Consider the following 57,671-nt stretch of genomic DNA (forward strand, 5'->3'; position numbering starts at 1 on the left):
GAGCTCAAGCTCTGCGGTGATGCCAACGACTACGTCGGTAAAGGCATGTCGGGCGGCAAGATTGTGATTTATCCACCGCTAGGGAGTCCGTTCCAGAGCGAGCGCAGCGCGATTGTCGGTAACACTTGCCTGTATGGCGCGACTGGCGGACGCTTCTTCGCTGCGGGTCAAGCGGGTGAACGCTTCGCGGTACGTAACTCGGGCGCCATTGCCGTAGTTGAAGGCTTAGGCGATAACGGCTGCGAATACATGACCAGCGGTATTGTAGTTGTGCTCGGAAAAACTGGGGTGAACTTCGGCGCAGGGATGACGGGCGGCTTTGCCTATGTCTTCGACCAATTTGGCCGCTTTAACCGCCGCGTGAATAACGAGCTTGTCGATACCCAAAAACTCGAGTCGCCTATTCATCAACAGCATTTGAAAGGCTTGATTGAAGAGCATGTGGCCGAAACCGGCAGTGAGCACGCGAAGATGATCTTAAGCGACTTTGCCAACTGGTTAGATTGCTTTGTTTTAGTGAAACCGAAAAATATCGCCGTTGCAGATCTGCTCAAATTAGAGCAATCGAGCCCGGAACTAGCAGTTAAAGCGGGGTAATAGCAGATGAGTAACGATTTTCAATTTATTGAAGTGGGTCGCAAAGACCCAACTAAACACCCTGCAGCAAAGCGTTCGACTCAGTTTATTGAGATTTATCAGCCCTTTGCTCAAGCTCAGGTGACTGAACAGGCGGACCGTTGCCTCGATTGCGGTAACCCTTATTGTGAGTGGAAATGCCCGCTGCACAACTATATTCCCAACTGGCTAAAGCTGGCACAGCAGGGCCGGATTATGGAGGCGGCGGACTTAGTCCATGAGACCAATACCCTCCCCGAGATCTGCGGCCGCGTCTGTCCACAGGACAGACTCTGTGAAGGGGCTTGTACCCTAAACGCCGACTTTGGCGCCGTGACTATCGGTAATGTGGAGAAATACATTACTGATACCGCCATCGCCCAAGGCTGGCGTCCGGATATGAGTAAGGTCACGCCACGCAAGGAAAAGGTCGCGATTGTGGGCGCAGGCCCTGCTGGTTTAGGCTGCGCCGATATTCTTGCCCGTAATGGGGTTAAGGCTGTGGTGTTTGATAAGTATCCCCAGATTGGTGGCCTGCTAACCTACGGTATTCCCTCCTTTAAGCTGGATAAAGCCGTGATGGCAACTCGCCGCACAGTGTTAGAAGGCATGGGCATAGAGTTCAAGCTAGGCGTAACTGTGGGTAAGGACGTTGCCTTTAACCAACTGCTTGAGGAATACGATGCAGTCTTCCTCGGCATGGGAACTTACACCGCCATGAAAGCGGGCCTTGAGGGCGAAGATGCCCAAGGCGTGTACCAAGCCCTGCCTTACTTGATAGGTAACACTCATCACCTGATGGGCAGCAGTAATCCAGACACCCCTTACCTCAATCTTGCCGGTAAGCGCGTGGTGGTACTCGGTGGTGGTGATACCGCCATGGACTGTGTTCGCACCGCAGTTCGCCAAGGTGCCAGCAGTGTGATTTGTGCCTATCGCCGCGATGAAGCCAACATGCCAGGTTCGCGCCGCGAAGTGCAAAACGCCCGTGAAGAGGGAGTGAACTTCCTGTTTAACCGTCAACCCGTGGCGATTAAAACCCAGGATGGCAAAGTGGTGGGTGTGGAATGCGTTGAAACCCAAATGGGTAAAGCCGATGCGAGTGGCCGTCAACGTGCTGAAGCAATTGAAGGCAGCGAACAGTTACTCGATGCCGATGCGGTGATTATCGCTTTCGGTTTCCAACCTAGCCCTGCGCCTTGGTTTGCCGATTACGGCATTGAACTCGACCAATGGGGCCGAGTAAAAGCCAGTAAACAGGCCGATAACCCATTCCAAACCACCAATCCAAAGGTATTTGCTGGCGGCGATATGGTCCGTGGCTCGGATCTGGTTGTGACCGCAATTGCCGAAGGACGTGAAGCCGCGCAAGGTATTCTTAACTACTTAGATTAATTGTTTTTTGTTGTACCGCTGTACCTGTGAGTCTCGGACTCGTACCCACGAGTCCACCATTTGCTTGTGAATTTTGGCGCACCTTAGGGTGCGCATTTTTTTACCTTCCACGCGTTTTATCCCACCCCAATCAAGCAATCGCAATCCCACAATAACGTCAAAGCATAACTGTGGTATATTAGCCGCCATTCTGTTATCCCACTCTTTTAGTGGCATCACACATTCAGTTGAATCAAAAGGGTCTCCCATGAAAATTGGTATTATTGGCGCAATGGAGCCAGAAGTTGCCCATCTTATTGCGGCTATGACAAACGCCTCATCGCAAACGATTGCGGGTATTGAATTTATCGCTGGCACCTTAGCAGGCAAAGACGTTGTAGTGACACGCTCTGGTATTGGTAAAGTCGCCGCCAGTATTGCCACCACGCTGCTGATTGAGAAATACGCCCCCGATGCGGTAATCAACACAGGTTCTGCGGGTGGTTTTGTCGATTCACTGTCGATTGGCGATATCGTGATTTCATCCGAAGTGCGCCACCACGATGTGGATGTCACCGCATTTGGTTACGAAATTGGCCAAATGGCGCAGCAACCTGCAGCCTTTATTCCGGCGCCATACTTAGTCGAAGCGGCCAATAAGGCCATCGCACAATTAGGCGAAGTGAAAGCGATTGAAGGCTTAATCTGTACTGGCGATAGCTTTATTTGCGACCCAGTACGTACCAAGACCATGTTAGAGCACTTCCCAACCATGGCGGCCTGTGAGATGGAAGGCGCAGCAATTGCCCAAGTGTGTCATCAGTTTGGCGTGCCATTCGTGGTGATCCGCTCGCTCTCTGACAACGCCAACAACGACTCACCGGTCGATTTTGATTCTTACATTGTGAAGGCAGGTTACCATTCGGCACTAATGGTGATGTTGCTGCTTGAGCAATTAGATCCAAACTCAGTAAAGTAATTGACTAAAGCATGATTGCGGAAAGTACCTGATGCACAGTTCTTTTTATCAACAACTTGTCGAAATTGATGGCGCTTTGTTTGAGGGCTTCTTGGTACTTTTCTTTGCTTTATTGCTGGCGCGTTTAGCGCCATTGCCAAGGGAAATGCAACCACTGATTTGGTTTAGTCACTTAGCCAGACAGCTCGCCGCCAAAGTCAATCGCCCCGGACGCGCGCCCAGCCAACAGGCAACCGCTGGCTTTTTAGCCATGTTGCTGCTGGTATTTCCTTTTTGGGCGATTATCACTTTTTTACTCGAACTCGCCGCCTTCCCTTGGTTCTTTGAGTTTTTAGTTCTGTATCTGTGTTTGACGGATGCAGGCTTTAGCCAAGTCGCCGACGAAATAGCTAAAGCATTGAAGCGCGAGGATAATGCCAGCGCAAAAAAGCTATTACAGCCGTGGATTGTCCGTGATACGGATAGTCTGTCGGAAGTCGGTTTAACCAAGGCCACGATAGAAAAGCTCGCTACCGCACCGATTTACGGCACGGCATCGACTATCTTCTTCTTTGCGATCGCAGGCGCCCCTATGGTGCTGGCGGTCAGAATGATTAAACAACTCGAACTCAGTTGGCCGCCCATTCAACCTAAGTACCAACACTTTTGCAGTTCGGTACACGTTATTTCTACGGCGCTGCTGGCGATCCCCGCTTGGTTATGGAGCCTGTCGATTGCGATTCAGGGTGGCCCCAAGGCTTTAGCAATGCTGTTTCGCACCTCTAAAAATCATCCTGCCCTGCGGGGTTATGTGATGAGCGTGTCCTTAGTGGCAAACATTTTACGCATTGAATTGGGTGGACCACAGAAGTTTTCGGGACAGCGTATTGATGTGGCTAAGATTGCCCATGGGCCACAGCCACACCAAGAAATGATTGCCCCCGCGGTAAAACTCACATCGCGGGCCTGTGCTATCTGGTTTAGCTTTATTACCTTACTTCCTATCATTTGGGCGGGTTTACGCTGGCTACAAACCCTGTGATATGATGCCTTTAATCTTAACATTGGGTTAAAGGCTGACTATCTTGTTCGAAAACATGCATGTTTCATTAACAACTCCCGCCTTGTTATTTCCGGCAATCTCACTGCTATTACTGGCCTATACCAACCGTTTCTTTGCATTGGCAGCACTGATACGTCAGCTCAGTAACGGTGATAAACCCGTGCATAAGGATCAGATTAAAAACTTAAGCCAACGGATCCGGATTATTCGCCGCATGCAGGAGGCTGGCGTATCCAGCTTTGCCCTGTGTGTGCTCTGTATGATTTTTATCTATATCGGTTTTAATAAGACGGGCTCGGTGATCTTCGGTGCCAGCTTACTACTGCTGCTCTATTCACTGATTTTGTCTGTGATAGAAATTCGTATCTCTGTGGACGCGCTAAACATCCACATCAAAGAGATGAGTAAATGAGCCACTGGATTTACTTCTTCGATTTATGTGGCACGGCGGTATTTGCCCTTTCTGGCGCCTTAGCCGCAGGGCGTCACCGTATGGACCCTTTTGGCGTTATCGTACTGGCCTCGGTGACTGCGGTCGGCGGTGGCAGTATTCGCGATGCGCTGATTGGCGCCACGCCCGTGTTTTGGATCCGCGACCCTAACTACATCATTGTCATACTCGCCACAGTCCTAGCTTGTTTGCTGTTGGTGCGCCGCCCCCGCAAGATGCCGCAATATACGCTGCCGGTCGCCGATGCCTTAGGTTTGGCCCTGTTCACTGTGATTGGTGCCGAAAAAGCCCTCAATATGGGACTCAGTGGCATGATTGCCGTCGTGATGGGCTTGATCACGGGCGTTGGAGGAGGCATTATTCGAGACTTCCTGTGCAGACAAATCCCTATGGTGTTACGCACAGAAATCTATGCCACAGCATCGATTATTGGCGGCATAGGTTATACCGTAAGCCTTGCCTACGGGATGGGCGAAAAAACGGCGCTATTTTTAGCCATGACCAGTGCCTTAATCATTCGCCTATGCGCCATCAAATGGCATTTATCGTTACCCGCCTTTGATCTCAAAACCAAGAGGGAATAGTTTGCGAATATTGTGTCTTTTAGTCTGTCTTATTTGGGTTCCGGCCTTGTTTCCTGCGTCTGTACACGCTAACTCAGGGGAAATGCCAGCAGAACAGCAGTTAGCCGTAAAATACATGAACGCGCTAACCGAGCACGACTATCAAACACTCGGCAAATTCTATAACCGTGATACCGTCTTCTTCGATAAAACCGCCAATCGTAAATACACGGGTGGACGGTTTATTATCGACTTCTTTGAGCGCGCCCACGAAGGTGTGCTCGAATATGATTTCAATATCGAGCATATGTATAACGCAGGCTCCCTCGTGGTGATGATTGGTAACTATCACTTTAAAGGGCCCGGCGAGCAGTTTGGTAAACCCGGGAAAATTATTGATGTCGCCATTCCAGGAGTCACCAGCCTTAAGCTCGATATGCGTAATCACAGGGTCACAGAGCATGTGGATCTGATTGATTACCAGACCATGTCAGACCAATTAGCGATGCAGTAGTCACAAAATTTAGCTTTTATTGAAACTTGAGCCCTCAAAACGAGTCGAAACCTGCAATGAGTCAATACGACTGAGGTGCGGCGTCCTATGCCCACGGGTCGTTTCGTTTCAATGAGGTTTGTATGAAGTTGTTTGGACTGATTGCCCTACTCGCCCTGAATGGCCTAATGCTCGCGCCCCATGCACAGGCGCAGCAGCCGATTATTGTGTCCTACGCGGTGCAACCCGTAAGCCATTTCAACCAGCAACTGCGGGCCGCACAAGAGCAACATCAAGCTTGGAGCGAAGATCCCACCGCCATCAGCAGCCAATATGCGGGTAAAAAATTTACCCTTGTTCGTACTCAGCCCACCAAGGATGGAATATTTACCTATCAAGTGAGCGAGTTGTCACAGCAGCACCCACAAATGCTGTTAATTTTGTCGCTTAAGAAGAATGCCCAACGCTGGCAAGTGGATTCAGCCCAACTGGCGTGGAAGTGTCGCGATGGTCAGCATTTCGGTACCGACAGATGCAATATCGGCGAGCATGAGGCCAGCACAGCACCTTAAGCACTGTCTCATATGCACAGTCTCTTAAGCTATCGAGATAAAATGCAGTTATAAAAAGAGCGCCCTTAGGCGCTCTTTTTACTGCTTGGTAAGTACTTATTAACCTTCTAAGCACTCACTGGCTGTCGTCACATGGTGACATCCGATTCGACTTAAACCAGAGTCACTTTCGCGAACTTACGCTTACCGACTTGGAATACGGCAACCGTGCCAGCGCTTAAGGTCATACGGCTATCGTCAACCTTCTCACCGTCCATCTTCACCGCGCCTTGCTTGATCATACGCATCGCATCGGAAGTCGAACCCACTAAGTCGGCATCTTTAAGTAAGTTAGCAATCGCTAAGCCTTCACCCGCCGCTAATTCAACCTCAGGGATATCATCTGGGATAGCGCCCTTTTGGAAACGGTCGATAAAGGCTTGATGGGCACTCTCGGCCGCCGCTTGGTCGTGGAAGCGCGCGATGATTTCCTTCGCGAGCGCAATCTTGGTATCACGCGGGTTAGCACCGTTGGCGATATCTTGTTTGAACTGTTCAATCTCGGCCAAAGGACGGAATGACAGCAGCTCAAAGTAACGCCACATTAATTCGTCAGAAATCGACATGATCTTGCCAAACATTTCATTGGCGGGCTCACTCACACCAATGTAGTTGTGCGCCGATTTAGACATTTTCTTCACGCCGTCTAAACCTTCAAGCAGTGGCATCATGATCACGGCTTGTGGTTTTTGGCCTTCGGCTTTCTGTAACTCACGGCCCATCAACAGGTTGAACTTTTGGTCGGTTCCGCCTAATTCAACGTCGGCCTTCAGGGCTACTGAGTCATAACCCTGTAAGAGTGGGTACATAAATTCGTGGATAGCGATCGACTGACCCGAAGCATAGCGCTTCTTAAAGTCATCACGTTCCATCATACGGGCGACGGTTTGCTGCGAGGCTAAACGGATCATCCCCGCTGCGCCTAATGGCTCTAACCAGCTCGAGTTGAACTCGATACGGGTTTTTGCAGGATCCAGAATTTTATAGACCTGCTCTTTATAAGTCTCGGCGTTGGCTAATACTTGCTCACGGGTGAGGGGTGGACGCGTGCTGTTTTTACCACTTGGATCACCCACCATACCGGTAAAGTCACCAATTAAGAAAATGACTTCATGACCTAACTCTTGGAATAATCTTAATTTATTTAAAATTACTGTGTGTCCAAGATGGATATCCGGTGCGGTAGGATCAGCGCCTAACTTGATACGAAGTGGACGTCCTTCTTTGAGTTTTTCCAGCAGATCCGATTCGAGTAGGATCTCATCGGTACCACGTCTAATTTCTGCTAATACTTGGTCTAAATCAGCCATCTCGGCGGGGACTCCTAAGGCCATGATCATAAAATGAGGAGACTTATGTTACTTGTTAGCCACCACAATTGAAAGTGTGTACACTAACGGGATTATTCAAGCCTTAGGTAATCGGTATCGGCGTCACATGGGAAAGGTTATAACGTTATTTAAATTGCTGCCTAAAAAGCATCAAATTCTCCTCAGCATTCTTTCTGTTATCACTACGATAACCCTGCTCTTTCCCTCTGAAGAAGCGCAAGCTTCAAGACAAACTCAAGGTGTCGCAGACCAAGCTCAAGTCAATACCCGTTACGATGTTCCCTTAGCCTTTCGCTCACCAGAGCGTCCAGAAGGTGTTGAGGGCCAATCGCAAGATGCATCTACCAACGCCACGCCGTTATCTTCGGCCGACGCCTTAGCCGCAGGCAATGTACCCGCCAGCGAAACCTTAGAGAGCGCCCACCATAGGGACGTTGAACATTTTAATGTGAAAAATGGCGATACCTTAGCCGCAGTATTTGAGCGCGCTGGACTCACCAGCAAAGATGTGTATGAAATTACCCTGTTGCCACTCGCCAAACAGAATCTGTTAAAAATCATCCCAGGCGAAGAAATCGTGATTTCAAAGGATGCTAAGGGCGATTTAACCGAAGTCCGCTATCGTGTCGATGCGGTATCGACTTTAGTGATCACTAAGGATCAAGATAAGTATTCCGAGAAAATCTCCGAAAAGGACATTGAAATACGCACCCAATTCACCAGTGCGAAAATCAAGAGTAACTTCTGGAATGCCGCCGTCGATGCGGGTTTAAACGCGAACCAAATTATGCAGCTCTCGACCGTGTTTGGCTGGGATATCGACTTTGCCTTGGATCTGCGTGAGGGCGACAGCTTCGCCATTATCTACGAGCAGGAATATGCAGAAGGCGAGTTTTTACGTAATGGCAATATCCTCGCCGCCGAGTTTATCAACCAGGATGAGCGCTACACCGCGGTTCGTTATACCGACGGCAACTACTACTCCGAAAACGGCACTAGCATGCGTAAGGCCTTCCTGCGCTCACCGGTCGACTTTAAATATGTCAGCTCTAACTTCAACCCGAAACGTCTACACCCTGTGACGGGGCAAGTTAAGGCTCACCGCGGCGTTGACTATGTTGCCGCCATTGGAACCCCCATTAAGGCGGCGGGTAATGGCCGAGTTATCGAATCCGGCTACAATCAATTTAACGGTAACTATGTGTTCATTAAGCACAACGATACCTACACGACTAAGTATTTGCATTTGACCAAACGCAACGTCAGTAAAGGGGCCAGCGTTAAGCAGGGGCAAATTATCGGCACCTTAGGTAAGACAGGACGCGTCACTGGCGCTCACCTACACTATGAATTTATCGTTAATGGCGTGCACCGTAACCCAAGAACGGTTGATTTACCTAAGGCCGAATCGATTGCCCGTAAAGAAAAGCCACAATTCGATGCGCTCAGCAAACAGTTGATGGCCAGCATTTCACAGAACAAGCAAACCCAATTGGCGATGCAATAACGACGGACGGATCCCCTCACATGAACAAGGCTTATTATATTGGACTGATGTCTGGCACCAGCATGGATGGCGTCGATGCGGTGTTAGTCGACTTTGCGGGCGAGCAGCCGCAACTTATCGCAACGCATACCGAGGCGATTCCAAGCCATTTGCTTAAGGGATTGCAGCGTTTATGCCTGCCCGGCAATGATGAAATCAACCGCCTTGGTCGCCTTGACCGCAGTGTGGGTAAATTATTTGCCCTCGCCGTCAATAACTTGCTTACCAAAGCCCAGATAGCCAAGGAAGATATCATTGCCATTGGTAGCCATGGCCAAACCGTGCGCCACATGCCAAATCTAGAGGTGGGTTTTACCCTGCAAATTGGCGATCCGAACACCATAGCAACCGAGACTGGCATCGATGTGATTGCCGATTTTCGTCGTAAAGATATTGCCTTAGGTGGCCAAGGCGCGCCGCTAGTGCCCGCCTTCCACCAGCAAACCTTTGCCCAAGTGGGTAAAAAGCGCGTGATCCTCAATATTGGCGGCATTGCCAATATCACCTATCTGACCGGGAATCGTGAAGAGGTACTAGGCTTCGATACTGGGCCAGGCAATACGCTGATTGATGCTTGGATCCAGCAAGTGAAAAATGAGCCCTATGACAAAGACGGTGAATGGGCTGCTTCGGGCAACACCGACCAGCAGCTATTGACACAATTGCTGTCGCATCCTTATTTCTCCCTCGCCTATCCCAAGAGCACCGGGCGTGAATTGTTTAATCAAGCTTGGTTAGAACAGCAATTATCAGAGTTTAATCAATTGGATGAAGAAGATATCCAATCGACATTACTCGATTTAACCTGCCACAGTATCGCCCGCGATATCCTTAAACTCGCCCCAGTGGGAGAGTTATTTGTCTGCGGTGGCGGCGCCTTTAATACCGAGTTAATGCAGCGCTTAGCAGCGCTACTGCCGGATTATCACATCGATACCACCTCAGCACTCGGTGTCGACCCTAAATGGGCCGAAGGCATCGCCTTTGCGTGGCTCGCAATGCGTCACAATTTAGGTTTGCCCGCTAACCTACCTGCAGTGACAGGCGCTTCGCGCGAAGCCGTATTAGGCGGACGCTTTAGCGCTAAGTAAAACTCAAACCTACTTAAGTAGTTTGTGTTTAAGCAGTATGATGTCCCGCTGCGGAAAGCCATCGAGCGTCATCACTAAGCGGTTTGACTCCGGAATATAAGTCATGGAACCAAAGCCGCTTAGGCTAGAGCGGGGAACCCTTAGGAGTGATGTCAGCTGTTGATTGCTCGCATCCCAAAAATTCAGCCGCTGCTCGTTACCATTGCTCGATTTAAAATACACTCCGTGTGCAGTAAGCACCCAGTTATTGCCCGCGCGAAACACCTTCCCCGGGATAATCTCTTGCACCTGTTCGGGCTGCGTGAGGTCAATCTGCCAGAGTCCATTCATTCCGTAGCGACTAAATACAAATTCGTTGGCCGATTTTGCAAAGCCCACCGCCATACTCAGCGGACTTATCACCTTAGGCGCACTATTGTCCAAATGGAATTCTGTGATGCCATCGCTGGTTGATGCCAACACCGCCGTCCCCTTCCAATTCCAGCTGGGGCGGCCATGATTGTGATAACTCGAGGCTAAGGCGGTAATGTTCTTATTGGTTAAATCTAAAATAAAAATACGATTACCTTCGTTGCGATCGTCGGGGGCGATAAAAGCGATTTTGCTACCATCGGGGGACCAACGCGGATAAGCGACACGCGACTTAAGCTGGGTGTGTTGCTCCAGCTTTTGCCCTTTGGCATCCGAAGTCCAAATCTCGTTATAGCCCGTATCGCTGGAGACAAATACTATCCGTTTCGCCTCAGGGGAATAATCGGGATTGCGGTGGCTAATGCCGGAATACAGCAGCGGAAACAAGCTGCCGGGCACGGATTCACCGAGGGAAAAATACGCCATCTGGAATTGACGACGATACTGGTGATAAACCAGCTCGCCCTCATCGGATACGCTACTGGGATAGCTCATGCCCTCCACATCGAGTGGGCGAATATGGGCCGTTTCAATATCGATAGTAAAACCGTTGCGACTGCCAGAATCTTCGGTGGCAAAAACCAGCGACTGGCTATCAGGCGTCCAACTCAAGCCGCGAATATCTTCTAACCCATGGGTTAAACGTGTTTCATTGGCACTGGCTAAGTCGCGAATAAAAATATCCTCAGAGATATTACTAAAGCGCCTCGCTATCGCGAGCCAGCGACCATCAGGGCTAAAGGCTAAATCTCTATCCTCATAATTACACTGGCTTTCGCAGGATAATCTTTCAGCCTTAGCGTCCGCATTTGCCAAAGCTAAACGGTAAATTCCCCCCACTTTATCCGCCTCGTGGGAGGAGATATAAGCAAGATATTGACCATCGGGAGAAATATCTATGGCCGCCATATCGCTACTACAGGGCGCTAAGGCAAGGGTCTCGTTGGTCGCAAGAGTCAACTGAGTGATATGGCATTTCCCCGTGCCATGGATACGGGAGGCAAAAAACAACTTAGTGTCATCTAAGCTCCACACTGCACGAAGCTCTGCCGATGTGGAAGGTGTTAACTGGCGGGCGGGGACATCTTCACGTTTAAAATCTTTAAGATACAGACTGGATGTCACTCCGGGGCGACTCGCACCATACACAAGCCAACGCCTATCGTGGGACAGCCTAGGGTAACGCTCAGAACCCGGATCCCGCGTAAGCACTGTGATTTGGGTTTCCGTCATGCGCTGTTTATCTTGATACAGATGCACGCCCATAAAGAGACCGGCCACTAGCATGACCGCCCCCATCAAACTCGCCATCCAATACAGGCGTCGTGTGGTGTGCTGTAACTTCGCCTCTGTGGTTTGAAGCTTATCGTCATCTGTCTCATCGGCAATGTCATACACTGGCGGTAATAACAGGCGATAACCGGCTTTACGCACGGTTTCAATCACGCCGCCTTCAAGCTCGAGGGGCGATAATTGCTGACGTAAATGCCAAATAGCATTCGTGAGTGCCTTAGTGCCAACGTAAGCATTGCCTTCCCAGACTTTATCGATCAGCTCGTCACGGGTCACAACATGAGGATGACGCAGGGCGAGATAGCTAAGCACTTCAATAAACTTAGGTTGAAGTGACACCTTAGCCGATTCCTGTTGAGCACTTTCCTGCCCCTGCGTTTGAAATGAAATTGAGTTATCGGAAGGGTCAATGCGACAGCTTCCTAAGCAAAAACTCAACTTACTCTTATCCTTCATTTTTTCTCACACCTGCGTTATTCATCTTTTTATGGTTAGGGTAATGAGTACAACATCTTGGCTAGATACTACCTAAGACTGAGCCTGGTTAGCAAACGAATGATTTAAACTAACTATTTAAAATTCAAAACATTAGCATGCAAAAAATCTAAAATAGAGATTTAAACAATATAGAAACGAGCCAAAGCCGATTGCGACCAAGCAACAGATTGATTACAACTGCATGACCAATAACAACATAAACCTCAACGTCTTACACCTGTTTACCAATGCGTAGTGCGGGCGTGAGTCACATCTTAGGGACCTAGATATGCTTCGCTTTGCCTTGATTTGCACCGGCATGATGTTGTGCCCGCTGTTTGCCCCAAAAACCTTAGCGCAGGACTACCAGAAACCGTCTCCCGCATTACAGCAAACCATCAGCCACAGTAGCAATCTCACGACTCGACTCTCAAACGATCATCAATGGCTGGCATTACTCAGCCCGATTTCGGCGCCGAGCATTACCACGCTGGCCCAGCCAGAGCAAAAGTTGGCAGGATTACGTATCGCCGCCGAGCAATATTTACCGAGCCGCATCACCCAGCGCTATCACCAACTCAGGCTGATTAATATTCAAGACAAGCGGCAGCGACTGATAAGCTTGCCCGGTGGCCACGATATCACCGAGCTGCAATTTTCCCCCGACAGTCGCTATCTCTCCTATGTGAGCCTAACGCCAGAGGGTGGTTACTTATATGTTTACAACCTCGCTCAAGATAGCCACAAGCGCCTGTCAGACAACCGATTGAATGGCACGATTAGCCTTGATTATCAGTGGGCTAACAATAACAGTCTACTCGCTCGCTTTGTGTTAACCTCCAATGCCAACACAAGCATGGCTCAGGCCGTTTACGCACCGAAAACCAAGGAAACCTCAGGCAAACAAAGCCCGCAGCGCACCTATCAGGACTTATTGAAAACCAGCGCCGACAAACAACGCTTTAGCCAACTGACGACCAGTCAATTGGCCCGAGTGGATTTAGATGGCAAGCTGACAACTATCGCCGCACCGGGTATTTTTGAGGATTTTTCGGTGTCACCCGATGGGCGCTATATTTTAACCCATCAGCTGACCACGCCCTTCTCAACCCAAGTAAAGTATTATGATTTTCCAACCTTAACAGAGATTTATAATCTTGATGGCCAACGTATTACGCAACTGCACCACAGCCAGAGTGGAGAATCTAAGCCCCAAGGAAGAGACTCAGTGCTCCCTGGCCCACGCCAGTTCCATTGGGTTCAAGGGCGAAGCGCAACCTTAGCCTTTACCGAGGCTCTAGATCAGGGCGATAGCCAGCAGGAGGCGCCGCTACGGGACAGTCTATGGCAACTCGATGCCCCCTTTCCCCCAAAGGCTAAACTCATCGCCAAAACCCCTTGGCGGATCATCGATATCGACTGGGCGGAGAACAACATCGCCCTAGTGACCCAGCGCAATAGCAAAGCACAGTTACTGCGACTGAGTAGCCTAGACACCCGCCTTGGAGAAAGTAGCCTACAAACGTTGAACGAGCGTAATCTGCGCGATAAATATCAAGAACTTGGAATATTCCCCAGAGAATACACCCAAGGCAAAGGGCATGTGATCCGCGTGCAGCAGGCGCAAACCACAGGGCTTATTCACTACGGCCAAGGGGCATCGCCACAGGGGGATAAGCCCTTCTTAAAGCGTACCTCATTAGTGACGGGTGAGTCGTCACTGCTTTGGCAATCGCCAGCCCAGCAATTAGAGTCGGTGCGCTATGTGCTCAATCTTGAGCCCTTACAACTGATTATCAACCGTGAAAGCCCAACTGAAGCCCCAAGCCTTGTCTTAATCGATGGCGCCAAAGAAAGTGTGCTCTACCAACAGGCCGATGAACTGAGTGCGTATCGGGGAATGCAGAAGCAGCTTATCACCTACAAAAGAGCCGATGGCGTACCCCTGTCTGGCACTCTCTACTTACCCGCCAATTACACCAAGGAGCAAGGCACCCTACCCGTGTTAATGTGGGCCTATCCGCGGGAATTTAACGATCCCGATGTTGCGGGCCAAATTAGCTTTAGCGCCAATCAATATCCCAGCATCAGCCCTAGGGGCCCAATCCCATTAGTCGCCGAAGGCTTTGCGGTGTTTGATAAAGTCTCTATGCCCATCATCGCTCAAGGGGGTAAAGAGCCCAATGACAGCTTTCGTGAGCAACTCGTTGCCAACGCACAGGCGGCTGTCGATACATTGGTGGATTTAGGCATTGCCGATCGCAAACAAATCGCGGTGGGTGGACACTCCTACGGGGCCTTTATGGTGGCAAACTTGCTCGCCCATACGGATTTGTTTTATGCAGGCATTGCCCGAAGCGGTGCCTATAATCGCAGCCTCACTCCTTTTGGTTTTCAAAATGAGGAGCGTTACTACTGGCAAGCCAATGATATTTACCAGCAAATGTCACCGTTTAATTACGCTGATAACATCAAATCACCCTTGCTATTAGTTCACGGTGAGATGGATCAAAACTCAGGCACTTTCCCGCTGCAATCTGAGCGTTTGTTCGATGCTATTCAAGGCCTTGGCAGTAAAGCAAGATTAGTTATCCTGCCATTTGAAGGACACAGTTATGCGGCTAAGGAATCCCTAGAACACTTGCTCTGGGAACAAAGCCAGTTCTTAAAGGCAAATCTGCCGTCCACAAACCTGTGAGCCAATAAGCTAAATAACGCTTAGCATTCCACAAGTACATCCCATCAAAGGATTGGCGGCATAACAAGCCGCCAATCGCTTAACAAGTTACTGCTATCACTTATCCCTAAATACTGTGTTTATTCAGTATTCAAGAGAGTATCTCCCCTCACTGATGCATCGAACCTCTGAATCTTTAGCCTTTGTCTCTTAGAGCTTTTGACTCTTAGGTCTTTTGACTATTCCCAGTTAGTCGATTGACTTTATGCTCTGTTTTTCTCACTCAAGGCGCACCGAAGAGCATTCGCCTATGTGAGGAGCTTATATGTAGCGCGCGAGCAAGGTTCTTGTGTTAAACGCCTTTGTTAAGTGATTGTTTTAAAATATTAGTCTAAACACCAGAATTAAGAGTTTAAGTTAATTACCGTAGTCTAAAACCAGTAAAAGCTTAGTATCTGCCTACCCAGTTTATGGCTTGCTACGTGCACCAAACCTATTGCGTCGAACTTATTGCGATGAACTGATTACGATGAACTGATTGATATGCGCGTCTAACGGTGATTGGCAATAAAAAAACCGCATGCAGGGAGCCACATGCGGTTGAGCAAACTTAAGTGGTTAGTATCAATTCAACGATATTAGAACTTAAGCTCTGCACCTAGGTAGGCATAGCGACCAACACCACCGCCATAGGCGCTGCTGTAGTTACCATTACCCGTTTCGACTAAATCACCAGTATCCGCCACCCAAGGACCCTGATTGTCGAAAATATTACGCACACCGCCGTATAAACGTAATTCAGCCTGACTCACGTCCATAGTGTAAGACACCGACAAATCGTGGGTGATATACGAGCTGTAGAATAGGAATGCCGGCGTTTCTGGATTGGCTACCGCAGTGGCATCGCCAGCATCGAGTTTGGCTTGGTTTTCGGCTTTCAGCACGTTCCACTCTTCAACTCTATCGTGGCTATCGACCATGGCGCTCTTATACTTAGCGCTCCAACGTACACGCCAATCATCATTGCTCCAGGTTAATGAAATGGCACCTCTGTCCTCAAAAATCCCGCTGGCAAGCTCACCCACGTAGTCATCTTCAACTAAACCATCGGCGCCGTAGTAGCTAGTGCTGAATTCCAACACATGGGTCCAATTCGTTTTTAAGCTGAGCTCACCGTAACCGTCTAATTGCCACTCGTAGGCCATGGCGATATCAACACCACGGGTGACAATGTCATTTAGGTTCTGTTCCTGTTGGATAACCTGGGTGATTTGCCCTTCAGTATCGCGGCTGATGACCTGACAGTACTCGTTATCGGCGCCATAGGGATTACTCGAGTTATAACATTCGGCCAGAATATCCTCGTTGCTTAATGAACCAATGGCGTCGGTAACTTTGATATCGTAATAATCGACCGCCAGATTAAAGCCTTCGAGGAAGGCTGGCGCCATGGTAAAGCCTAAGGTATAGGTATCCGCGGTTTCCTCAGTGAGGTTTTCGTTACCAGCGTTCGGCGAATATTTAGAACCGCCCTCATCCTCAAAGATACCGTTAGTCGCAATTGCGGCAGCAATACCAGGGTCTTGGCGACAACTATCATGCCCCGCCCCTGTAGAGGTTGCTGTTACCCCATCACAAATATCGCGAATACTGTCGTAATCTCCACGGGGTGGAGAGATAAGCTCAGTAATATTCGGCGCACGTTGCGAGCGAGAGTAGTTAGCACGTAGGGCATAGTTGGCAATCGGCTCCCACAGGAGCCCCGCGCGATAGCTCGACATTAAGTCGATGTTTTTCTGGCTGTAATCGGCAAGACGCAATGACAAGTCTAGGTCGAGCCTATTAGCAAAAGCTTCATCCCTTAACAAAGGAAGATTCGCTTCACCAAAGGCTTCCCATACGGTCACATCCCCTTCAAAGGGCGGCACATCGTTAAACGTTATCGCATCGCCACGCATCGCTTTATCGGTATCGACGGCTTGAGTATCACGGCGATATTCGACCCCGAATGCCGATTGCACGCCACCCGCAGGCAATTCAAACAATTCACCTGAGATAAATCCTAGGGCATTAAATTGTGTGATATCCGTGTTGATATAGGGATTGGCGCGGATATAGTCCGCCCCTTCCTTACTGATTGAACCTTCACCAAAGATATTGACGGGAACACAGCCCTCGGCCCTTGCCTCTTCACTGGCACATTGGATAGTTACACCATCGGCGGCATATTCAGCATCCAGAGCATATTGCAGACGACGAATACTGATCTCATTGCTGCGGCGCTGACGCTGTTCAAACTTCCCGTAACCCAGTGAGGCATCCCAGGTCCAAGTTTCAAATAAGTTGCCCTGCAATCCCGCCCAAGTACGCAAAGTAGTACGCTCGTTATCGCTCTCGACGGGTCCAACTTCTTGGAAGCGGCGATCCCAAGTGATGCTCTTGCCTGCTGTTGCAGCAATTTCGGCTGGCACATAAGGATTGTTTGGTGAAATACTGCCCGCAGCAATAGTGCCAGGAAGACCCGTTACAGGGTCGATATACAGTTCAGTGTCGTTATAATCTTGGCCTTCGGCATCGGTACGACGAAACGCGTTATTGCGGCTAAACTGCACTTGCACATTCGCGCGCACATCGTCACTGAGGTCATAGTTCATTTTGACCGCCGCGGCCAAGGTATCCTCAGGGACCTTTAATAAACCTGTGGTGTAACCGTTATAACCATCACGCTCTTCTTTAAAATCAGTTTTAAGCTCAGTGCCATCGTACCACCAAGAGTTTGATTTAAAGCGGCCACCGACGATGTCATTGCTGCGCTCGCGCCAATCGTCTCGGGTAATATCGCGCATACACTGGTCGCCATCGACAGTGTTCATGGCATTACACATTTGCTTTTCATCGTAGGCAAAACTTGACTCGTACAGGGCTCTTTCCCTGTCGGTCGCAAATAACCCATGTTGCTTATCGTAAGTCGCACTGGCGAAGATATAACCTTTATCGCCATTAAAATCAGTGCCATAACCTACATCGACTGTGGTTTCACGACCACCACCTTCGGTGGTTTCGCCGCCACGGGCGTTAATCTCAAAGCCCGTCTTGTTCTGTTGAGTGATAATGTTCACCACCCCAGCAATCGCATCGGAACCATAGACAGCCGACGCCCCGCCGGTAATGATTTCGACCTTATCGACCATAGCGGCAGGAATGGTGCTTAAGCTGACATAGTTACCGCTATAACTGTTTGATACAACGCGACGACCATCGATCAAGGTCAGGGTACGGTCTGTACCTAGGTTACGTAAATCAATGGTTGAAAGACCCGTATTTTGCACGCTTGATTGGCTATTAGTACTGCTAACGCCTTCTGCTAATGCAGGAATTTGGTCAACTAGAATATCCGCCAATGATCCAATACCGCTATCGGCGATATCTTTCGCATCTAGGCCCTGCAATGGAGTGCTAAGTGAAAAGCTGTCACGCTTAATCCGCGAGCCCGTGACTGTCACTTTTTCGATGCTTTCTTGTTTATCCGCTACCTCGACTTCAACCCGATTAGCGCTTTCATTCACCGCATTCACTTCAATCGTATCGGCAGCCCATGCTACCGAAGGAGCAATGCCAAACATCGAAGCTTGAATTGCCAAGGTCAATAATTTCTTCTTCATCCTTCCCACCTTCACTTTTACAGCGCAAGCCATTCTTGTTGTTATTTGGAGCTGTTACTTGTTCTCGCCAAAAGTGCATTTATCGCTGCGATGTATCGTCAAACCCGTAGGCTTGCCAATCAGCAACAGCAAGAAAACACAATTAACATTTCAGCAACCAAAACGTTGTACTTTGCCGAGTGAAGGGCGGCAATGATATGCCACTCGTTTCTTTGCCCGTTTTATATCTATTAAATATCTATTCTTTAACTTTCAGTATATTAACCACATAAAAAGAGAATAAACCGACTATTGAATCCTCAAAAAACATCGCAGAAAAATCCCCAATACCAACTGTTTTTCATCAATACGACCTTGGTAAATAACCAACTAAAATGACGAATGTGCCCAAAATAAGCCGCTCATTGGCGCATGAAGCCACGTATCAAAAATGCACAATGTAAAAATCCATCTATGCTTGATCACAGTTGTGTCATCTAAACTCGCTAAAGTGATTGTTAACTAAGCAGTAAATACACAACCGACTCACTGTCAGGGCCGTACAAGGCCTGCACACTCTGGGCGCGCAAACATATCAATTAAGGGAATGGTTATTTATCTAGCTCGACTTAACCAGCAAGATAAACAAAGGTTTATGCAAAGAACGCGAAGCGTATGTCGGCATAAATCGTCTGAATAGGAAATCAATCAATGAATATGTCACAAAAAATGGCGGCAGAATTTTTGGGCACTCTGTGGCTCGTTCTCGGCGGCTGCGGCAGCGCAGTGCTGGCGGCGGCCTTTCCAGAAGTCGGGATAGGCTTACTCGGGGTGGCGTTAGCCTTTGGTTTAACAGTTCTGACGATGGCGTTTGCCATTGGTCATATTTCAGGTTGCCACTTAAACCCCGCCGTATCCTTTGGACTCTGGGCTGGCGGACGTTTTCCGGCATCGGAACTGCTACCTTATATCATTGCCCAAGTGGCAGGCGGTATTGTCGGTGCAGGCGTATTGTACGCCATAGCATCAGGGCAAGAAGGTTTTAGTCTCGCGGCGGGCTTTGCTTCTAACGGCTTTGGCGAACATTCGCCCGGCGGTTACAGCATGATGTCGGTGTTGATCTGCGAAATTGTGATGACCTTGTTCTTTTTATTGGTGATTTTAGGGGCGACCGACGAGCGAGCACCTAAAGGCTTTGCGCCCATTGCGATTGGTCTGTGTTTAACTCTTATCCACTTGATCAGCATTCCCGTGTCAAACACCTCGGTCAATCCGGCCCGCAGTACTGGCCCTGCGCTTTTTGTCGGCGATTGGGCCGTATCGCAACTGTGGATTTTTTGGGTCGCTCCTATCCTTGGTGCCATTCTAGCCGGCGTGATTTACCGTTATTTCAACGCTGCTAAGTAATTCCCCCGCTAGCAACAGCGCCCTCGCGGCGCTGTTGTGCTTTTTCAAACCCCGCTCTAATGTTACCATCTTGCCAACTGGTGAGTTTTGCTGTGCTGACGCTATACATGAGTCGCACGACAGGCTTCGCCCTATTCACGCATAAGAGATATTTTCATGAGCAAGACAGTTAAAACCTTTGCAGAAGCCGCTGGCATGACTCCAGAAGGTCGTTACGATTACCTCGTTGAACAAGTTAAACAACACAAAGTGTTATGGACGCTACAGGACCAAGATGGTTGCGTCATGCTGACCACTGAAGATGAAGATTGCATCCCAATGTGGCCAACCGAAGAAGCGGCCGAGTCTTGGGCGGTCGATGACTGGAGCGAATGCCAAACCTTAGCGATTCCCTATGATGAATGGCATGAAAGATGGGTTCCTGGCATGGAAGACGACGATCTGTTTGTTGCCGTATTCCCAGTACAGGATGACTTAGGTGTGGTCATTCCACCCTATGAATTAGATCAACGTTTAGTCACTAAACAAAGCCACTAATCAATAAGGGCAAACCGCAATGTCGCTGAGCGAGCAAGAATCCTCTTTGGCAACTCAGGCTACGCCGCCCTTGGCAAAAGCCCGTTTACCTAAACGCTTAATTGCCTTACTGTTACTCTATGTTGCGGCATCGGTTAGCGGCTTAATTGCCAAACAAGGGGTGCTTTTCTGCCTGTTAACCCTATTGATGGTGCTCGGGATTATCGGTCGCCAAAAGGCAGGGCTGATTATGTTAAGGGGTTACACCTTAGTGCAGTTGGCGCTAGTCAGCATGTTACCTGTGATCCTTTATGATCCTGACAATCTCGTGGCTGGACCAACCACGGTGCACCTTGGCGAGTGGCAAGAAAAGCTGCCCGATTACGTGATTTTTATCGTGTTGATTGTCTTATCTTTATTGCAGGTGTGGGTGGCATTCGATAAGAAAGTGAAGGCTTGGTTTAAACCCAAGCTTAATCTGAATATTATGAATTAATTCCAAAGCAAGGCGATTACGCCTGGCTTTGCCAGTACTTGCAACACAGGAAAGACCAACAAAAAAGCCGTCATCTCGACGGCTTTTTTATCTTCTATATCAGTTCACTACATGCGTAGAACAAACTTAAACAGAGAAACTTGCACCACAACCACAAGTCGTTGTCGCATTCGGGTTCTTCACAAAGAAACGCGAACCTTCGAGGCCAGAAGTATAATCCACTTCACCGCCAACGAGGTATTGTAAGCTCATGGGATCGACGACCAATTGGACGCCTTGCTTCTCAACGGTGAAGTCGCCTTCGTTGACCTTTTCATCAAAGGTAAAGCCGTACTGAAATCCAGAACAACCACCACCCGTCACGTACACACGTAGCTTAAGTGCAGGATTTTGCTCTTCTTCCAACAAGCCCTTTACCTTAGCGGCTGCCGCATCGGTAAATTTGATAGGCATTGCTGCGTCAGCTTGATCAGTCATTACTACCTCTTACATCAGTTTTCTGGGGCAAATTATCCGTTACCTGACTATTTTGTTCAAGTATTACCCGCGGTTCTTTTTCACCCTGTAAAAGCTCAGGGACACTATAGACATGTTCTGTCTGTGAATTTTTGGTCCAGCGGCTCGAAGGCACCACAACTTTGACTTTAACCTGCACTAGGTTAAATCCCGCAGGCACACTCACTTTGGTATCTATGACCTGAAAATAGCGAAAATCAAACTCGAGCTTAGAACCCGTGAGTTTGTTCACACTTAACTCAACGGATTTTCCGTCTTGCACGCCGATAAGGGTGATTTCGGTACGACCTTGAATCGCCTGCTTACGCTTTTGCAGTTGAGTCAAAATCAGCTTGAAATTGTATTCATCCGCTAAGGCGCCCGGCGTCATTTCTAAACCGTGAATAGCCACCCCTTCGGCATTGTCATCCGGCGACATGATACTGCGATAAAAGGCTAATTCGCGCTCTAACTCTTTTTGTTTTTTCATCTGCTGCGCAAACATATCCTGCATTTGCGCATTGGCTTCACGCTCGACAGATAATTCTAAATTACGTGTCGCAAGTTCCTGGGTTTGCGCCTCAAGTTCAGCGGTGACACGTTGCAGTTTACCGCCGCCAATATGCTTTACGACGGGCTCGTCACTGTTGAGCACAATAAAGCTTACCCAAGCGCCTAACAGAAAGGCCACTAAGACTAAGGACAATAAATACTTGGTCGATGGACGATACTTTAGATCCATGACTTGCAGCCGATCTAGCCAACGATGATAATTTGGCATTAGGTAACAGCCCCTTATATAAAATACAATCAACTCAAGAACGAGTTCGATACAATACAACTCAGGCCAATGCAGTGCAATTAACGATAAATAAAGCCGCGATTCAAGACGCCATCAGCACAGCTAAAAAGTACTTAACTAACGAGCTGCGTGATCATTTATCCCAAGCCAAGATCAGTGCGCAACTTTGCTTACTGGCCTTGCTATTCGCCATTTTCGCCTCCTGCGTGATCCTGTTGTTTCGACTCTTACTCCTGTGGGCGAACCATTACACCCAAATCGAGACGCTGGATTTTACGGGTAACGTCGCCGACTGGCGAGCCCTGTTGCCACTTTTGGGCGCCTTGTTGATCTGGATAGTCGCCAAACTCGGCTCCAAACGTTACAAGCGTATGGGGATTGCCTATGTATTACATAGGGTTAAATTGCACTATGGCAAAATTCCACTGCAATCTGCTGCGGGGCAATTTTTTCAGGCGCTGTTTGCCTTAGGTACTAATTTCTCGGTGGGCCGTGAAGGCCCCGCCATTCACCTCGGTGCAGTGAGTGCCAGTGTTTTAGCCGAAAAATTTAATCTTCCCGATAATAGCGTGCGGATTATGTGCGCCAGCGGGATTGCCGCAGGGATAGCCGCAACCTTTAACGCCCCGCTAGCGGCAGTAATATTTGTACTCGAAGTGATAGTGCGCGAGTACAAGGTGCATTACTTCTTCCCCATAATGCTGTCCGCCATTTGTGGTGCGGTTTCCAGCCAGCTGGTTTTTGGTAATGTGCACGAGTTTGACCGTATTCAGGTGATCCATATTCCATTAGATCACTATCCCATTTTAGCCTTGGGCGGTATTGCACTGGGCTGCGCAGCCGCCTTCTTCAATTTCGCCCTCCTTAAAGTCACCGCCACCGGACAAAACTGGCCACTGATTTATCGACTATTACTGGCGGGCAGTATCACTACCCTGATTGGTTTAATCTTGCCACAAGCTCTCGGCACTGGGGATTTAGCCATCAGTGAAGCCATTAGCGAGCACCCCAGTTTATTGCTGTTAATCGCCCTGCTTGCGGCCAAAATTATCGCCACCATAGCGGCAATTGGTCTTGGGATCCCGGGCGGCTTGATTGGTCCACTCTACGGCATTGGCGCCTTAATTGGTGCCATCTTAGCCTTAGTTAGCGCCATTCTATTCCCTTCGATTGCGCCTTACGTTGGCCTCTATACGGTTATCGGCATGACGGCGATGATGGGCGTTTGCCTCAGTGCACCGCTCGCCGCCCTAGTGGCGTTGCTTGAGATGACCAATGATGCCAGTATCATTCTGCCAGCGATGTTTGTAACCATTCCCGCCTTCTTGATTGCCTATCAAGGGTTTAAAACCAACTCTATCTTCTTCAAGCAGCTAGAGATTATGGGTTTAGGTTATAAAGTCGCCCCAGTGAATTTGGCGCTACAGAAAAAAGGCGTGCGCGCCCTGATGGATAAGCGTTTTGTTATCGTCAACAACAACGACGAGCTGCTGCTCGAAGTGTTAAAGCGCGCCGAAGGTCGCCCAGTGTTAGTGCGTAACGCCGATGGGGTGATCGAAATGCTCAGCCTCGAGATGCAATCCTACGATGACAACATCACCCTCTCGCGCCATCCGATGCAGGGGCTGAGTGACACTAAAACCCTCGATGAGGTGTATAACTTGTTGTCGCCCAAACGCAGCGGTGAGGTGTTTATCTACCAAGATACCCCAGACAATGTGGTGGGGGTGGTCAGTTGGTCGAACCTACAGCAGGAAATTCGCTCCGGCCAAGTCTAATCCCTGCGAAGATGGGCTTTGATTCACAAAATCCTGTATTAGCTGCCTAAAAAATCTATACGAGGGGGCGGCGACTATTTCGCTGCCCCAGTGCATCTGTTACAATCGCGCCTCAGCCACCCTACATATACACCAGGGCACAAAGCGCAACCTTGCACTTTAACGCCCCCTAGCAATTGGAAAACAGGCTGATGAACCAGTTCGAAGGATCTCATATCCTCTCCGTAAACCAGTTAGATCTTGATTCAATCCAAACTATTTTTAATGTTGCCAATCGTATGATGCCCTATGCACTTCGTGAGAAGCGCACTAAGGTGCTCGAAGGCGCCATTTTAGGTAACCTGTTTTTCGAGCCTAGTACCCGTACCCGCGTGAGTTTTGGCTGTGCCTTTAACTTACTCGGCGGCCATGTGCGTGAAACCACAGGCATGGCCTCTTCGTCCTTATCTAAGGGCGAGTCACTGTACGATACCGCACGTGTACTCTCGACCTATTCCGATGTGATTGCGATGCGCCACCCCGACTCTTATTCAGTAAAAGAGTTTGCCGAAGGTAGCCGCGTGCCGGTGATCAACGGTGGTGATGGTTCGAACGAGCACCCGACTCAAGCCCTGCTCGATTTGTTCACCATTCAAAAAGAGTTAGGCCATGCTGGCCGCGGTATCGATGGCATGCATATCGCCATGGTCGGTGACTTAAAATTTGGTCGTACCGTTCATTCTCTGTCGCGCCTACTGTGCATGTACAAGAACATCAGCTTCACACTGATTTCGCCTGCTGAGTTAGCAATGCCTGACTATGTGATCTCCGACATTGAAAATGCTGGCCATAGCATCAAAATAACAGACCAGCTTGAAGGCCACTTAGATAAAGCCGACATTCTTTATCTGACCCGCATTCAAGAAGAGCGCTTCCCATCCCAGGAAGAAGCGAACAAATACCGCGGTAAATTCCGTTTGAATCGCAGTATTTATACCCAACATTGCAAATCTAACACTGTGATCATGCACCCGCTGCCGCGGGATTCGCGTGCGCAAGCTAATGAGTTAGATAATGATTTGAACAGCCATCCTAATCTCGCTATCTTCAGACAGGCGGACAATGGACTGCTAATTCGTATGGCACTGTTTGCATTGACACTCGGGGTTGACTCGCAACTCGAAAAATATGAGTGTCCCGTTAATTGGTATTCACGTAAAGCCGATCGCTAATCGGCTACTTACTTTAAGGACTTAACATGACCCGTTCCGAAGCGCTATTTGAACAGGCTAAAAAAACCATCCCCGGCGGTGTTAACTCTCCGGTTCGTGCATTTAACGGTGTAGGTGGTTCGCCGCTGTTTATTGAAAAAGCCGATGGCGCTTATATTTACGATGCCGATGGTAAAGCTTATATCGACTATGTTGGCTCTTGGGGCCCGATGATCCTCGGCCACAACCATCCAAAAATCCGTGAAGCCGTATTAGCTGCGGTGCACAATGGTCTGTCTTTTGGCGCGCCAACCGAACTTGAAGTGCAAATGGCCGAGAAAGTCATCGCCATGGTGCCTTCTATCGAGCAAGTGCGTATGGTGAGCTCAGGCACTGAAGCCACCATGAGTGCGATTCGTTTAGCGCGCGGTTTTACCAATCGTGACAAGATCTTAAAGTTTGAAGGCTGCTACCATGGCCACGCTGACTGCCTATTGGTTAAAGCTGGTTCTGGTGCTTTAACCTTGGGTCAACCAAGCTCTCCAGGTATTCCTGAAGATTTTGCTAAGCACACCTTAACTGCTGTGTATAACGATCTCGATTCTGTTCGTACGTTGTTCGAGCAATATCCAACTGAGATTGCATGTATCATCATCGAGCCTGTGGCAGGCAACATGAACTGTATCCCACCTATCCCAGGCTTCCTCGAAGGTCTGCGCACTATGTGTGATGAGTTCGGTGCGTTGCTTATCATCGACGAAGTGATGACAGGTTTCCGTGTATCTCGAAGCGGTGCACAAGGCCACTATGGCGTTACTCCAGACTTAACCACACTGGGTAAAGTGATTGGCGGAGGCATGCCAGTAGGTGCATTTGGTGGCCGTAAAGAAGTGATGCAGTTTATCGCTCCGACAGGTCCTGTGTATCAAGCGGGTACCCTGTCAGGTAACCCAATTGCGATGTCAGCAGGTCTAGCGCAAATGGAAGCCCTGTGTGAAGAAGGTCTATACGAAGCGCTGAGCGCGAAAACCAAACGTATCGCCGAAGGCTTTAAAGCGGCTGCCGACAAACACGGCATCCCAATGGCCATCAACTATGTCGGTGGCATGTTCGGCTTCTTCTTTACTGAACAAGAGCAGATCACGCGCTTCGACCAAGTGACTAAGTGCAATATCGAACACTTCCGCACTTTCTATCACGGCATGTTAGATGAAGGTGTTTACTTAGCACCGAGTGCCTATGAAGCAGGCTTCCTGTCGATGGCCCATGGCGAAGAAGAACTGCGCCTCACGCTAGAAGCGGCGGATCGCGTATTAGCTCGTATGAAAGCGGCAATGTAAGCGATAGCTTAAAACACTAAGGGACGCATTTGCGTCCCTTTTTATTGCTTGGCGTTAGCGTTGGCTATTGCATGAGCCTTGGCCCCATCAATAGCTATCGGAACGTTTAGAACCTAAAGCTGATTTAAATACCACCGCCGCGACGAGGACCTGTAAGGTCAAAGTGATATGGTCAACCATCAGGCTAGGATTATGTAATATTCCCAATGCGATCAGCTGCTTGCCACTATATGTTAACCATACTAAAGAGCCTAATAACATCAGACTGCGGAGCACAAATGTCATTTTGCGTTATCCTTAAGATACAACATCCAGTGTCTTAATTACTAAAGAGGCACAAGATACAGCTCACTTTCTGTCCGGTCAATATTTTGACTTGGTCATTTTTGTGACACAGCTAAAGAATACCGCACTCAGCCCCCTAAACAGCACAAAATCCGATCCTTCACCTCTGTGACTGCATTTTCACACAATATTTCCTTCATAAAGAAAAATTAATTGCGGGATCGGCAAAATAACTGCTTAGACTTTAATCGTAGATCTTACTTTACAGTCCTCCGGCAATCTCGACCAAACAAGATAATTAACTGCTCATTAAAAATAAAACAGTGTTTAACGCTAAAAAATAATCATTTTCACTGAGACCAATATCACAAAATGACGCAAATCCGAGTTACAGCTAACAGTTGCGTTATTCACCCCATTATGTTCTGATCCGCACGCATTAACACGGCAAGCTTAATTTAGCCTTGATAATGCCACTCAATAGCTCGCCTTTGGCTTGCCACGACATTAAAACAGCAGTTGGAATTGCAGTTATGTTATATACCTTTCTGATCATACTGGCGGTGCTCGCATTGCTCAGTATTATTTTCGAAGAAGTCACCCACCTTAATAAAGCAAAAACCACCTTATTCTTTGGCTGTATTTCCTGGGTAGCACTGTTTATGGCTGCCGGAGACGCCAACCATGAGAAATTGGTTGCCCATCAACTCAATGAAAACTTGCTCGAAATTGCCACCCTGTGGCTGTTTTTGATGTCGACAATGACCTTTGTGGCCTATCTAAACGCCAAAGGTATGATCCAAATTATGGTGCAGAAGCTGTTCCCACAGAAGGTTTCTGTACGTTTGTTAATGATCCAAGTGGCCTTATTCGCGCTTATCCTGTCGGCTTTCTGTGATAACGTCACCGCGACTTTAGTGTCTTTAGGCTTGTTAACGACCTTTAAGCTCGAAAAGCAAATGCGCCGCAGAATGGCAGTGTTGATTATTTTCGCCGTGAACTCTGGCGGTGTCGCCCTGATCACCGGTGACGTCACCACCCTGATGATCTTCTTAGGCGGCCACGTACATATCTCCGAACTGTTGATGCTGTTTATCCCATCTGCCGTGAGTGTGATTTTACTGGCGACGTTGTTCTCATTAAAGGCTGAAGGCGTGGTTTCCACCACCCCGATTAAGCACAGCTATCAAACCGTGGATCTGCTAATTGCCTTAGTGTTCTTCTGCACGATTCTGATGACCATGCTGCTGAACATTCTGTTTGGTATTCCACCGGTACTGACCTTCTTAACCGGTCTGTCGATTATGTTCCTTATCGGCCACACCACCCGCAGTGATAAAGAAGAAATCAAGATCCTCGAATATATTCGCCAAGTCGAATACGACACCCTGTTGTTCTTCTTAGGGATTTTACTGCTGGTTGGTATGCTTAAAGAAATCGGCACCTTAGATATGCTGACCGAAGCTTACAGCCTGTTTAATCCAAACATCTCTAACTTCGTTACAGGTATGGGTTCAGCCCTGATCGATAACGTGCCATTGACGGCTGCGCTGCTTAAAGCAGAGCCAGTACTCAACACCCCAGAATGGTTAGGGTTAACCTACAGTGTGGGCGTGGGTGGTTCATTGTTAGTGATTGGTTCGGCTGCGGGTATCGTCGCCATGAGCAAAGTAAAAGAACTGACTTTCGTAAGTTATCTGAAATATGTGCCAGCCCTGTTCCTGTGCTACAGCATTGGTTACGCCCTGACCTTATTCCTGGCGTACAACTTCTTCGCTTAACCTTTGATTTTAAGCGATAAAAAAGGCGCCCATCGGCGCCTTTTTTGTTTGCTACAGCACAGTTAAATAGCGGGCACCCTAAACTGCGTGCCTTGGATTTCGAGCACCACATCCCGTGGGCGAATCGCAATAATCTTTAACTTGCCTCCAATCTGGTCGCCTTCCTGTAACTCGGCGCCATCGACATTCAACCAACGCTGACTCGCATCCGTCGAGTAAACGTGGGCAACAATATTAAATTCAGGTACTTGGAGCTGCAATCCCGCGGGCAGTTGCCCATATTTAGGAATATCGTCGTTTTCAACCTTAGGAATAGGATCAAGCTTGGCCTCAGTTACCGGCGTCTTAGCCGCCTTCACATATTCCACATCCTTGAGCGCATCCTGAAAATTCGCGACTAACTCATCCTCTTTGCGGCTCTGAGCCGTCTCTAAGCCCACATCGGCCGCCGCGGCATTAACTTGCTCACGCAGCGCCTCGAGTGTCGCTAAGCCCTGACGATTCGCATTAGCGCCCAACATAATAGGCTCTGACTCGCTCGTATTCTGTGGCGCAACGTCTTCGACAGAGGGTTGCTGCGTTCGAGTCGTTTCATCTAAGGCGGCAGACGTCGCCAGATAGTCATCGTAGCTAGGATCCGCACTCGCAGAAACGGATGCTGTGGTAGATAGAGCCGAACTCATGTTGGGGTTCTGATAAGGCTGCACGTTTGCAGGCGCCTCATTTAATACCTGCTCCCTCGGCAGTGCCACTTTGCCCGCTAATCGAAACCCTGACGATTCTACAGAGGTTTGCTCTGGTGCACCTGTTTGCAACGCAGCGCGAGTAACTGCACCTGCAGAGGCGCGAACACCTTCGGCAGATGGCTGCACAGTGGAGGCTGTCTGTGGCGTGTATTCAGCCTTTGTATCAGCCATGCTTGGATTGATACTGCTAGGCGCCAAATTCACTATCGACATCGCATTTTGCTGTTGCCAATTCGCCACGCCCCACGCCACACCCACACCCAGCGCCACCGCGACAGCGAGTAAGGATAATTTTGCCACGGGAAATGCAGATTTACGCGCCGTAGGATAACTTGCCCTCGGCGTTAATACCGCATCGGGTAAGGGTGAAGTTTGTTGCTGCTTATTACGGGTTACCGCATCGAGTAAAATGGACATTAACTCTGCGCTCCCTTATCGGTGAGGCGCGGTCCCTGATCACTTAAATACAAATTTAGTCTCACTAAGGTTTGATTACCTGCAATCCCGTCGGCCTTTAAACCATGTTGGCTTTGGAAAGCTTTCAGATCGTTCTCTAATTTCAGATCGAATTGAGACACCCGGCGCGAAGGTCGGTTAGCCACATGGGCAAGGGCGTTTTCAAGCCATTGTAATTGCCCAGGACTCGACTTCTGACTGATTTCCAGCATAGGCAAGTTAGGGGCCTGCCAGAGAATTTCAAAGGTGCCGCTAAAGTGTTGATTGAACCAGGCTCTATCGACCCAAAGCTGCTGCTCGCCCAACTGCATCAATAGCTGATCACCATCGACAGCAATCACAGCACCATAAAAATCTTGTTGGTTATCATCCACTAAATACACAACCGCGGGATAATTGAGCCTTGTGAGCGACATCCAATTACCCTGTTGCTGATAGCAGGAAAGCCCCTGCTCCAGCGCCGACTGACACGCGGTTAGGCCTTTAAAGGGGACTTTACCCCACACATTAAAGAGGCCTGCAAAGGCGGTATCGATACTGCGACTTTGTTTGATGGCCTCCTGCAATACCCGCGCACTCGGATCCGCCGCCGCAAGCGTTTGCGGCTCGCTAGCCACTGACGCACTCTGGGTTGCAGCCTGTGTTTGCTCCGGCTGAATACTATTAGCTTGAGTCGCGACTTGAGTCACTGCTGGTGTCGTTTGGCTCGCTTGTGTCACTGGCGAACTGGCCACATTGACAACCGCTGGACTTTCGGTAAATAACCAATAAGACACGCCGAAAGCCACAACCAATGCCGCCGCAATAGCGCTCGGCCACAAGAATTTATTTTGCTGTGGTTCTTCTTCGCCTAATACTTCAGCCGCCGCTTGTCTCACCATATGGTGATCGATTGGCACCTTAGATTGTGCGTAACCCGCCATCAAGGCACGTTCGCACAGCAAGTTAATTAACCGCGGAATGCCGCCACTGTATTTGTGCAGCACTTTAATGGCTTTACGAGTAAATAATGGTTCGAAACGACCCGCCACCTGTAAACGGTGCAACACATAGAGTGCGATTTCATCTTCATTAAGAGGCAATAGATGATAGCGGGCAGTAATACGCTGGGCTAACTGTCTAAGCTCTTGCCGTTTAAGCAGCAATTGCAGCTCAGGCTGACCAATTAAGATCACCTGCAGTAGTTTTTTCGTATCGGTCTCAAGATTGGTGAGCAGCCTTAATTGCTCTAATACTTCGGCACGCAGATGCTGCGCCTCATCGATGATGAGTACGGTATTGCGGCCTTTCTCATGATTAGCCAGTAAAAAACGACTCAAATGGTCAGTGAGTTGTTTAAGGGTTGGGTTTTCACCATAGCTAATCTTCAATTCATCACAGAGCGTGGCGAGTAACTCCAGTTCCGTCAGCGAAGGATTTAAAATAAATGCAGTGTCGGTATTATCGGGCAATTGCCCAAGTAAACAACGAGATACTGTCGTCTTCCCCGTGCCGACCTCCCCCGTCAACAACACAAAGCCCCCAGTTTCACCCAGTCCATAGGTCAAATGGGCTAAGGCCTCTCTGTGCCTGTCACTCAAAAATAAATAATGGGGATTGGGTGCAATCGAAAAAGGGTTATCACTGAGTCCATAAAAGGCCTTGTACATACCACCAATCATCCTAAGCTAAAAATAACGCCCCACGTTAAAACGTCCCAATGATATTGTCAAAACATCCGCAACATGGATGTGACATCCCAATAAATATCTGCATCCAAATTCGCCTCGCCATCGCCTCATCATGTTAAGCTAGCTTTATGACACACTAGCTAAAATATTCCTGTGAAAATTTATTTAGTGGGCGGAGCTGTACGAGACAGCCTGCTCAATCTCCCAATAAAAGATAAAGATTTTATGGTTGTCGGCGCAACTCCGGAGCAAATGCAGCAGTTAGGCTATCGCCAGGTGGGTAAAGACTTCCCGGTCTTTTTGCACCCTAAAACCCAGCAAGAATATGCATTAGCGCGCACAGAGCGCAAAGTCGGCCTCGGCTATGGTGGCTTCAGCTGTTACGCCAGTCCAGATGTCACCCTCGAGCAAGACCTGCTGAGACGCGATTTAACCATTAATGCCATCGCCCAAGATGAGGCGGGTAACTTGTACGATCCTTACCATGGCATCGCCGATATCAACGCGCGTAAGCTGCGACATGTGTCAGCCGCCTTTGCCGAAGATCCGCTGCGAGTATTAAGGGTTGCCCGCTTTGCCGCACGTTTTCATGACTTAGGTTTCGAGATTGCCGATGAAACCATGGCGTTAATGCAGCACATGAGCCAAACCGAGGAGTTAACCGCCCTTACCCCAGAGCGCGTCTGGCAAGAAGTCGATAAGAGTCTTGGCGGCCCTCATCCAGAAGTCTTCTTCGAAGTGCTACGCCAATGTGGCGCCTTGAAAGTCCTCTTTCCCGAGATTGATGCGCTTTTTGGTGTGCCACAACCAGAAAAATGGCACCCAGAGATAGATACGGGTTTGCACACTATGTTGGTGTTAGCCCAAGCCACCGCTCTGACAGAGGAAAAAGCCGTGCGCTTTGCCGCCCTAGTGCATGACTTGGGTAAAGCATTAAGTCCTAAAGAACATTGGCCTAAACACCATGGTCATGGACAAAAAGGCTTGCCCGTCATTAAAAGTCTGTGTGAACGCTTGCGGATCCCCAACGAGTATCGCGATCTGGCGCTCTTGGTGAGCGACCTACATCAGAATGTGCACCAAGCTTTTGAGTTAAGAAGCGAAACCATCATCAAACTCTTCGATAAAGCCGATTTTTGGCGTAAACCAGAACGGCTGGAGCAACTTCTATTAGCCTGCATCGCCGATATGCGTGGCCGAACCGGATTCGAGCATCACGCCTATCCACAAGGCGATTATCTTTCTGCTTGTTTTTTAGCCGCTAATACGGTCGATGTGAAGGCTATTATTGCGGCAGGTTTTCAAGGTGCACAGATAAAACAGGCGCTCAATTCGAAGCGGATAGAGGTTGTTGAGCAAGTGAAACTCAACTGGCAGCAATCCCAAGCCAAACAAACGCCATAAAATTGTAATATTTTTGTAAATTCGACCACGCTTTCTGGTAAATACAGTGCCATTTTTCGATGAAAAAGGCCGATATAACCGCGAAAAAACGCTTTTAAAAAAAATTTATATGTCTATAGTGGTTAAACGCATTAATATTCGTAGCAAATTAAAATAGCTATGTCATAATTAGGCAGTTTCGATTCCAAAGTGACGAAACATTCAAATCCAACCTATTTTAAGGGATTTTTTACAATGAACAAAAAAGTACTGATGATTGCTGGTTTAGCAATGACTGCCCTACTAGGTGGTTGTGCAAACACTACTGCTCTGGAAGAAAGCGTTGCAACTCTGGGCAACAAAGTTGATCAATTGTCAGCTGATGTTAGCTCTCTGAAATCAGAGCAAAGCAAACTGTCTGCAGACGTTAAAGATGCTAAAGCAGCAGCTATGGACGCACAAGCAGAAGCTAAGCGCGCTAACGACCGTCTAGACAACGTTGCTTCTCGTTACAAGAAGTAATGATAAGTAATTAACCTGTAATTCAGCAGGTTAGCATAAAAGGCTTGAGAGAGATGAAAGCGAATAGCACATCCATCCAAGCCTTTTTTTATGGCCTCAGTTAATCCAAGCACCCATCTTATCTTTTAAAGTCATCTCCAATTTAAGCCTACACTTTCTCGGCTCTTTAGCCCTTTACACTCATCATCTCTTTAAAACTCATTCGGCTTAACGGCAATGCCAGTTCAAAACCGAAGTTCATCGCTCATTTGTTTTAAGTGGATTTGATTTTTAATCTCATCCATAAACTGAGATTTTAAGTTTTCTTAATCCCCACGAATCTTTTGCTTAAAACTTTATTTTTGCCCCAGTGTTATCGTCGGCATTTTAAAGAAACTGCAACGCGACAAACTGAGGCTATTAGGGAAACAAAGGCAATAAACTGGTAATAATTGTGAGAGACAAAAGTGTAATAAAGATAAAGTTTAAGGGATGCCGTTTCGCATTTACATTAAAACAACATAAAAAGCTCGATTAGTATCATAGACTTGCGTAATTCACTCTATTCAAGCCCCCAGAAACGCATTCACTAAGCCAATGAATAGATTAAAAAACATCCTATTCAATTATGTATTTTGGCCTATTAGGACTCAATTAAAGACTTTTGCGCTAAGACCAAAACAAAATCAATTTCCAGCGTATCGAAGGCTTTCGTCCGAATAAGGTGTTTAACTTGTTCAGAGGCTCGCCACGCATAGGGTGTCATATCCAGCAAGACCAGCGCTTGCTCACCCGTAACGGACAAACTAAATTGCAATTGCTGCTGTTCTTTGACAATTAAACCCGAAGGTAAGTTAATTTGGGGCGTTTTTTCAGTCAGTTCCGGATAAATACACTCCCTGATTTGCCACAAATGCCGCGCACCCGGGATCACCTGTAACATCAAGCCTTGCTCTTTAAGGACTCGAACGCATTCCTTCCCCTTCAACGGCTTATCGACCACAGTGATAAGGTCAATGCAATTGTCAGCAAAAGGCAGCACTTTTGAGGTGCTTAAGCACAGCGCGGCAGGGGTTTGCGCTTTGGCCGCAGCAAAAATAGTATTTTCTGCGTCCGCTACGCCACTGTACTGGACGTTTAGCTCGTTTGTGAGTTTAGGTAGTACAGAAGCTAAAGCACGCAGATAGAAGCCGTCAGCGCACTCGTAGTCCAATAGGCAATTATCCGCTTTCAGATGAGGGGCGAGCATCGCCGCCATTTTTTCAACCAAAGGTGAAAAAATTCCCGACTCAAGCAAGAAGCGCTTTGCCCGCACTTGCTGACGGGAGTCGCCAGTCGGCTTTTGCCGTGCCGGTTTAGTAAAAATCCAATAACCCGCTTCGCTTTTATCAAAATGGTGCTTGTTCGCACAGTAAAAACCTTGGGATGCCTGATGCTGCATCAGTGCCGAACCACAGGTAGGACATTGAAATTGAAGGCTCATAACTTACTCCGTTAACGAAAATCCGCGCCTAAAAACACAAAAATCGGGTACTAGACCCGATTTTTTAGCCATGACGCCCCTGTATTATAGGAAGATAAATCCACATAACACAGCACCGAGGATGAGGCGGTAAATCACAAATGGCGTCATACCCATACGGCTGATGATTTTTAAGAAATAGTGAATACACAGATAAGCGGCTACAAATGAAATCACAGTGCCGAGTGTCAGTGCTTGATAATCAATGGGAAGCGGGCTTTCAGCCAAATCTTTACCCACTAGAATAGCCGCCCCCAAGCTAACAGGCACAGACATCAAGAACGAGAATCGCGCTGCGGCATCACGGCTAAGGCCTAACATCAGCGCCGCCGTCATCGTCGCGCCCGAGCGTGAAGTACCAGGGATTAATGCCAGCGCCTGAGCAAAACCAATTAATAACGCCTTGCGCCAACCCGTTTGATAAACAGTTAAGTCACGGCGTGACATCTTATCCGCCCACCAGAGCAGCAAACCAAAGACCACAGTCGTCACGGCGATAACACCAGCGCTGCGCAGATGGGTTTCGATAAAGTCTTTGGCCATAAAGCCAAAAAACACTGCGGGTAAAGTGGCAAGAATGATCCACCAGGCTAACTTACTGTCATCGGAATGCTGACCTTTCACCATGCTGGCAATCCAAGCCTTGAACATGGCCCAAAGTTCCTTGCGAAAATAAATCACCACGGCGAATAATGAGCCCGTGTTCACGGCAACGTCGAAGGATAAGCCTTGGTCTTCCCAGTCTAAAAGCTGTGCGGGTAGGATAAGGTGCGCCGAACTAGAAATGGGGAGGAACTCTGTTAATCCTTGAATTAACGCTAAAATAATTACCTGAAACGTATCCATGACAATCCTATCAATCAATTAAAAAGTGAGCCCATGAGGCCATTCAAAGGCTACCGGCCACAGCTTTTGCGACGCTTTATCATATTCATCCCACATTACGGCATAGGTTTTCTGCTGCAATGGGTGAACCAAATTGGGGGCGATTTCCGCTAAAGGCCAAAGCACAAAAGCATTAGTGACAATTTCGGCGCGGGGCAGTACCACAGGGGTCTGACAAACGACATCATCGTAAAGCAATAGGTCAATATCTAAGGTTCTTGGACTAAACTTTTTGGCCCCCACCAACCGGCCGTGATTTTGCTCGATTTGCTTAAACTGCGCAACTACCTCAGCAATATTCAGGCTCGTTTGTGCACAAGCCACCATGTTTAAAAAGTTAGTGCCATCAAACCCTACGGCTTCACTCTCATACATAGAGGAAAGCTGTAGTGGACCAAAGTGCTCTCGTAATGACTGCAAGCCCGCCTTCAGATAGCGAGAAGGTTCTATATTACTGCCTAAACTAATGTATATACATGCCATACCAATGTCCGAACCGTCCGCCTAACTAAGCTAAAACCCGAATCTAGAGTAACGACTAGCGTGAGCGTTCAATCTCAACCCCAACGGCAGAAGCTGAAGGCACGGCGCCGGGTTTCATCACCACGACTTTCACCCAATTGACCTTAAACTCGTTGAGCACACATTCGGCCACTCGCTCGGCAACGGTTTCGATTAACTCGATGGGCTTTTCGGTAACGAGCTGAGTCAGGCGGTTCGACACCGTTTCATAGCAGAGTGCGTATTGATAGTTGTCAGTTGCCGCAGCGGCCTTATTGTCCCAAGCCATGTCGAGATCCAAAAACAGGCTCTGCTGGATTTTCTTTTCCCATTCATAGACGCCAATCACAGTATCAATACGTAATTGTCGAATAAGCACTTTATCCATACTAATTCCTACTAACTCATGCCAATGAGGTCTGATAAGCTAAACGCGATAGAGTCTGTATAATCCGCCGTTCGATGGAACGACTAATTTACTTTCTACTCGGACCAATCCGAAGTAGGATAACGCCCAAATGGATTTGTTCGTTCAGAAACTATCGCAACTTGATAAGTCGCGTTATCGCTATCGCTTATGACTGAATGCTTGCCAAGAGGCTGTTTAATTGTGGCGCGATAATACCTTAAGACGTGTAAGGAAACCAATGTGAGTCAATTAACACTGACACTTTTGATGATTGTGGCCGCCTATTTAGCCGGTTCTGTCTCAAGTGCTGTGCTAGTGTGTAGGATGAGAGGCCTACCCGACCCAAGATTGCAAGGCTCAGGTAACCCCGGAGCCACCAACGTGCTGCGCATTGGCGGCGCAAGCTCGGCTGCCATGGTGTTATTTTTCGATATGCTTAAGGGCGCCTTACCCACTTATCTTGCCTATTTAATGGGAATTGACGCCATATCCCTCGGCCTGATCGCCATCGCCGCCTGTCTTGGGCATATCTATCCGATATTTTTTGGTTTTAAAGGTGGCAAAGGCGTGGCGACAGCTTTTGGTGCCATGGCACCGATTGGCGATGACTTGGCCATCTGCTTGATGGCTTCTTGGGTTGTCTTAGTCCTGATCAGCCGCTACTCTTCCCTCGCCGCGATAATCACCGCCCTACTGGCACCACTTTATACTTGGTGGCTAGATGACAGATTTACGATTCCCGTCGCGATGCTCTCAACGCTGATTATCATCCGCCATAAAGAAAATATTCAGCGGCTGCTGAAAGGCGAAGAGTCTAAAGTGTCACGTAAAAAGCGTCCTAAAACACCTTAGGCAAGCAGCACCTTAGTCACGTAATACCATAGTTATGCAAAACACGACTCACGCCTAGAATGGCTTGATAACGCATTCGAAAAACCCATATTCGAGTGACCAATCCAAGAGAACAATAAAAAACAGCGCATCATGCGCTGTTTTTTATTGTTCTTATTTGGCTCGTGATAACTTATGCAACAGGCGGTAAGGTATCGAGTGGCCATCTCGGTTGACCTTTGACCGCTAAGTCTTCCTGTTGCCCCGCCTTTAAACGCTGCAGTCCAGCGAAAGCAATCATAGCGCCGTTGTCAGTACAAAACTCACCACGTGGATAATAAACTCGGCCACCGATAGAGGTCATCATCTCGGCCAAGGTTTCCCGTAGGCGCGTGTTGGCACTTACGCCACCCGCGATCACTAAACGGTTATAGCCAGTTTGTTTTAACGCACGGCGACATTTAATCGCGAGCGTATCAACGACCGCTTCTTCAAAGGCGCGGGCGATGTTGGCGCGGGTTTGCTCATCGTCGGGCTCGGCGGCAATGGTATTGGCGGTGAAGGTTTTCAGGCCTGAGAAGCTAAAATCGAGTCCGGGTCTGTCGGTCATTGGGCGCGGAAATTGATAACCTGCTGGCTCACCTTTGGCGGCCAGTTTTGCAAGCCGTGGACCGCCGGGATAATCCAGCCCCATCAACTTAGCCGTTTTATCGAAGGCTTCACCGGCGGCATCATCCACCGACTCACCTAAGACTTCATAAAGGCCGATACCATCAACCTTTACTAACATAGAGTGGCCGCCAGACACTAACAGTGCCACAAAAGGAAACTCAGGCGCATCGTCTTCCAGCATTGGCGCCAACAAATGCCCTTCCATATGATGCACACCTATGGCGGGTTTGTTCCAAGCAAAGGCAAGTGAGCGGCCAACACAAGCACCCACTAATAAAGCACCGATAAGGCCAGGGCCTTTGGTGTAGGCAATACCATCTAAATCGGCAATTTCGGTATTAGCATTCTTCAACGCTTGGCGGATCAGCGGGACAATTTTGCGCACATGGTCACGGGAAGCCAGTTCAGGCACAACCCCACCATAATCCGCATGCAACTTAACCTGACTATATAAAGCATGGGAGAGCAATCCCAGCTTATCGTCATAGACGGCAATACCTGTCTCGTCACAAGATGTCTCAATACCTAGAACCCGCATGGTGCCTCATATCCAAATTACCAAAGGGCGCTAATTCTACCTGTATGATGACAATTACTCCAGTCGCCGATCATCATATTCCCCTAGCCAAACCCGCCGCAAAGGATTAGGGCTTTACAAGCCTAGTTGTCTCGGTATAAAATTCCGCACCATTTTAAATACACTTGGTTCAAGCAATTGAACCACACAACCTACACCTAAGGGGTGATGGCGTATGCCAATTATTAAAGTACGTGAAAACGAACCATTCGACGTAGCTCTGCGTCGTTTCAAGCGCTCTTGTGAAAAAGCTGGTATTTTAGCCGACGTGCGTGCTCGTGAATTCTACGAGAAGCCAACTACTGCACGTAAGCGCGCAAAAGCAGCTGCAGTTAAACGTTTAGCTAAAAAGCTTTCTCGCGAAAACGCACGTCGCGTACGTTTATACTAATCTCTTATGAGCCTAATTGATCAGCTAAAAGACCATATGAAACAGGCCATGATCGCCAAAGAGAAGGCGAGATTGAGCACTATTCGTATGGCACTTGCAGCCATCAAACAGATTGAAGTGGATACCCGCGAAACTCTGAATGATGAGCAGGTTATAGCTGTCTTAACCAAAATGGTGAAACAACGTCGCGATTCGATTGCTCAATATGAAGCAGCGGGTCGTAGCGAGTTGGCCGCAGCAGAAGCAGAAGAGATTCAAGTTATTGAAACTTTCCTGCCAACTCCCCTCTCTGAGGCGGAAATTGCCGCGTTCATCGATGCCGCTATTGCTGAAATAGGCGCATCCTCCATGGCGGATATGGGCAAAGTAATGGGAGCATTAAAACCTAAAGTTCAAGGACGTGCAGACATGGGCGCTATCGGCGCTATGATCCGTGCAAAATTGCAATAATTAGCGTTTCAATGTATGAACAAGCCGTGCCTATGCGCGGCTTGTTTGTTTAAATTCGCGCAAGGCGAGATTTTAAGCACTCAATGGCAATACCTCGTGATTTTATCAATGAGCTAATCGCTCGCACCGACATTGTCGAACTTATCGACCGCAAGGTGCCCTTGAAAAAGGCGGGTAAAAACTACTCGGCCTGTTGTCCTTTTCATAGCGAAAAATCACCTTCGTTTACCGTTAGCCGCGATAAACAGTTTTATCATTGTTTTGGCTGCGGTGCCCATGGCAACGCCATCGATTTTGTCATGGAGTACGACAGACTCGACTTTGTCGATGCAATCGAAGATCTTGCCGGACAACTGGGCTTAGAAGTCCCAAGGGAACAAGGCACGGGTAAACGCCAAGATGATGGCCTAAGCCGTGATCTATACCAATTAATGGAAGAAGCGAGTCGCTTTTTTCAAACTCAGTTAAGACAACACCAAGATAAACAAAAAGTCATCGACTACCTCGCCTATCGCGGATTATCCGATGATATTGTTGAGCATTTTGGAATTGGTTTTGCGCCCGACGGTTGGGATGGCTTATTAAGCCGCTACCGACACAGTCAAGATGCACAAGATAAACTCCTGACCGCAGGCATGCTGATCAGCAATGACAACGGTAAAAGATACGACAGATTCCGTGACCGCCTGATGTTTCCTATTCGCGACCGCCGTGGTCGTGTGATTGGATTTGGTGGCAGAGTATTGGGAGATGGCACCCCCAAGTACTTGAATTCGCCAGAAACGCCCATATTTCATAAGGGCAATGAACTCTACGGTCTATACGAGCTAAAACAACGTCATCGCGATCCCGATAAGGTACTGATTGTCGAAGGCTATATGGACGTGGTCGCCCTCGCCCAATATGGCGTGGATTACGCGGTTGCCTCACTAGGCACCTCGACGACGGCAGAGCAATTCCAGTTGTTGCTACGTAGTGCCAAGGAAGTGATTTGTTGTTATGACGGCGATAGAGCTGGCCGTGAAGCAGCCTGGAGAGCCTTAGAAACTGGCTTACCAATGTTAAAACCAGGTAATACCGTAAAATTCGCGTTTATGCCTCAAGGTGAAGACCCAGACTCTTTAATACGGCAAAAAGGTAAGGAGCAGTTTGAGCTGTTAATTGATAATGCTCAACCGCTTGAAACGTTTTTATTTGATACATTGGCGCAAAAATATTCCAATGACAAAAAACTAATTGCTGAAAAAGCAAAAGCAATGATCGAAACAGTAAAAGACCCATTGTTACAAAATATATTGCTACATGGGTTAATGAAAGAAGTGCAAATGCAGTCAGTTGAAGAACTTAAACAAAAACTTCAAATTAAATTTGCAACTCATTCGATAGAAAGAAAAGGACTCAAAGGACGCGGTACACCATTGCGACTTGCCATCGCCTTGTTAGTGCAGCATCCCGAGCTGGGAGTGGGATTATCCCCACAACCGGCATTAAACCATCTGCAAATGCCAGGCATCGACTTGCTGCCATTGCTGTTGGAATTAACACGAGAGCATAGGTTAAACAGCGCACAACTACTTGAGCAATTCAGAGACAGCCCCCACAGCGGGACACTGCATAAATTAGCCCAATGGGACCATCAAGTGGCGGATGAAAACCTGCTCGAAAAGTTTAAACAGACCCTGGTTTGGTTGAACAATCAATATATTGAACAACGATATCAGGAATTGAGTCTAAAACAGACCCATACTAAGGAAGAGAAGATCCAGCTGCAGAAGCTGATCTCAGTCATGAAAGGACTAAACTGAGGCAAAAATGTCCTCAATCAGTATCCCAGTGACTAGCACAGGTAAGTGCACATGGCTATAATTGACGATTTGCGCGGCACTTAGCACAAGCTAACTGTCCGTCGTTGTAACAGTTTCCCAACTTGGATGATATCTATGGATCATACTCCGCAGTCGCAACTCAAGCTGTTGCTTGCCAAAGGTAAAGAGCAAGGTTACTTAACCTATGCAGAAGTGAACGATCACTTACCTGCAGACATGGTCGATTCTGACCAGATCGAAGATATTATCCAGATGATAAATGACATGGGTATTCGGGTGTTCGAAGAAGCACCAGATGCCGATGACATGATGATGTCGGAAGACAACACAGACGAAGATGCAGCGGAAGAAGCCGCAGCCGCCCTTGCCACAGTAGAAAGTGAGCTAGGCCGCACCACAGACCCAGTGCGTATGTACATGCGCGAAATGGGTACCGTTGAACTGCTGACCCGTGAAGGCGAAATCGTTATCGCCAAACGCATCGAAGAAGGCATCAACACAGTTCAAAGCTCTGTCGCAGAATACCCACAAGCGATCGCCATGATCCTTGAACAGTACGACCAGTACGAAGCCGACGAACTACGCCTGTCTGATATTATCTCTGGATTTGTTAACCCGGACGAAGAAGACTTAGGTCCAACAGCGACTCATATCGGTTCTGAATTATCGGAAGAAGATCTCGATGATGAAGATGACGATGAAGACGACGAAGACGAGGACGGTGATGGCGACGGTGATGACGATGGCAACAAGGGTCCCGATCCTGAAGAAGCACGTGAACGCTTTAGCCAATTAAGAACCGCCTACGAAAACGCGCTTAAGATCATCGATGCCAAAGGTCGTGAGCACCCAGAATCGATTCAAGCACTGTTTGAAATCGGTGAAATTTTTAAAGAGTTCCGCCTCGTACCTAAGCAATTCGACCGCTTAGTGAAAAGCATGCGCACTATGATGGACCGCGTGCGCGTTCAAGAGCGTCTACTGATGAAGCTCTGTGTCGAACAGGCCAAAATGCCGAAGAAGAACTTCGTTAAATTCTTCACCGGTAACGAAACTAATTTAGATTGGTTCGATGCAGAAAAGAACTCAACCAAGCCTTATGCCGAAGGCTTAAGAATGGTTGAAGAAGACGTACAGCGTTGCCGTAGCAAGCTGGCAGCCATCGAAGAAGAAACCGGCTTAGTGATTGCCGCCATTAAAGATATCAACCGTCGTATGTCAATCGGTGAAGCCAAGGCTCGCCGTGCGAAGAAAGAAATGGTTGAGGCAAACTTACGTCTAGTAATTTCTATCGCTAAGAAATACACCAACCGTGGTCTGCAATTCTTGGATCTTATCCAAGAAGGTAACATCGGTCTGATGAAGGCTGTAGATAAGTTCGAATACCGTCGTGGTTACAAGTTCTCGACCTATGCGACTTGGTGGATCCGTCAGGCAATCACCCGCTCAATCGCGGACCAAGCCCGTACGATCCGTATTCCAGTACATATGATCGAAACTATCAATAAGCTGAACCGTATCTCTCGCCAAATGCTGCAGGAAATGGGTCGTGAACCCTCACCTGAAGAACTGGCAGAGCGTATGATGATGCCGGAAGATAAGATCCGTAAGGTACTGAAAATCGCTAAAGAACCTATCTCCATGGAAACCCCAATCGGTGACGATGAAGATTCGCATTTAGGTGATTTTATCGAGGATACCACCCTCGAATTACCACTGGACAGCGCCACCAGCGAAAGCCTGAAGAGCGCCACCCATGAGGTATTAGCAGGCTTAACGGCCCGTGAAGCGAAAGTACTGCGTATGCGTTTTGGTATCGACATGAATACCGACCACACGTTGGAAGAAGTGGGTAAACAATTTGACGTAACCCGTGAGCGTATCCGTCAAATCGAGGCGAAAGCCCTGCGTAAACTGCGCCACCCTTCACGCTCGGAAATCCTAAAGTCGTTCTTAGACGAATAGTCAACCGAAGCCTAGATGCTAAGCCCCGCCTCGCGGGGCTTTTTATTGCCCCCATTTACATCCCCTAAAATCCCCGCTGAATTTCTATCGTTAAGCTCTCTTTCAAAATCAAATGGTTAAAAATCACTTTCCCATTCAGACGACATGAAATCCCTAAGTAAAAACCACAGTTGATTAACAGATAACCACTTGAATCAATTCGGTGAATTTCATCAAAAAACACGGGTGACAAGCGCAAACAAGCTTAGTATACTGCCACTCGCTTTAGGTAATGACGATTGCCTTTAGTCGGCCCCTTAGCTCAGTTGGTTAGAGCACACGACTCATAATCGTTAGGTCCACGGTTCAAGTCCGTGAGGGGCCACCACCCAATTCAACAAAAAAGCCCATTTAATTATGGGCTTTTTTGTGTCTGTTATCTGTCGACACTTATTCATCCCCACGCGCTTCATTTCCGATAACTAACTCAAACGCGATTTCGATTTGTCTCTTTAGGCTATTGCTAGAATAAGATTAAAAATAAAGGCGCTGAGTGAAGTCCACTTAAGCGCCTTGATACCTTTCCCTTGCGCACATTGTGCAAGGAATTTCGATTTAGGTCTTTAACTTACCTAATTGTTGATGCTGCTGTTTCACCAGTTCGGCGAGGACTACACTGCTTTGCTGCGCTTCACCCGCAAGACGCGCCAGCTCCGAGGCCGAATCGGAAATGCCGGTGATATTACGATTAACTTCTTCAGTTACCGCGCTTTGTTCTTCCGCTGCGGCGGCAATATGCGTCACCTGAGAAGAGATTTCTTCTATCTGACTGACCATAGAGTTAAGCGAGGTAAGCGCTTGCTCGGTTTGCGACACGGCCATTTGCGCACGCTCAGCACCTTTATCAATAATGCCAGAGGCACTATTTACTTCTTGCTGCAGGGCATCAATTAATACGCTGATATCATCGGTCGAACTTTGGGTTTTAGAGGCAAGCGCCCTCACCTCATCGGCCACCACAGCAAAACCCCGCCCTTGTTCACCGGCCCGCGCCGCCTCAATCGCGGCGTTCAACGCCAGCAAGTTGGTTTGCGCGGCAATCGAGCTAATCACCTCGAGAATACGGCTGATATTGGTGCTGCTTTCAGCCACTTTGCTCACGGCAACTTTCGCCTGCATCGACTCCTGCGACATTGTGGTTACGTATTCCATGGCCTTAGTCAGACTCTCTTCGCTGAGACGTACATTACGGGACATGGCTTCGGTTTCCGCAGCCGTTTGCTCAGAGGCTTTGGCCACTTCAAGCGCCGTGGCACTCATCTCATTGACCGCGGTAACCACGCTCTCGATTTCGCCATACTGACGATGGACACTATCGCGGGTCAATTCCGCAATTTGCGCCGAGGAGAGACTTTCCTCCTGGGTGCGTCCCGCGAGCGTTTTTAACTCGCTGATCAAGTCTTTTAACTTATGGATAAAGGAGTTAAAGCCTTTACCCAGTGCAATCAGTTCCGCATGGGCATCAACCACAATGGATTGGGTTAAATCACCATCGGCACTGGCCAAGTGTTCAACACGGCCTTGGATCATCCTCAGCGGCGCAATAATGCTGCGGATCACTATGCTGATGGTAACCACGGCAAGAATAGACACGGCTAAACCGACCATCAACAAGATACTGCCAAGGGATGTGGCCATTTCATCCATTTTGTCGTTCAACTCAATGGAGCTCTTAAAGGCTTGAGCTTTAGGGACTTGGATGGCCAATGACCATTCCGCTTTCGCCAGTGGGATTTTTATCGGATAGGCCACGATAATCTCATCATCGCTCGCCATGTAACCGCCATTTTTATGTAACGCGACTATCTGTGACGCAAGTTTAGGGTCGATAGATTCGCTCAGAGGACGCGCTTTTTTGCTGTAATGGCTCGCGGCGACCACTAAACCACGGGTACTAAGTAGAGTCACTTTAGCTTGACCGCCATAGAGACTCTTGGAGAGCTTATCAATCAGCGCTTGAAACACCGGCAAGTTCACGTCGACGCCCACCACCCCGATGAACTGTTTATGTTTCACCACTGGGACGGTTAAGGATGTCATCAAAGCCGTATTACCAGGGCTGATTTCATAGAGATAAGGTTCCATTAAACAAGGTTTTAGGGTTTCCTTAGCACAGAGGTACCATTCGGCTTCACGGATCCCAAACTCGTTTAAGGTCGTCACATATTTCTCAGCTGAATCATCCACTTGATGATGTTCGACCGTACCATCATCGTTGCGAGTGTAATACACCTCCAATGCCCCCGAGGATGCGACGCTGTGGCTAACCTCAACATTTAAAAATTCACTGTCGAGCCCGTCGTAACCATTAGGCTCAAACTGCGCATACATGGAGGATATCTGGTTGTTTTTCTTTAATACCGCTGCCACGGCAAGCTCTAAACGGTCACGCTTTAATGGCAGATCTTCCGCCGTGCTCTCCAACATGCCGGAAAAGGAAAACGGGATCCGATAGGCTTCATTGATAAAGCCCGCCACCATCTCACCATATTCGCCCGCACGGGCTTCGAGTTTGTCACGGGTTTCGGTTTGTAGTGTCTCTTGAACCTGATTAGACAGCTCGGTGTTTTGGTCCGAAAGGGTCCACCAGAGGCTGATGGAGAGAATGGCGACAATTGAGAGGAATAAGGCGGAAGTGATCCACAACAACTTAGTACTGATGGACAAATGCTTCATCGAGTAAACTCCAAAAGATAGAAGGTCAAGAGCCTAATTATTTTGATCTAGTTCATTTTTATTTTTGCTTCTCAGTTTAAAAAATAGCACTCAGTCACGAGATTACCAGCCTTTAAGATAGTGAATTGTTAAGCGTAAGTAAAACTTTTAACTGACTCCTTTTCGGCAAATCGTGGAATTATTTCAGTTAGCTGAGAGTTTGATATTTATCGTGAAACGACATGCTCTGACATGACTCAACTCACAATAAGGCCGCGAGTTGAGCACTATTTTTTTACAAAAATTAATTCCAGATTAAAAATGACCATTTCATTTGTAACAAAGTCTATTCTGTAGCGTTGTGGCATTGGTTTGCACAGACTATCGCCTTATACTCTTGGCCTCTAACACAAAACAACAATAACGGAAGCAAGCTTTATGACTCTTGGTACCAATCAGGTAAGCAAGACACATTCGTTTATGACTGTGTCACTTATCGAATTATGGGAACGTTTTGGTTATTACGGCATGCAGGCGCTGATCGTGTACTTTATGGTGCAGCGTCTTGGCTTTGATGACTCCCGTGCAAACTTAGTTTGGAGTGCCTGTGCGGCGCTAATTTACGTGTCGCCGGCCATCGGTGGTTGGGTTGGGGATAAAATTCTCGGCACCAAACGCACTATGCTGCTCGGTGCGGGGATTTTGTCGGTAGGTTATGCATTGATGACAGTGCCGACCGAAAACACTTGGTTTATGTTCTCCGCACTTGGGGTGATAGTGGTTGGTAACGGCCTATTTAAACCCAATGCGGGTAACTTAGTCCGTAAGATTTACGAAGGTGACGATTCTAAAATCGATAGCGCCTTTACCATCTACTATATGGCGGTAAACGTAGGCTCAACCTTCTCTATGCTGTTAACGCCTTGGATTAAGGATTATGTTAACGCGCAATACGGTAATGAATTTGGCTGGCATGCTGCCTTTGCCGTGTGCTGTGTGGGCTTAATCGTCGGCTTAGGCAACTATGCCCTGATGCACAAGAGCCTCGCCAACTATGGTTCAGAGCCTGATACTCGCCCAGTCAACAAAAAGAACTTGGCTATCGTTTTAGTATTAGCGGCGCTTTCCGTTGTTGCTTCTGCCATTATTCTTGAATATGAAGATGTTGCTCGAGTATTCGTGTATGCCGCGGGTGTGGCGGTATTAGGGATTTTCTTCCACTTAATTCGTACCAGTGAGCCAAGTGAGCGTGCGGGCCTTATCGCGGCGCTAATCCTCACTGTGCAGACGGTATTCTTCTTTATCTTCTATCAACAAATGTCGACCTCTCTGGCCCTGTTTGCGCTGCGTAACGTCGATTGGGATTTCCAAGTCTTTGGTACCCATTTGTGGACTTGGTCTCCGGCACAGTTCCAAGCATTGAACCCTATCTGGATCATGGTGTTAAGCCCAGTGTTGGCTTGGAGTTATTCATGGGCAGGTCGCAATAATAAGGACTTTTCGATTGCCGCTAAGTTCGCCTTAGGTTTTGCGGTTGTCGCGATTGGCTTCTTTATCTATGGTTTTGCTGGCCAATTTGCCGTTGAGGGTAAAACCTCTTCTTGGGTGATGATTTGGGGTTATGCCTCTTACTCACTCGGTGAACTGCTGGTGAGTGGTCTTGGTTTAGCCATGATCGCCCGCTACGTACCGGCTCGCATGGGCGGCTTTATGATGGGTGCCTATTTCGTGGCATCGGGTATTTCTCAGTACTTAGGCGGCGTTGTAGCGAACTTTGCCAGCGTGCCGCAGGACTTAGTCGACCCGCTGCAAACTCTGCCAGTTTATACCAATCTATTCAATAAATTAGGTATTGCGGCCGTGGTCTGTACTTTTATCGCCTTAGCCGTATTACCGCTGATGCGCCGTTTGACCGAAAGTCATCACGCCCATAACAGTATTGATGATAACGCGGCGGCCTCACTACGTGATGTGAAAGCCGAGCAATAATCCTTCACTCACATCAGTCATATGTGAGCGATAAAAACTGCCGACAAGCCACGCTTACGGCAGTTTTTTTATACCTTTAGGTTACTGCTCATCACCAAACAATCTGAACTTTCTGTGCCGACTTTTCATACATCGGCTTGGGATAAGGCTTTCACCCCTGTTTACAAAACTAAGATGTTCGGTTCCAATTTTAACTCAGTGTTAAGCTCAAGCCTTGAGCTTGTTTATCATTGATACGTCACCATATCCTAGGGTAAGACTCCATCAGCACTGACAGAGCTATCGCTTTAGCACCCACCATATTCATCCGTGGGCGGCCAAATAAAGCTGCTGCCACAGAGCTGACTCACGCAAAGAGGCGCTTAATTTATGGCTACATCATCCACATCAACCTCATCTGCCGCCCCATCGCAGGCTGTACCTGCGGCTAAATCTCCCCTGGCGGAGATTCCCTTTTCACTCCTAGAACTCGCCCCCGTACGTCAAGGTGCCAGCATCGGAGATACGCTACGCGCCAGCCTGCAATACGCTAAGGTTGCCGATGACTTAAGCTTTAATCGATTCTGGTTTGCCGAGCACCACAATATGCCCGGTATCGCCAGCGCCGCGACATCGGTATTAATTGGCTATATTGCCGAGAATACTAAACGCATTCGCGTTGGTGCGGGCGGGATTATGCTGCCCAACCATGCGCCCTTAGTGGTTGCCGAGCAGTTTGGTACACTCGAAAGTCTTTATCCTGGGCGTATCGATTTAGGGCTTGGCCGCGCTCCAGGGAGCGATCAAATCACCAGCCGCGCCCTTAACCGCGATATGAGCCGCGCGGAACAATTTCCCGCAGAGGTGAGCGAGTTGCAAACCTTACTCGGTGACTACAATGGCCATCATCCCGTCAGAGCGATTCCCGGCGAAGGCACCCATGTACCGATTTGGCTACTCGGCTCTAGCCTGTTTAGCGCCCAGCTTGCGGCGCAGCGCGGCTTACCCTATGTCTTTGCAGGGCATTTTGCGCCAAGATTCCTCTACGATGCGATTGAGATTTACCGCCGCGACTTTAAGCCATCTAAGGTGTTGGATAAGCCCTATGTCATGCTTGGCCTGCCGCTAATCGCTGCCGAGACGGACGCCGAAGCCGAATACCTGAGTACCACCTCCAAACAACGGGTACTTGCGCTGATCCGTGGTGAAGCGCTGTGGTTAAAACCGCCCGTAGAGAGCATGGATGGCCTGTGGAGCGAGCAGGAAAAAACCTATGTCGATAACTTCTTAGGGCTATCAGTGACAGGCGGCCCCACCAGCATCAAGCACCGCTTAGAGATGATAGTGAAGGAGCTGGGTGTTAATGAGTTTATCTTTACCAACGATTTGTATGATCAGGACAAACGTGAGCGCGCGCTACAAATCCTGATGGAAATTAAAAGAACTTAAGCGTTAAACCACGCCATAAAAAATCCCGCCTAAGCGGGATTTTTTATGGCTATTAACCTTTTAACACGGCATCGAAGCAGGCTTTCAGAATGCCCAGCCCCGCTCCTAGCTGCTCGTCTGGCACTGTCAATGGCACCAATATACGCAGCACGTTTCCGTAGGTGCCGCAGGAGAGGAGGATCAATCCTCGGTTTCTGGCCTCGGCTAAGATTTGGGCACAGTACTGAGGAGCAGGTTTACCATCCTCCATCAATTCAATAGCGATCATCGCCCCTAGACCACGCACATCGGCAATTTGTGGATGTTCAACCTGCATAGTATTTAATGCCGACTTAATGCGCTCGCCAATTGCATTGGCACGTTCAAGCAGCTTTTCCTCTTCAAACACCTCAAGTACGGCGAGCGCCGCCGCACAGGCCAGCGGATTACCGCCATAGGTGCCACCAAGACCACCGGGACCGATGGCATCCATGACTTCAGCTTTACCCGTAATACCAGAAAGAGGGAAACCACCGGCAATGGATTTAGCAAAGGTCGTGATATCGGCGCTTACACCCATTTGCTCCATGGCGAAGAAGGTCCCGGTGCGACCCGCCCCCGTTTGCACTTCATCGGCGATCAACATAATACCTTCACGGTCGCAAAGCGCGCGTAAACGCTGCATAAAGGCTGGCGATGCAGCATAGAATCCACCTTCACCCTGCACAGGCTCGAGGATGATGGCCGCAATATCGCTTGGCTCGGCATCGTTTTTAAAGATGCGCTCGATAGAGGCCATCGCATCATCATCTGACACGCCGTGCAGCGCACAGGGGAACTCGGCGCGGAACACATTAGCCGACATTAATCCCATACCTTTACTGTAAGGCGCGACCTTTCCCGTTAATGCCAGCGCCGCCATAGTGCGACCATGGTAACCCGAGGTAAAGGCAATCACGCCCGCCCGCTTAGTGTATGCACGAGCCACTTTAACCGCGTTTTCAACCGCCTCTGAGCCGCTGGTGAATAAGGCCGTCTTCTTGGCAAAATCCCCCGGCACTAACTGATTCAGTTTTTCACAGACTTGAATATAACTTTCGTAGCCAAGCACCATAAAACAGGTGTGGGAGAAGTCCTCAAGCTGCGCCGCAACGGCCGCCTTCACCTTGGGATGTAAATGCCCAGTGTTAAGCACAGCAATACCACCCGCAAAATCGATAAACTCCCGACCTTCAACATCCCACACGGTCGCGTTTTCGGCGCGAGCAGTAAAAACAGGATGTATTTGACCAACACCGCCTGCGACTGCGGCTTGGCGACGTGCCATTAATGAATCATTGGTTGTGCTCATTTAGTATTCCTTGCTCGCGTGCCTAAATTGGCTATACACAAATGTCGATAACAATGCCTATGCCCAAAGGGCTACCACTGGCGGTCTATTCCAAACTGATGCTTAAACAGACATACAGATATATTTGATTTCTAAATATTCTTCGATGCCGTACTTAGAGCCTTCTCGGCCAAGTCCTGAGGATTTCATTCCGCCAAACGGCGCGACTTCAGTGGAAATCAACCCAGTGTTGACGCCCACCATGCCATATTCCAATGCCTCGGCCACTTTCCACACGAGTGAGATATCACGGCCATAAAAATAAGCCGCCAAGCCAAACTCGGTATCATTGGCTTGCTTAATCACATCGTCCACATCGGTAAACTTAAACAGCGGCGCCAGTGGACCAAAGGTTTCTTCACGGGCGACACGCATACTGCTATCGACATGTGTCAGTACAGTTGGCTCGAAGAAGTTGCCACCTAAGCTATGGGGCTTGCCGCCCGCAACCACAGACGCCCCTTTACTCAGCGCATCCTCAAGATGGCTCTGGACTTTTTCGACCGCCGCACTATTGATGAGCGGTCCTGTAGTGACGCCTTCAGTAATCCCCTCACCTACCTTTAATTTGCCCACCGCAATACTGAGCTTGCGGGCAAATTCGTCATACACGCCCGCCTGAACATAAATACGGTTAGCGCAGACACAGGTTTGCCCAGCATTGCGATACTTAGCGATCATGGCGCCTTCAACCGCCGCATCGATATTGGCATCGTCGAATACGATAAATGGTGCGTTACCGCCTAATTCTAAAGATAATTTCTTCAGAGTCGGCGCGCATTGCTCCATCAACTTAATGCCCACTTGGGTCGAGCCGGTGAAAGACAACTTACGCACGACTGGATTACTACACATCTCATTACCAATGCCGATAGCATCGCCAGTGATCACGCTGAACACACCTGCGGGGATCCCAGCGCGCTCGGCAAGTACAGCCAAAGCTAATGCGGTAAAAGGCGTTTGCGGCGCAGGTTTCACCACCATAGTACAACCTGCTGCCAGTGCTGGTGCGGCTTTGCGGGTGATCATCGCCGCAGGGAAGTTCCAGGGGGTAATGGCCGCAGTCACGCCCACGGGCTGCTTGATCACCATGATGCGTTTATCGCCCTGATGCCCAGGAATCGTATCGCCATAGACGCGCTTTGCCTCTTCGGCGAACCATTCGATAAAGGAGGCGGCGTAGGTGACTTCCCCCTTAGCTTCGGCGAGGGGTTTGCCCTGCTCAGTGGTCATCATTAGCGCTAAGTCATCACTGTTTTCATTGAGTAATTCAAACCAGCGACGCAGCTTAGCACCTCGCTCTTTTGCGGTAAGTGCTCGCCATGCGGGCAAGGCTGCTTCGGCTGCCGCAATCGCCGCTTGCGTTTCGGCTTGCCCCATCACAGGGACACTGGCGATCACCGCGCCCGTCGCGGGATTGGCGATAGCGACGGTTTCTTTTGACTGCGCATCACACCACTGACCATTGATATAACATTGCTGACGCAGCAGACTCGGGTCTTTTAACAACACAGGAAATTCCTCTCGCGGCGAGGTAATGCCTTACCTCGTATAAAAAATTCAAATAAATTAGATACCTAATTTATCTCTTAGACTGTAATACCATGCCCCCAGCGCACTAAAAGGCACACGTAAGGCGTGACCGCCGGGGAAGGGATAATGGGGCAGCGCCGCAAAAGCATCGAAACGCGTGGCTTGACCATTGAGCATTTCGGCAATTAGCTTGCCTGCCAAGTGGGTATAAGTGACGCCATGGCCACTACAACCCTGTGAATAATAGATATTTTTACCAATACGGCCGACCTGTGGTAAGCGCGATAAGGTCAATAAAAAGTTACCCGTCCAAGCGTAATCAACCTTAACCCCTTTTAACTGTGGGAAGGTTTTGAGCATATTCGGGATAATCAGGGATTCGATATCCGCAGGGTCGCGGGCACCATAAACAACACCACCGCCGTAGATCAGACGCTTATCGCCAGACAGCCTGAAATAATCGAGCAGATAGTTACAATCTTCGACGCAGTAGTCTTGGGGTAATAGGCTTGCTGCCAGCTCTTCGTCCAAGGGCTCAGTGGTGATCACCTGAGTGCCGCATGGCATTGATTTAGCTTGTAATTCAGGCATAAGTTTACCGAGGTAAGCGTTACCCGCCACCACCACAAACTTGGCTTTTACGCTGCCCTTAGCGGTGTGCACCACAGGGCTATCGCCTTCATCGACCCGCAATACAGCTGAGTCTTCAAAAATCTTTCCGCCGAGGGATTCTACCGCGCGGGCTTCACCCAAGGCTAAATTCAGCGGATGAATATGGCCGCCGCTCTTATCTAACATACCGCCGACATAGCGCTCAGTATTTACCACAGAGCGAATGCTGTTTGCATCGAGCAGCTCCAGCTTGCCCACGTGACCATGGCTTTCCCATAACTGCTTTTGATGGCGTAAATGGCCCATTTGCTTTTCGTTCATCGCCGCAAATACACCGCCATCCTTTAGATCACAGTCAATGTTGTACTTAGCAATACGTTCACGGATGATGCGTCCGCCCTCGAAGGCCATTTGTCCAAAAAGCTTGGCTTGTTCTTTGCCGACGGTTTTTTCAATGGTATCAATGTCACGGCTATAGCTGTTGACGATTTGTCCGCCATTACGCCCCGAGGCTCCCCAGCCAATTCGCGCCGCTTCGAGCACCACCACACTAAAACCCAATTCGAGTAAATGCAGTGCGGCAGACAGGCCTGTGTACCCCGCGCCAATCACACAAACATCGGCTTCAATCGATTCCTGTAAACGCGCGCGCTCAACCTTATCGTTGGCCGATGCCGCATAATATGATCCAGTGTGAGGTATGGCTGACATGATGTTCCCTTGATTTTTATGTTCATTATTTTAAACAACTATCACATCCTACACCTTCAAATCGGGAAACACTAGCCATAAAAGCACAATAATTTACACAATGTTTGATATTTCAAACATGGTATCCTTGATGCCTGAAACGGATTCGAAAATTGACTGTGGAGGCACAGATAAGAAGACTTGGAGGGCAGAGAGAAGGATGACCTCGGCAATCAAGGCCATCCTTTTCGCGAGAGAATGACAACTCAGTATTTGTTCGCTCTGTGTTTGTTCACTCTGTGTTATAGCACCACTTATTAGTTCAGCGGCATACGCTCACGTTTTTCGGCGCGTCTTGCCATATACCAAGACAAGAAAGCGATTAACGACACACATAGAATGATCAGTGTCGCCAAGGCGTTGATCTTAGGCGATACCCCCAAACGCACCGAGGAGAACACCACCATAGGTAAGGTGGTCGCGCCTGGGCCTGAGGCAAAGCTTGCGATCACTAAGTCATCGAGTGACAGACTAAAGGATAACAACCAACCCGCCACTAATGCCGGTGAAATCATGGGCACAGTGATCAGGAAGAAGGTCTTAAGCGGCGTTGCGCCTAAATCCATTGCCGCCTCTTCGATTGACATGTCTAACTCACGCAATCTTGACGACACCACCACAGCCACATAGGCCGCACAGAAGGTCGAGTGTGCAATCCAAACGGTCACCATGCCGCGCTCTTTTGGCCAACCTAAGAGATCCGCCATATGCACAAATAATAGTAGCAATGACAGACCCGTGATCACCTCAGGCATAACCAAAGGCGCAGTGATCATGTTCGACAAAGTGAGCTTGGCCCAAGAGCGCTTAAACCGCGTCATCACAAAGGCGGCCATAGTACCGATAATCACCGCCATGGTTGAGCTGTAAAACGCAATCCTAAGGCTGGTCCACACCGCATCGAGAATTTGCTGATCGGCAAATAACTCGCCGTACCATTTAGGTGAAAACCCGCCCCACACTGTCACTAACTTAGATTCGTTAAAAGAATAAATTACGAGGATCAGCATAGGTGCGTACAAGAAGAATAAGCCGAACCACAGCATCACCGAAGAAAAACTCAGCTTTTTCATAGGTCTTTCTCCAAACTACGCGCCTGATAGCGATGGAATAAGGTAATAGGAATAATCAAGAGTGCCAGCATCACAATCGCCAGTGATGAGGCCACTGGCCAGTCACGGTTATTGAAGAATTCCTGCCACAGTACTTTACCTATCATCAGAGAATCTGGGCCACCGAGCAGCTCAGGGATCACAAACTCCCCTACCGCAGGAATAAACACCAGCATAGAACCTGCAATCACCCCGCTCTTCGATAACGGGAAAGTGATTTTCCAGAAGGTATTTAAACGGCTCGACCCTAAGTCAGATGCAGCCTCAATCAGGCTCATATCTAACTTCACTAAGGTCGCGTACAAAGGCAAAATCATAAAGGGCAAATAGGCGTAGATAATCCCGATATAAACGGCGATGTTAGTGTTTAAGATTTGCAATGGCTCAGAAATAACTCCTAACCACATCAATGTGTTATTGATAATCCCCGTGTTACTTAAGATCCCCATCCAGGCATAAACGCGGATTAAGAACGAGGTCCAAGAAGGTAACATCACCAATAACAACAGCACGGTTTGCAACCTTGCTGGCGCACGGGCGATGGCATAGGCCATGGGATAACCAATGATCAAACAGCCAATGGTCGAAATGAGCGCCATTTTTAATGAACTGAGATACGCGGTGTAATACAGCGAATCATCGAGTAACATCAAATAGTTACCTAAATGCAGGAAGATGTTTAATACATCATCCGCATATTGGAAGGTCGCCTCGTAGGGCGGAATCGAAATCGCCGCCGTCGAAAAACTGATCTTAAGAACAATGGCAAAGGGCAAGGCGAAGAACAACAACAGCCAAGCATAGGGGAAGCTAATCGTCCAGAAACGTCCCTTAAGCCATTTTAGTTTTGACTTCATCTTCATGATCTTAACACCACGCCACTGGTGTCCTCCCAGCTGATGAACACTTCATCATCCCATGTCGCATGGTCGGCACGGCGTTCACGGTTGGTCATACTGCATTGCACTATTTGGCCGTTCTCGAGGCGAATGTAGTACACCGAAATGCCACCTAAGTAGGCGATGTCATGCACTATGCCCTTGGCCCAGTTGTACTCGCCCTCAGGTTGCTCACGGCTGATAATGGTTTTTTCGGGGCGTACCGCTAACCACACATGCTTTTCCTCGGCACTGGTCGTTACCCCGTAACCCACATAGAAAGGCTGAGCTAAATCATTGGGTTTAATGATGAGGTGGTCGACTTCGTCCACTTCAATCTCACCGCCAAAGAGGTTCACTGAACCGATAAATTCGGCAATCATGCGGCTGTTTGGACTCTCGTAAATGTCCATAGGTGAACCAGTTTGGGCAATCCAACCGTCGCTCATAATCGAAATGCGGCCCGCCATGGTCATAGCTTCTTCCTGATCATGGGTCACCATTACACAGGTCACGCCTACACGCTCAAGAATTTCAACCACTTCTAACTGCATCTGAGTACGCAGCTTTTTATCCAGTGCGCCCATAGGTTCATCGAGTAGCAATAACTTAGGACGTTTCGCGAGGGAGCGGGCTAACGCCACCCGTTGACGCTGACCGCCGGAAAGCTGATGCGGCTTACGTTTGCCATATTGCTCCATATGCACCAACTTGAGCATTTCTTGCACCCTTTGCTCAATTTCCGCTTTGGGCAACTTATCTTGCTTTAAACCGAAGGCGATGTTTTGCGCGACCGTCATATGGGGAAAGAGCGCATAAGACTGGAACATCATGTTGATGGGACGTTCGTAGGGGGGCAAATCGGTAATGTCTTCACCGTCGAGAAAAATCCGTCCCGAGGTCGGTCTTTCGAACCCCGCGAGCATACGCAATAAGGTCGACTTCCCTGAGCCAGAGCCCCCAAGTAAAGCAAAAATCTCACCTTTATTAATCGTCAATGATACGTCGTCAACCGCGCGTACATCGTCGAACAATTTACTGACCCGCTCAATCTTAAGCAGGACTTTTTCTTGCGTCTTTGTAGTGGGTTTGTTGGTGACGCCCGAGGTGCTTGCCATAGTACTTCTCCACCCGAGTATTGATGCGACAAGGCGTTCAATACTTGAGATTTACACAATGAATTAATGAATAGAGATAAAATCTGTAGGCCGAATGCTCAAGGAGCAAGGCAATGTCTGTGCGATTAAAAGGGGCAAGCAATGCTTGCCCCATCTCGATTATTGGCCAGACTTCACTTTGGTCCAGACGCGGGTTAATACGCGTTGGATTTTTAATGGACGGATTTCGCCAATATACAATTTATCCAACACTTCTTTTGGCGGATAAATCGCAGGGTCATTGCGAATCGCTTCATCAACTAAAGGCTGTGCTGGGTCGTTAGGGTTCGCATAAGCCACATAGTTAGAGATAGGCGCAATCACTTCAGGGCGGAGTAAGTAGTTGATAAGTTTGTGAGCATTTTCAACGTTAGCCGCATCCGCAGGGATAGCTAACATATCGAACCACAGGTTCGCGCCTTCTTTTGGAATCGAATAACCAATCTTGTTACCGTTACCCGCTTCATCGGCACGGGCCGCAGCTTGGAATACGTCACCAGAGAAGCCGAACGCCACACAGATATCCCCGTTCGCGAGATCAGAGATATAGCGTGATGAGTGGAAATAAGTCACGTAAGGGCGAATTTTTTCGAGTAATTCACCTGCTTTTTCATAGTCTTCGGCTTTCGTGCTGTTAGGGTCAAGACCTAGGTAGATCATCGCCTGTGGCACCATATCA

At 48.5% G+C, this 57,671-nt stretch carries 48 protein-coding genes and 1 tRNA gene (2 of these 49 cut by a window edge); 28 read left to right on the forward strand and 21 right to left on the reverse strand.

The annotated features are described in order from the left end of the window. From gltB to L2713_RS09005, 8 genes are all read left to right on the forward strand, one after another. On the forward strand, positions 1 to 597 hold the 3' portion of the coding sequence (gene gltB / locus L2713_RS08970) for a glutamate synthase large subunit (protein WP_248967648.1). It extends 3,852 nt beyond the left edge of the window; the window shows 597 of its 4,449 coding nt (coding positions 3,853–4,449); its start codon lies off the left edge, out of view; its stop codon occupies positions 595 to 597. Between the two features lie 6 nt (positions 598 to 603). Beyond that, entirely contained in the window at positions 604 to 2,010 is a 1,407-nt protein-coding gene (locus L2713_RS08975) for an FAD-dependent oxidoreductase (RefSeq protein ID WP_248967649.1), read from the forward strand. A gap of 247 nt (positions 2,011 to 2,257) precedes the next feature. Continuing rightward, the gene (locus L2713_RS08980; RefSeq protein ID WP_037427597.1) at positions 2,258 to 2,968 is read left to right on the forward strand and encodes a 5'-methylthioadenosine/adenosylhomocysteine nucleosidase; all 711 of its coding nucleotides are present in this window, start codon (positions 2,258 to 2,260) and stop codon (positions 2,966 to 2,968) included. A gap of 31 nt (positions 2,969 to 2,999) precedes the next feature. Then, the gene (locus L2713_RS08985; RefSeq protein ID WP_109285509.1) at positions 3,000 to 3,989 is read left to right on the forward strand and encodes a cobalamin biosynthesis protein CobD/CbiB; all 990 of its coding nucleotides are present in this window, start codon (positions 3,000 to 3,002) and stop codon (positions 3,987 to 3,989) included. 55 nt (positions 3,990 to 4,044) lie between these two features. Next, entirely contained in the window at positions 4,045 to 4,422 is a 378-nt protein-coding gene (locus tag L2713_RS08990) for a DUF2721 domain-containing protein (RefSeq protein WP_011623626.1), read from the forward strand. Then, positions 4,419 to 5,045 carry a trimeric intracellular cation channel family protein gene (locus L2713_RS08995; RefSeq protein ID WP_248967650.1) on the forward strand — a complete coding sequence of 209 codons (627 nt, stop codon included), beginning with the start codon at positions 4,419 to 4,421 and terminating at the stop codon, positions 5,043 to 5,045. The genes L2713_RS08990 and L2713_RS08995 overlap by 4 nt, the downstream gene beginning before the upstream one ends. 1 nt (position 5,046) lies before the next feature. After that, a complete protein-coding gene (locus tag L2713_RS09000) occupies positions 5,047 to 5,538 on the forward strand; it encodes a nuclear transport factor 2 family protein (protein ID WP_086903126.1) in 492 nt (163 codons plus the stop codon). Positions 5,539 to 5,660: 122 nt separating this feature from the next. Beyond that, positions 5,661 to 6,089: a hypothetical protein gene (locus L2713_RS09005; RefSeq protein ID WP_248967651.1), complete on the forward strand. Its 429-nt coding sequence runs from the start codon at positions 5,661 to 5,663 to the stop codon at positions 6,087 to 6,089. Between the two features lie 152 nt (positions 6,090 to 6,241). Here L2713_RS09005 and tyrS read toward each other — a convergent pair whose 3' ends face one another. Beyond that, positions 6,242 to 7,438 (reverse strand): tyrosine--tRNA ligase, encoded by a 1,197-nt coding sequence (gene tyrS, locus L2713_RS09010; RefSeq protein WP_011626902.1) that lies wholly within the window; start codon positions 7,436 to 7,438, stop codon positions 6,242 to 6,244. Positions 7,439 to 7,565: 127 nt separating this feature from the next. Between tyrS and L2713_RS09015 the strand changes: the two genes are divergently transcribed. Next, positions 7,566 to 8,966, forward strand: coding sequence for a peptidoglycan DD-metalloendopeptidase family protein (locus L2713_RS09015; protein WP_248967652.1), 1,401 nt, complete (start codon positions 7,566 to 7,568; stop codon positions 8,964 to 8,966). Between the two features lie 20 nt (positions 8,967 to 8,986). Continuing rightward, positions 8,987 to 10,096, forward strand: a complete 1,110-nt coding sequence (locus L2713_RS09020; protein WP_248967653.1) for an anhydro-N-acetylmuramic acid kinase — start codon at positions 8,987 to 8,989, stop codon at positions 10,094 to 10,096. 9 nt (positions 10,097 to 10,105) lie between these two features. Here the strand turns inward: L2713_RS09020 and L2713_RS09025 are convergent, their stop codons facing one another. Then, positions 10,106 to 12,256 (reverse strand): winged helix-turn-helix domain-containing protein, encoded by a 2,151-nt coding sequence (locus tag L2713_RS09025; RefSeq protein ID WP_248967654.1) that lies wholly within the window; start codon positions 12,254 to 12,256, stop codon positions 10,106 to 10,108. A 310-nt stretch (positions 12,257 to 12,566) separates the two neighbouring features. Between L2713_RS09025 and L2713_RS09030 the strand changes: the two genes are divergently transcribed. After that, on the forward strand, positions 12,567 to 14,975 hold the full coding sequence (locus L2713_RS09030; protein WP_248967655.1) for an alpha/beta hydrolase family protein: 2,409 nt from the start codon (positions 12,567 to 12,569) through the stop codon (positions 14,973 to 14,975). Between the two features lie 617 nt (positions 14,976 to 15,592). On the opposite strand, the gene L2713_RS09035 is transcribed toward L2713_RS09030, so the two are convergent. Beyond that, complete coding sequence (locus L2713_RS09035; RefSeq protein WP_248967656.1) at positions 15,593 to 18,616, reverse strand: TonB-dependent receptor plug domain-containing protein; 3,024 nt, start codon at positions 18,614 to 18,616, stop codon at positions 15,593 to 15,595. Between the two features lie 690 nt (positions 18,617 to 19,306). Here L2713_RS09035 and aqpZ point away from each other — a divergent pair. The 3 genes from aqpZ to L2713_RS09050 all read left to right on the forward strand — a co-directional run bounded on the left by aqpZ (position 19,307) and on the right by L2713_RS09050 (position 21,014). Continuing rightward, complete coding sequence (aqpZ, locus tag L2713_RS09040) at positions 19,307 to 20,002, forward strand: aquaporin Z (protein ID WP_011626908.1); 696 nt, start codon at positions 19,307 to 19,309, stop codon at positions 20,000 to 20,002. A gap of 156 nt (positions 20,003 to 20,158) precedes the next feature. Continuing rightward, on the forward strand, positions 20,159 to 20,539 hold the full coding sequence (locus tag L2713_RS09045; RefSeq protein ID WP_011626909.1) for a DUF2750 domain-containing protein: 381 nt from the start codon (positions 20,159 to 20,161) through the stop codon (positions 20,537 to 20,539). A gap of 19 nt (positions 20,540 to 20,558) precedes the next feature. After that, positions 20,559 to 21,014, forward strand: coding sequence for a hypothetical protein (locus tag L2713_RS09050; RefSeq protein ID WP_011626910.1), 456 nt, complete (start codon positions 20,559 to 20,561; stop codon positions 21,012 to 21,014). Between the two features lie 126 nt (positions 21,015 to 21,140). On the opposite strand, the gene erpA is transcribed toward L2713_RS09050, so the two are convergent. Then, entirely contained in the window at positions 21,141 to 21,491 is a 351-nt protein-coding gene (gene erpA, locus L2713_RS09055; RefSeq protein ID WP_011623639.1) for an iron-sulfur cluster insertion protein ErpA, read from the reverse strand. Continuing rightward, entirely contained in the window at positions 21,484 to 22,290 is an 807-nt protein-coding gene (locus L2713_RS09060) for a DUF6776 family protein (protein WP_011626911.1), read from the reverse strand. The genes erpA and L2713_RS09060 overlap by 8 nt, the downstream gene beginning before the upstream one ends. Positions 22,291 to 22,364: 74 nt before the next feature. Here L2713_RS09060 and L2713_RS09065 point away from each other — a divergent pair, with 74 nt between their 5' ends. From L2713_RS09065 to hemL, 3 genes are all read left to right on the forward strand, one after another. Further along, a complete protein-coding gene (locus tag L2713_RS09065; protein WP_248967657.1) occupies positions 22,365 to 24,089 on the forward strand; it encodes a chloride channel protein in 1,725 nt (574 codons plus the stop codon). Positions 24,090 to 24,280: 191 nt separating this feature from the next. Then, positions 24,281 to 25,300, forward strand: a complete 1,020-nt coding sequence (locus tag L2713_RS09070; RefSeq protein ID WP_088210475.1) for an aspartate carbamoyltransferase — start codon at positions 24,281 to 24,283, stop codon at positions 25,298 to 25,300. Between the two features lie 26 nt (positions 25,301 to 25,326). After that, positions 25,327 to 26,619 carry a glutamate-1-semialdehyde 2,1-aminomutase gene (gene hemL / locus L2713_RS09075; RefSeq protein ID WP_089067246.1) on the forward strand — a complete coding sequence of 431 codons (1,293 nt, stop codon included), beginning with the start codon at positions 25,327 to 25,329 and terminating at the stop codon, positions 26,617 to 26,619. 87 nt (positions 26,620 to 26,706) lie between these two features. On the opposite strand, the gene L2713_RS09080 is transcribed toward hemL, so the two are convergent. Further along, positions 26,707 to 26,904: a hypothetical protein gene (locus tag L2713_RS09080; RefSeq protein WP_011717913.1), complete on the reverse strand. Its 198-nt coding sequence runs from the start codon at positions 26,902 to 26,904 to the stop codon at positions 26,707 to 26,709. A 533-nt stretch (positions 26,905 to 27,437) separates the two neighbouring features. Here L2713_RS09080 and nhaD point away from each other — a divergent pair. Then, a complete protein-coding gene (gene nhaD, locus L2713_RS09085; protein WP_041408837.1) occupies positions 27,438 to 28,685 on the forward strand; it encodes a sodium:proton antiporter NhaD in 1,248 nt (415 codons plus the stop codon). Between the two features lie 62 nt (positions 28,686 to 28,747). On the opposite strand, the gene L2713_RS09090 is transcribed toward nhaD, so the two are convergent. Together L2713_RS09090 and L2713_RS09095 are read right to left on the reverse strand one after the other, a co-directional pair. Next, entirely contained in the window at positions 28,748 to 29,848 is a 1,101-nt protein-coding gene (locus L2713_RS09090; RefSeq protein ID WP_248967658.1) for a general secretion pathway protein GspB, read from the reverse strand. After that, positions 29,848 to 31,536, reverse strand: coding sequence for an ExeA family protein (locus tag L2713_RS09095; protein WP_248967659.1), 1,689 nt, complete (start codon positions 31,534 to 31,536; stop codon positions 29,848 to 29,850). The genes L2713_RS09090 and L2713_RS09095 overlap by 1 nt, the downstream gene beginning before the upstream one ends. A 174-nt stretch (positions 31,537 to 31,710) precedes the next feature. On the opposite strand from L2713_RS09095, the gene L2713_RS09100 reads away from it, so the two are divergent. Together L2713_RS09100 and L2713_RS09105 are read left to right on the forward strand one after the other, a co-directional pair. Continuing rightward, complete coding sequence (locus L2713_RS09100) at positions 31,711 to 32,961, forward strand: multifunctional CCA addition/repair protein (RefSeq protein WP_248967660.1); 1,251 nt, start codon at positions 31,711 to 31,713, stop codon at positions 32,959 to 32,961. Between the two features lie 234 nt (positions 32,962 to 33,195). Beyond that, the gene (locus L2713_RS09105) at positions 33,196 to 33,462 is read left to right on the forward strand and encodes an Lpp/OprI family alanine-zipper lipoprotein (protein ID WP_011623648.1); all 267 of its coding nucleotides are present in this window, start codon (positions 33,196 to 33,198) and stop codon (positions 33,460 to 33,462) included. 622 nt (positions 33,463 to 34,084) lie between these two features. Here the strand turns inward: L2713_RS09105 and L2713_RS09110 are convergent. From L2713_RS09110 to folB, 4 genes are all read right to left on the reverse strand, one after another. After that, positions 34,085 to 34,924: a putative RNA methyltransferase gene (locus L2713_RS09110; RefSeq protein WP_248967661.1), complete on the reverse strand. Its 840-nt coding sequence runs from the start codon at positions 34,922 to 34,924 to the stop codon at positions 34,085 to 34,087. An 84-nt stretch (positions 34,925 to 35,008) separates the two neighbouring features. After that, positions 35,009 to 35,809: an undecaprenyl-diphosphate phosphatase gene (locus L2713_RS09115; protein WP_248967662.1), complete on the reverse strand. Its 801-nt coding sequence runs from the start codon at positions 35,807 to 35,809 to the stop codon at positions 35,009 to 35,011. Positions 35,810 to 35,827: 18 nt separating this feature from the next. Continuing rightward, positions 35,828 to 36,331 (reverse strand): 2-amino-4-hydroxy-6-hydroxymethyldihydropteridine diphosphokinase, encoded by a 504-nt coding sequence (gene folK / locus L2713_RS09120; protein ID WP_248967663.1) that lies wholly within the window; start codon positions 36,329 to 36,331, stop codon positions 35,828 to 35,830. A gap of 55 nt (positions 36,332 to 36,386) precedes the next feature. After that, the gene (gene folB, locus L2713_RS09125; protein ID WP_248967664.1) at positions 36,387 to 36,737 is read right to left on the reverse strand and encodes a dihydroneopterin aldolase; all 351 of its coding nucleotides are present in this window, start codon (positions 36,735 to 36,737) and stop codon (positions 36,387 to 36,389) included. Positions 36,738 to 36,998: 261 nt separating this feature from the next. Here folB and plsY point away from each other — a divergent pair, with 261 nt between their 5' ends. Next, positions 36,999 to 37,610 carry a glycerol-3-phosphate 1-O-acyltransferase PlsY gene (gene plsY / locus L2713_RS09130; protein ID WP_086903110.1) on the forward strand — a complete coding sequence of 204 codons (612 nt, stop codon included), beginning with the start codon at positions 36,999 to 37,001 and terminating at the stop codon, positions 37,608 to 37,610. 172 nt (positions 37,611 to 37,782) lie between these two features. On the opposite strand, the gene tsaD is transcribed toward plsY, so the two are convergent. Then, complete coding sequence (gene tsaD, locus L2713_RS09135; protein ID WP_011623654.1) at positions 37,783 to 38,799, reverse strand: tRNA (adenosine(37)-N6)-threonylcarbamoyltransferase complex transferase subunit TsaD; 1,017 nt, start codon at positions 38,797 to 38,799, stop codon at positions 37,783 to 37,785. A 214-nt stretch (positions 38,800 to 39,013) separates the two neighbouring features. Here tsaD and rpsU point away from each other — a divergent pair, with 214 nt between their 5' ends. The 5 genes from rpsU (at position 39,014) to L2713_RS09160 (ending at position 43,837) form a co-directional block, all read left to right on the forward strand. Next, on the forward strand, positions 39,014 to 39,229 hold the full coding sequence (gene rpsU, locus L2713_RS09140) for a 30S ribosomal protein S21 (RefSeq protein ID WP_006080725.1): 216 nt from the start codon (positions 39,014 to 39,016) through the stop codon (positions 39,227 to 39,229). Positions 39,230 to 39,235: 6 nt separating this feature from the next. After that, entirely contained in the window at positions 39,236 to 39,679 is a 444-nt protein-coding gene (locus L2713_RS09145) for a GatB/YqeY domain-containing protein (protein ID WP_011717923.1), read from the forward strand. Between the two features lie 83 nt (positions 39,680 to 39,762). Next, positions 39,763 to 41,484 carry a DNA primase gene (gene dnaG, locus L2713_RS09150; protein ID WP_248967665.1) on the forward strand — a complete coding sequence of 574 codons (1,722 nt, stop codon included), beginning with the start codon at positions 39,763 to 39,765 and terminating at the stop codon, positions 41,482 to 41,484. A gap of 135 nt (positions 41,485 to 41,619) precedes the next feature. After that, positions 41,620 to 43,470, forward strand: coding sequence for an RNA polymerase sigma factor RpoD (gene rpoD, locus L2713_RS09155; RefSeq protein WP_248967666.1), 1,851 nt, complete (start codon positions 41,620 to 41,622; stop codon positions 43,468 to 43,470). 290 nt (positions 43,471 to 43,760) lie between these two features. After that, a tRNA-Ile gene (locus L2713_RS09160) sits at positions 43,761 to 43,837 on the forward strand. Positions 43,838 to 44,064: 227 nt separating this feature from the next. Here the strand turns inward: L2713_RS09160 and L2713_RS09165 are convergent. After that, positions 44,065 to 46,185 (reverse strand): methyl-accepting chemotaxis protein, encoded by a 2,121-nt coding sequence (locus L2713_RS09165; protein ID WP_248967667.1) that lies wholly within the window; start codon positions 46,183 to 46,185, stop codon positions 44,065 to 44,067. Positions 46,186 to 46,602: 417 nt separating this feature from the next. Between L2713_RS09165 and L2713_RS09170 the strand changes: the two genes are divergently transcribed. Both L2713_RS09170 and L2713_RS09175 read left to right on the forward strand, forming a co-directional pair. Continuing rightward, positions 46,603 to 48,153: a peptide MFS transporter gene (locus L2713_RS09170; protein ID WP_089067236.1), complete on the forward strand. Its 1,551-nt coding sequence runs from the start codon at positions 46,603 to 46,605 to the stop codon at positions 48,151 to 48,153. Positions 48,154 to 48,522: 369 nt separating this feature from the next. After that, the gene (locus tag L2713_RS09175; protein WP_248967668.1) at positions 48,523 to 49,581 is read left to right on the forward strand and encodes an LLM class flavin-dependent oxidoreductase; all 1,059 of its coding nucleotides are present in this window, start codon (positions 48,523 to 48,525) and stop codon (positions 49,579 to 49,581) included. A 52-nt stretch (positions 49,582 to 49,633) separates the two neighbouring features. Here the strand turns inward: L2713_RS09175 and gabT are convergent, their stop codons facing one another. The 7 genes from gabT to L2713_RS09210 form a co-directional block, all read right to left on the reverse strand. Beyond that, positions 49,634 to 50,911: a 4-aminobutyrate--2-oxoglutarate transaminase gene (gene gabT, locus L2713_RS09180; protein WP_011623661.1), complete on the reverse strand. Its 1,278-nt coding sequence runs from the start codon at positions 50,909 to 50,911 to the stop codon at positions 49,634 to 49,636. A 102-nt stretch (positions 50,912 to 51,013) separates the two neighbouring features. Then, positions 51,014 to 52,462, reverse strand: a complete 1,449-nt coding sequence (gene gabD / locus L2713_RS09185; protein ID WP_248967669.1) for an NADP-dependent succinate-semialdehyde dehydrogenase — start codon at positions 52,460 to 52,462, stop codon at positions 51,014 to 51,016. Positions 52,463 to 52,519: 57 nt separating this feature from the next. Next, positions 52,520 to 53,806: an NAD(P)/FAD-dependent oxidoreductase gene (locus L2713_RS09190; protein WP_086903103.1), complete on the reverse strand. Its 1,287-nt coding sequence runs from the start codon at positions 53,804 to 53,806 to the stop codon at positions 52,520 to 52,522. A 296-nt stretch (positions 53,807 to 54,102) separates the two neighbouring features. Further along, complete coding sequence (locus L2713_RS09195; RefSeq protein ID WP_011623664.1) at positions 54,103 to 54,918, reverse strand: ABC transporter permease subunit; 816 nt, start codon at positions 54,916 to 54,918, stop codon at positions 54,103 to 54,105. Next, positions 54,915 to 55,820, reverse strand: a complete 906-nt coding sequence (locus tag L2713_RS09200; RefSeq protein WP_011623665.1) for an ABC transporter permease subunit — start codon at positions 55,818 to 55,820, stop codon at positions 54,915 to 54,917. The genes L2713_RS09195 and L2713_RS09200 overlap by 4 nt, the downstream gene beginning before the upstream one ends. After that, positions 55,817 to 56,953, reverse strand: coding sequence for a polyamine ABC transporter ATP-binding protein (gene potA / locus L2713_RS09205; RefSeq protein WP_011623666.1), 1,137 nt, complete (start codon positions 56,951 to 56,953; stop codon positions 55,817 to 55,819). Before potA ends, L2713_RS09200 begins: the two co-directional genes overlap by 4 nt. 159 nt (positions 56,954 to 57,112) lie before the next feature. Continuing rightward, positions 57,113 to 57,671, reverse strand: the 3' portion of a protein-coding gene (locus tag L2713_RS09210) for a polyamine ABC transporter substrate-binding protein (protein WP_041408839.1). The gene runs 542 nt beyond the window's last position; the window shows 559 of its 1,101 coding nt (coding positions 543–1,101); its start codon lies off the right edge, out of view; the stop codon is at positions 57,113 to 57,115.

Source organism: Shewanella seohaensis (assembly GCF_023283775.1).
GTDB classification, from domain to species: domain Bacteria; phylum Pseudomonadota; class Gammaproteobacteria; order Enterobacterales; family Shewanellaceae; genus Shewanella; species Shewanella seohaensis.

Excerpts from the sequence above, each read along its gene's own strand:
- L2713_RS08975 (WP_248967649.1), top strand. The coding sequence starts at position 604 with ATGAGTAACGATTTTCAATTTATTGAAGTGGGTCGCAAAGACCCAACT.
- L2713_RS08980 (WP_037427597.1), top strand. The coding sequence starts at position 2,258 with ATGAAAATTGGTATTATTGGCGCAATGGAGCCAGAAGTTGCCCATCTT.
- L2713_RS08985 (WP_109285509.1), top strand. The coding sequence starts at position 3,000 with ATGCACAGTTCTTTTTATCAACAACTTGTCGAAATTGATGGCGCTTTG.
- L2713_RS08990 (WP_011623626.1), top strand. The coding sequence starts at position 4,045 with ATGCATGTTTCATTAACAACTCCCGCCTTGTTATTTCCGGCAATCTCA.
- L2713_RS08995 (WP_248967650.1), top strand. The coding sequence starts at position 4,419 with ATGAGCCACTGGATTTACTTCTTCGATTTATGTGGCACGGCGGTATTT.
- L2713_RS09005 (WP_248967651.1), top strand. The coding sequence starts at position 5,661 with ATGAAGTTGTTTGGACTGATTGCCCTACTCGCCCTGAATGGCCTAATG.
- tyrS (WP_011626902.1), bottom strand. The coding sequence starts at position 7,438 with ATGGCTGATTTAGACCAAGTATTAGCAGAAATTAGACGTGGTACCGAT.
- L2713_RS09015 (WP_248967652.1), top strand. The coding sequence starts at position 7,566 with ATGGGAAAGGTTATAACGTTATTTAAATTGCTGCCTAAAAAGCATCAA.
- L2713_RS09020 (WP_248967653.1), top strand. The coding sequence starts at position 8,987 with ATGAACAAGGCTTATTATATTGGACTGATGTCTGGCACCAGCATGGAT.
- L2713_RS09025 (WP_248967654.1), bottom strand. The coding sequence starts at position 12,256 with ATGAAGGATAAGAGTAAGTTGAGTTTTTGCTTAGGAAGCTGTCGCATT.
- L2713_RS09030 (WP_248967655.1), top strand. The coding sequence starts at position 12,567 with ATGCTTCGCTTTGCCTTGATTTGCACCGGCATGATGTTGTGCCCGCTG.
- L2713_RS09035 (WP_248967656.1), bottom strand. The coding sequence starts at position 18,616 with ATGAAGAAGAAATTATTGACCTTGGCAATTCAAGCTTCGATGTTTGGC.
- aqpZ (WP_011626908.1), top strand. The coding sequence starts at position 19,307 with ATGAATATGTCACAAAAAATGGCGGCAGAATTTTTGGGCACTCTGTGG.
- L2713_RS09045 (WP_011626909.1), top strand. The coding sequence starts at position 20,159 with ATGAGCAAGACAGTTAAAACCTTTGCAGAAGCCGCTGGCATGACTCCA.
- L2713_RS09050 (WP_011626910.1), top strand. The coding sequence starts at position 20,559 with ATGTCGCTGAGCGAGCAAGAATCCTCTTTGGCAACTCAGGCTACGCCG.
- erpA (WP_011623639.1), bottom strand. The coding sequence starts at position 21,491 with ATGACTGATCAAGCTGACGCAGCAATGCCTATCAAATTTACCGATGCG.
- L2713_RS09060 (WP_011626911.1), bottom strand. The coding sequence starts at position 22,290 with ATGCCAAATTATCATCGTTGGCTAGATCGGCTGCAAGTCATGGATCTA.
- L2713_RS09070 (WP_088210475.1), top strand. The coding sequence starts at position 24,281 with ATGAACCAGTTCGAAGGATCTCATATCCTCTCCGTAAACCAGTTAGAT.
- hemL (WP_089067246.1), top strand. The coding sequence starts at position 25,327 with ATGACCCGTTCCGAAGCGCTATTTGAACAGGCTAAAAAAACCATCCCC.
- L2713_RS09080 (WP_011717913.1), bottom strand. The coding sequence starts at position 26,904 with ATGACATTTGTGCTCCGCAGTCTGATGTTATTAGGCTCTTTAGTATGG.
- nhaD (WP_041408837.1), top strand. The coding sequence starts at position 27,438 with ATGTTATATACCTTTCTGATCATACTGGCGGTGCTCGCATTGCTCAGT.
- L2713_RS09090 (WP_248967658.1), bottom strand. The coding sequence starts at position 29,848 with ATGTCCATTTTACTCGATGCGGTAACCCGTAATAAGCAGCAACAAACT.
- L2713_RS09095 (WP_248967659.1), bottom strand. The coding sequence starts at position 31,536 with ATGTACAAGGCCTTTTATGGACTCAGTGATAACCCTTTTTCGATTGCA.
- L2713_RS09105 (WP_011623648.1), top strand. The coding sequence starts at position 33,196 with ATGAACAAAAAAGTACTGATGATTGCTGGTTTAGCAATGACTGCCCTA.
- L2713_RS09110 (WP_248967661.1), bottom strand. The coding sequence starts at position 34,924 with ATGAGCCTTCAATTTCAATGTCCTACCTGTGGTTCGGCACTGATGCAG.
- L2713_RS09115 (WP_248967662.1), bottom strand. The coding sequence starts at position 35,809 with ATGGATACGTTTCAGGTAATTATTTTAGCGTTAATTCAAGGATTAACA.
- folK (WP_248967663.1), bottom strand. The coding sequence starts at position 36,331 with ATGGCATGTATATACATTAGTTTAGGCAGTAATATAGAACCTTCTCGC.
- folB (WP_248967664.1), bottom strand. The coding sequence starts at position 36,737 with ATGGATAAAGTGCTTATTCGACAATTACGTATTGATACTGTGATTGGC.
- tsaD (WP_011623654.1), bottom strand. The coding sequence starts at position 38,799 with ATGCGGGTTCTAGGTATTGAGACATCTTGTGACGAGACAGGTATTGCC.
- rpsU (WP_006080725.1), top strand. The coding sequence starts at position 39,014 with ATGCCAATTATTAAAGTACGTGAAAACGAACCATTCGACGTAGCTCTG.
- L2713_RS09145 (WP_011717923.1), top strand. The coding sequence starts at position 39,236 with ATGAGCCTAATTGATCAGCTAAAAGACCATATGAAACAGGCCATGATC.
- dnaG (WP_248967665.1), top strand. The coding sequence starts at position 39,763 with ATGGCAATACCTCGTGATTTTATCAATGAGCTAATCGCTCGCACCGAC.
- rpoD (WP_248967666.1), top strand. The coding sequence starts at position 41,620 with ATGGATCATACTCCGCAGTCGCAACTCAAGCTGTTGCTTGCCAAAGGT.
- L2713_RS09165 (WP_248967667.1), bottom strand. The coding sequence starts at position 46,185 with ATGAAGCATTTGTCCATCAGTACTAAGTTGTTGTGGATCACTTCCGCC.
- L2713_RS09170 (WP_089067236.1), top strand. The coding sequence starts at position 46,603 with ATGACTCTTGGTACCAATCAGGTAAGCAAGACACATTCGTTTATGACT.
- L2713_RS09175 (WP_248967668.1), top strand. The coding sequence starts at position 48,523 with ATGGCTACATCATCCACATCAACCTCATCTGCCGCCCCATCGCAGGCT.
- gabT (WP_011623661.1), bottom strand. The coding sequence starts at position 50,911 with ATGAGCACAACCAATGATTCATTAATGGCACGTCGCCAAGCCGCAGTC.
- L2713_RS09190 (WP_086903103.1), bottom strand. The coding sequence starts at position 53,806 with ATGTCAGCCATACCTCACACTGGATCATATTATGCGGCATCGGCCAAC.
- L2713_RS09195 (WP_011623664.1), bottom strand. The coding sequence starts at position 54,918 with ATGAAAAAGCTGAGTTTTTCTTCGGTGATGCTGTGGTTCGGCTTATTC.
- L2713_RS09200 (WP_011623665.1), bottom strand. The coding sequence starts at position 55,820 with ATGAAGATGAAGTCAAAACTAAAATGGCTTAAGGGACGTTTCTGGACG.
- potA (WP_011623666.1), bottom strand. The coding sequence starts at position 56,953 with ATGGCAAGCACCTCGGGCGTCACCAACAAACCCACTACAAAGACGCAA.